This is a genomic window from Streptomyces sp. NPDC033229 (assembly GCF_055576875.1).
Window position 1 is genome coordinate 1 of sequence record NZ_JBVIQR010000036.1, and the last position, 57,671, is coordinate 57,671.

Annotated in this window: 59 protein-coding genes and 2 pseudogenes (1 of these 61 running past the window's edge); 49 read left to right on the forward strand and 12 right to left on the reverse strand. The window is 68.4% G+C overall.

Features of this window, described 5'->3' with window-relative positions; genetic code table 11:
• Positions 1–114: 114 nt before the first annotated feature.
• The 13 genes from ACZ53N_RS27130 (at position 115) to ACZ53N_RS27190 (ending at position 6,059) form a co-directional block, all read left to right on the forward strand.
• Entirely contained in the window at positions 115–300 is a 186-nt protein-coding gene (locus ACZ53N_RS27130) for a hypothetical protein (protein ID WP_469143420.1), read from the forward strand.
• Between the two features lie 12 nt (positions 301–312).
• Positions 313–1,074 (forward strand): hypothetical protein, encoded by a 762-nt coding sequence (locus ACZ53N_RS27135; protein ID WP_469143421.1) that lies wholly within the window; start codon positions 313–315, stop codon positions 1,072–1,074.
• Positions 1,075–1,353: 279 nt separating this feature from the next.
• A complete protein-coding gene (locus tag ACZ53N_RS27140; RefSeq protein ID WP_469143422.1) occupies positions 1,354–1,590 on the forward strand; it encodes a hypothetical protein in 237 nt (78 codons plus the stop codon).
• A gap of 21 nt (positions 1,591–1,611) precedes the next feature.
• Complete coding sequence (locus ACZ53N_RS27145) at positions 1,612–1,911, forward strand: hypothetical protein (protein WP_469143423.1); 300 nt, start codon at positions 1,612–1,614, stop codon at positions 1,909–1,911.
• Between the two features lie 51 nt (positions 1,912–1,962).
• Complete coding sequence (locus tag ACZ53N_RS27150; RefSeq protein ID WP_469143424.1) at positions 1,963–2,172, forward strand: hypothetical protein; 210 nt, start codon at positions 1,963–1,965, stop codon at positions 2,170–2,172.
• A 36-nt stretch (positions 2,173–2,208) separates the two neighbouring features.
• Positions 2,209–2,445 (forward strand): hypothetical protein, encoded by a 237-nt coding sequence (locus ACZ53N_RS27155; protein WP_469143425.1) that lies wholly within the window; start codon positions 2,209–2,211, stop codon positions 2,443–2,445.
• A gap of 28 nt (positions 2,446–2,473) precedes the next feature.
• A complete protein-coding gene (locus ACZ53N_RS27160) occupies positions 2,474–2,809 on the forward strand; it encodes a hypothetical protein (RefSeq protein WP_469143426.1) in 336 nt (111 codons plus the stop codon).
• Positions 2,810–3,024: 215 nt separating this feature from the next.
• On the forward strand, positions 3,025–3,279 hold the full coding sequence (locus ACZ53N_RS27165) for a hypothetical protein (RefSeq protein ID WP_469143427.1): 255 nt from the start codon (positions 3,025–3,027) through the stop codon (positions 3,277–3,279).
• Positions 3,276–3,614 (forward strand): VRR-NUC domain-containing protein, encoded by a 339-nt coding sequence (locus ACZ53N_RS27170; RefSeq protein WP_469143428.1) that lies wholly within the window; start codon positions 3,276–3,278, stop codon positions 3,612–3,614. The genes ACZ53N_RS27165 and ACZ53N_RS27170 overlap by 4 nt, the downstream gene beginning before the upstream one ends.
• Positions 3,615–3,764: 150 nt before the next feature.
• A complete protein-coding gene (locus ACZ53N_RS27175; RefSeq protein WP_469143429.1) occupies positions 3,765–4,004 on the forward strand; it encodes a hypothetical protein in 240 nt (79 codons plus the stop codon).
• Between the two features lie 6 nt (positions 4,005–4,010).
• Positions 4,011–4,298 (forward strand): ubiquitin family protein, encoded by a 288-nt coding sequence (locus tag ACZ53N_RS27180; RefSeq protein WP_469143430.1) that lies wholly within the window; start codon positions 4,011–4,013, stop codon positions 4,296–4,298.
• A 106-nt stretch (positions 4,299–4,404) separates the two neighbouring features.
• Positions 4,405–5,472, forward strand: a complete 1,068-nt coding sequence (locus ACZ53N_RS27185) for a hypothetical protein (protein ID WP_469143431.1) — start codon at positions 4,405–4,407, stop codon at positions 5,470–5,472.
• A gap of 119 nt (positions 5,473–5,591) precedes the next feature.
• Positions 5,592–6,059: a hypothetical protein gene (locus ACZ53N_RS27190; RefSeq protein ID WP_469143432.1), complete on the forward strand. Its 468-nt coding sequence runs from the start codon at positions 5,592–5,594 to the stop codon at positions 6,057–6,059.
• A gap of 174 nt (positions 6,060–6,233) precedes the next feature.
• On the opposite strand, the gene ACZ53N_RS27195 is transcribed toward ACZ53N_RS27190, so the two are convergent.
• Entirely contained in the window at positions 6,234–6,428 is a 195-nt protein-coding gene (locus tag ACZ53N_RS27195) for a hypothetical protein (protein WP_469143433.1), read from the reverse strand.
• A gap of 50 nt (positions 6,429–6,478) precedes the next feature.
• Positions 6,479–7,099 (reverse strand): hypothetical protein, encoded by a 621-nt coding sequence (locus ACZ53N_RS27200; RefSeq protein WP_469143434.1) that lies wholly within the window; start codon positions 7,097–7,099, stop codon positions 6,479–6,481.
• Positions 7,100–7,468: 369 nt separating this feature from the next.
• Between ACZ53N_RS27200 and ACZ53N_RS27205 the strand changes: the two genes are divergently transcribed.
• From ACZ53N_RS27205 to ACZ53N_RS27225, 5 genes are all read left to right on the forward strand, one after another.
• Positions 7,469–8,149, forward strand: a complete 681-nt coding sequence (locus tag ACZ53N_RS27205) for a ParB N-terminal domain-containing protein (RefSeq protein ID WP_469143435.1) — start codon at positions 7,469–7,471, stop codon at positions 8,147–8,149.
• Positions 8,146–9,582 (forward strand): methyltransferase domain-containing protein, encoded by a 1,437-nt coding sequence (locus ACZ53N_RS27210; protein ID WP_469143436.1) that lies wholly within the window; start codon positions 8,146–8,148, stop codon positions 9,580–9,582. The genes ACZ53N_RS27205 and ACZ53N_RS27210 overlap by 4 nt, the downstream gene beginning before the upstream one ends.
• Before the next feature lie 5 nt (positions 9,583–9,587).
• Complete coding sequence (locus ACZ53N_RS27215) at positions 9,588–10,115, forward strand: hypothetical protein (RefSeq protein WP_469143437.1); 528 nt, start codon at positions 9,588–9,590, stop codon at positions 10,113–10,115.
• A 388-nt stretch (positions 10,116–10,503) separates the two neighbouring features.
• A complete protein-coding gene (locus ACZ53N_RS27220) occupies positions 10,504–11,055 on the forward strand; it encodes a hypothetical protein (RefSeq protein WP_469143438.1) in 552 nt (183 codons plus the stop codon).
• Positions 11,045–12,580, forward strand: coding sequence for a terminase large subunit domain-containing protein (locus ACZ53N_RS27225; RefSeq protein WP_469143439.1), 1,536 nt, complete (start codon positions 11,045–11,047; stop codon positions 12,578–12,580). The genes ACZ53N_RS27220 and ACZ53N_RS27225 overlap by 11 nt, the downstream gene beginning before the upstream one ends.
• Before the next feature lie 193 nt (positions 12,581–12,773).
• Here ACZ53N_RS27225 and ACZ53N_RS27230 read toward each other — a convergent pair whose 3' ends face one another.
• On the reverse strand, positions 12,774–13,607 hold the full coding sequence (locus tag ACZ53N_RS27230; protein WP_469143440.1) for a hypothetical protein: 834 nt from the start codon (positions 13,605–13,607) through the stop codon (positions 12,774–12,776).
• 752 nt (positions 13,608–14,359) lie between these two features.
• Between ACZ53N_RS27230 and ACZ53N_RS27235 the strand changes: the two genes are divergently transcribed.
• Positions 14,360–15,379 (forward strand): NucA/NucB deoxyribonuclease domain-containing protein, encoded by a 1,020-nt coding sequence (locus ACZ53N_RS27235; RefSeq protein WP_469143441.1) that lies wholly within the window; start codon positions 14,360–14,362, stop codon positions 15,377–15,379.
• A 79-nt stretch (positions 15,380–15,458) separates the two neighbouring features.
• Entirely contained in the window at positions 15,459–16,328 is an 870-nt protein-coding gene (locus tag ACZ53N_RS27240; RefSeq protein ID WP_469143442.1) for a DUF6924 domain-containing protein, read from the forward strand.
• Positions 16,329–16,341: 13 nt separating this feature from the next.
• On the opposite strand, the gene ACZ53N_RS27245 is transcribed toward ACZ53N_RS27240, so the two are convergent.
• Positions 16,342–17,244, reverse strand: coding sequence for an XRE family transcriptional regulator (locus ACZ53N_RS27245; protein ID WP_469143443.1), 903 nt, complete (start codon positions 17,242–17,244; stop codon positions 16,342–16,344).
• 702 nt (positions 17,245–17,946) lie between these two features.
• Between ACZ53N_RS27245 and ACZ53N_RS27250 the strand changes: the two genes are divergently transcribed.
• Positions 17,947–18,846, forward strand: coding sequence for a TauD/TfdA family dioxygenase (locus tag ACZ53N_RS27250; protein WP_469143444.1), 900 nt, complete (start codon positions 17,947–17,949; stop codon positions 18,844–18,846).
• Between the two features lie 138 nt (positions 18,847–18,984).
• Here ACZ53N_RS27250 and ACZ53N_RS27255 read toward each other — a convergent pair whose 3' ends face one another.
• Positions 18,985–19,758, reverse strand: a complete 774-nt coding sequence (locus ACZ53N_RS27255) for a glycosyltransferase family 2 protein (RefSeq protein WP_469143445.1) — start codon at positions 19,756–19,758, stop codon at positions 18,985–18,987.
• Positions 19,759–19,824: 66 nt separating this feature from the next.
• Between ACZ53N_RS27255 and ACZ53N_RS27260 the strand changes: the two genes are divergently transcribed.
• The 5 genes from ACZ53N_RS27260 to ACZ53N_RS27280 all read left to right on the forward strand — a co-directional run bounded on the left by ACZ53N_RS27260 (position 19,825) and on the right by ACZ53N_RS27280 (position 26,010).
• Positions 19,825–21,081: a nucleotide sugar dehydrogenase gene (locus tag ACZ53N_RS27260; RefSeq protein WP_469143446.1), complete on the forward strand. Its 1,257-nt coding sequence runs from the start codon at positions 19,825–19,827 to the stop codon at positions 21,079–21,081.
• Between the two features lie 54 nt (positions 21,082–21,135).
• Positions 21,136–22,683 carry a hypothetical protein gene (locus ACZ53N_RS27265; RefSeq protein WP_469143447.1) on the forward strand — a complete coding sequence of 516 codons (1,548 nt, stop codon included), beginning with the start codon at positions 21,136–21,138 and terminating at the stop codon, positions 22,681–22,683.
• Positions 22,586–23,629: a glycosyltransferase family 4 protein gene (locus tag ACZ53N_RS27270; protein ID WP_469143448.1), complete on the forward strand. Its 1,044-nt coding sequence runs from the start codon at positions 22,586–22,588 to the stop codon at positions 23,627–23,629. Before ACZ53N_RS27265 ends, ACZ53N_RS27270 begins: the two co-directional genes overlap by 98 nt.
• 253 nt (positions 23,630–23,882) lie before the next feature.
• Positions 23,883–24,761, forward strand: coding sequence for a glycosyltransferase family 2 protein (locus ACZ53N_RS27275; protein ID WP_469143449.1), 879 nt, complete (start codon positions 23,883–23,885; stop codon positions 24,759–24,761).
• 466 nt (positions 24,762–25,227) lie between these two features.
• Complete coding sequence (locus tag ACZ53N_RS27280) at positions 25,228–26,010, forward strand: methyltransferase (protein ID WP_469143450.1); 783 nt, start codon at positions 25,228–25,230, stop codon at positions 26,008–26,010.
• 307 nt (positions 26,011–26,317) lie between these two features.
• Here the strand turns inward: ACZ53N_RS27280 and hemC are convergent, their stop codons facing one another.
• Both hemC and ACZ53N_RS27290 read right to left on the reverse strand, forming a co-directional pair.
• The gene (hemC, locus tag ACZ53N_RS27285; protein ID WP_469143451.1) at positions 26,318–27,298 is read right to left on the reverse strand and encodes a hydroxymethylbilane synthase; all 981 of its coding nucleotides are present in this window, start codon (positions 27,296–27,298) and stop codon (positions 26,318–26,320) included.
• Positions 27,299–27,459: 161 nt separating this feature from the next.
• Positions 27,460–28,503: a DUF6624 domain-containing protein gene (locus ACZ53N_RS27290; protein WP_469143452.1), complete on the reverse strand. Its 1,044-nt coding sequence runs from the start codon at positions 28,501–28,503 to the stop codon at positions 27,460–27,462.
• A 91-nt stretch (positions 28,504–28,594) separates the two neighbouring features.
• On the opposite strand from ACZ53N_RS27290, the gene ACZ53N_RS27295 reads away from it, so the two are divergent.
• A complete protein-coding gene (locus tag ACZ53N_RS27295) occupies positions 28,595–30,427 on the forward strand; it encodes a hypothetical protein (protein WP_469143453.1) in 1,833 nt (610 codons plus the stop codon).
• 294 nt (positions 30,428–30,721) lie between these two features.
• Here the strand turns inward: ACZ53N_RS27295 and ACZ53N_RS27300 are convergent, their stop codons facing one another.
• On the reverse strand, positions 30,722–31,282 hold the full coding sequence (locus tag ACZ53N_RS27300; RefSeq protein WP_469143454.1) for a hypothetical protein: 561 nt from the start codon (positions 31,280–31,282) through the stop codon (positions 30,722–30,724).
• A gap of 198 nt (positions 31,283–31,480) precedes the next feature.
• On the opposite strand from ACZ53N_RS27300, the gene ACZ53N_RS27305 reads away from it, so the two are divergent.
• From ACZ53N_RS27305 to ACZ53N_RS27410, 22 genes and pseudogenes are all read left to right on the forward strand, one after another.
• Positions 31,481–32,551, forward strand: a complete 1,071-nt coding sequence (locus ACZ53N_RS27305; protein ID WP_469143455.1) for a hypothetical protein — start codon at positions 31,481–31,483, stop codon at positions 32,549–32,551.
• 54 nt (positions 32,552–32,605) lie between these two features.
• The gene (locus ACZ53N_RS27310) at positions 32,606–33,097 is read left to right on the forward strand and encodes a head decoration protein (protein WP_469143456.1); all 492 of its coding nucleotides are present in this window, start codon (positions 32,606–32,608) and stop codon (positions 33,095–33,097) included.
• Positions 33,094–34,143 (forward strand): major capsid protein, encoded by a 1,050-nt coding sequence (locus tag ACZ53N_RS27315; RefSeq protein ID WP_469143457.1) that lies wholly within the window; start codon positions 33,094–33,096, stop codon positions 34,141–34,143. Before ACZ53N_RS27310 ends, ACZ53N_RS27315 begins: the two co-directional genes overlap by 4 nt.
• Entirely contained in the window at positions 34,140–34,367 is a 228-nt protein-coding gene (locus tag ACZ53N_RS27320; RefSeq protein WP_469143458.1) for a hypothetical protein, read from the forward strand. Before ACZ53N_RS27315 ends, ACZ53N_RS27320 begins: the two co-directional genes overlap by 4 nt.
• Positions 34,368–34,441: 74 nt before the next feature.
• Positions 34,442–34,762 (forward strand): hypothetical protein, encoded by a 321-nt coding sequence (locus ACZ53N_RS27325; RefSeq protein ID WP_469143459.1) that lies wholly within the window; start codon positions 34,442–34,444, stop codon positions 34,760–34,762.
• A gap of 94 nt (positions 34,763–34,856) precedes the next feature.
• Complete coding sequence (locus ACZ53N_RS27330; RefSeq protein ID WP_469143460.1) at positions 34,857–35,363, forward strand: XF1762 family protein; 507 nt, start codon at positions 34,857–34,859, stop codon at positions 35,361–35,363.
• A 148-nt stretch (positions 35,364–35,511) separates the two neighbouring features.
• Positions 35,512–35,859 (forward strand): histone-like nucleoid-structuring protein Lsr2, encoded by a 348-nt coding sequence (locus ACZ53N_RS27335; protein WP_469143461.1) that lies wholly within the window; start codon positions 35,512–35,514, stop codon positions 35,857–35,859.
• A 126-nt stretch (positions 35,860–35,985) separates the two neighbouring features.
• Positions 35,986–36,351: a hypothetical protein gene (locus ACZ53N_RS27340; protein ID WP_469143462.1), complete on the forward strand. Its 366-nt coding sequence runs from the start codon at positions 35,986–35,988 to the stop codon at positions 36,349–36,351.
• A complete protein-coding gene (locus tag ACZ53N_RS27345; RefSeq protein ID WP_469143463.1) occupies positions 36,344–36,760 on the forward strand; it encodes a DUF6093 family protein in 417 nt (138 codons plus the stop codon). Before ACZ53N_RS27340 ends, ACZ53N_RS27345 begins: the two co-directional genes overlap by 8 nt.
• Complete coding sequence (locus tag ACZ53N_RS27350) at positions 36,757–37,158, forward strand: HK97 gp10 family phage protein (protein WP_469143464.1); 402 nt, start codon at positions 36,757–36,759, stop codon at positions 37,156–37,158. Before ACZ53N_RS27345 ends, ACZ53N_RS27350 begins: the two co-directional genes overlap by 4 nt.
• Positions 37,155–37,397, forward strand: a complete 243-nt coding sequence (locus ACZ53N_RS27355) for a hypothetical protein (RefSeq protein WP_469143465.1) — start codon at positions 37,155–37,157, stop codon at positions 37,395–37,397. Before ACZ53N_RS27350 ends, ACZ53N_RS27355 begins: the two co-directional genes overlap by 4 nt.
• Entirely contained in the window at positions 37,394–37,822 is a 429-nt protein-coding gene (locus tag ACZ53N_RS27360; RefSeq protein ID WP_469143466.1) for a hypothetical protein, read from the forward strand. The genes ACZ53N_RS27355 and ACZ53N_RS27360 overlap by 4 nt, the downstream gene beginning before the upstream one ends.
• Positions 37,823–37,882: 60 nt before the next feature.
• The gene (locus ACZ53N_RS27365; RefSeq protein WP_469143467.1) at positions 37,883–38,209 is read left to right on the forward strand and encodes a hypothetical protein; all 327 of its coding nucleotides are present in this window, start codon (positions 37,883–37,885) and stop codon (positions 38,207–38,209) included.
• 772 nt (positions 38,210–38,981) lie between these two features.
• Complete coding sequence (locus ACZ53N_RS27370) at positions 38,982–39,119, forward strand: hypothetical protein (protein WP_469143468.1); 138 nt, start codon at positions 38,982–38,984, stop codon at positions 39,117–39,119.
• A 1,534-nt stretch (positions 39,120–40,653) separates the two neighbouring features.
• The gene (locus tag ACZ53N_RS27375; protein WP_469143469.1) at positions 40,654–41,199 is read left to right on the forward strand and encodes a phage tail tube protein; all 546 of its coding nucleotides are present in this window, start codon (positions 40,654–40,656) and stop codon (positions 41,197–41,199) included.
• Between the two features lie 198 nt (positions 41,200–41,397).
• Positions 41,398–41,910, forward strand: a complete 513-nt coding sequence (locus ACZ53N_RS27380; RefSeq protein WP_469143470.1) for a hypothetical protein — start codon at positions 41,398–41,400, stop codon at positions 41,908–41,910.
• A gap of 408 nt (positions 41,911–42,318) precedes the next feature.
• Entirely contained in the window at positions 42,319–47,274 is a 4,956-nt protein-coding gene (locus ACZ53N_RS27385; protein WP_469143502.1) for a phage tail tape measure protein, read from the forward strand.
• Positions 47,271–48,167 carry a phage distal tail protein gene (locus ACZ53N_RS27390; RefSeq protein WP_469143471.1) on the forward strand — a complete coding sequence of 299 codons (897 nt, stop codon included), beginning with the start codon at positions 47,271–47,273 and terminating at the stop codon, positions 48,165–48,167. Before ACZ53N_RS27385 ends, ACZ53N_RS27390 begins: the two co-directional genes overlap by 4 nt.
• A gap of 53 nt (positions 48,168–48,220) precedes the next feature.
• A complete protein-coding gene (locus ACZ53N_RS27395; RefSeq protein WP_469143472.1) occupies positions 48,221–49,150 on the forward strand; it encodes a hypothetical protein in 930 nt (309 codons plus the stop codon).
• 1 nt (position 49,151) lies between these two features.
• Positions 49,152–50,243 (forward strand): hypothetical protein, encoded by a 1,092-nt coding sequence (locus ACZ53N_RS27400; RefSeq protein WP_469143473.1) that lies wholly within the window; start codon positions 49,152–49,154, stop codon positions 50,241–50,243.
• A 29-nt stretch (positions 50,244–50,272) separates the two neighbouring features.
• Complete coding sequence (locus ACZ53N_RS27405; protein ID WP_469143474.1) at positions 50,273–52,507, forward strand: hypothetical protein; 2,235 nt, start codon at positions 50,273–50,275, stop codon at positions 52,505–52,507.
• 382 nt (positions 52,508–52,889) lie between these two features.
• A pseudogene (locus tag ACZ53N_RS27410) lies at positions 52,890–53,771 on the forward strand (IS5 family transposase).
• A gap of 85 nt (positions 53,772–53,856) precedes the next feature.
• On the opposite strand, the pseudogene ACZ53N_RS27415 reads toward ACZ53N_RS27410, so the two are convergent.
• The 4 genes and pseudogenes from ACZ53N_RS27415 to ACZ53N_RS27430 form a co-directional block, all read right to left on the reverse strand.
• A pseudogene (locus ACZ53N_RS27415) lies at positions 53,857–54,055 on the reverse strand (YihY/virulence factor BrkB family protein); the annotation flags it as partial.
• 100 nt (positions 54,056–54,155) lie between these two features.
• Positions 54,156–55,091: a right-handed parallel beta-helix repeat-containing protein gene (locus ACZ53N_RS27420; protein WP_469143475.1), complete on the reverse strand. Its 936-nt coding sequence runs from the start codon at positions 55,089–55,091 to the stop codon at positions 54,156–54,158.
• A gap of 348 nt (positions 55,092–55,439) precedes the next feature.
• Positions 55,440–55,652, reverse strand: a complete 213-nt coding sequence (locus ACZ53N_RS27425; protein WP_469143476.1) for a hypothetical protein — start codon at positions 55,650–55,652, stop codon at positions 55,440–55,442.
• 1,366 nt (positions 55,653–57,018) lie between these two features.
• Positions 57,019–57,671: the 3' portion of a hypothetical protein gene (locus ACZ53N_RS27430; RefSeq protein ID WP_469143477.1), read on the reverse strand. 79 nt of this gene lie beyond the right edge of the window; only the last 653 of its 732 coding nucleotides appear in the window; its start codon lies beyond the right edge, outside the window; the stop codon is at positions 57,019–57,021.

A 57,671-nucleotide genomic window follows, 5' to 3' on the forward strand; every position in this document is an offset into this window, starting at 1 on the left:
GATCCCACTCTGCATTCGTTAAATCCCCACGGCCCATACCACCAGCCTGACGCCAACACCCCACCTACGTCAGGAGATCCGAGAAACAGTGCCTATGACCTGGAAGGGCATTGGATGCCATGGCGGGACATGCTCCACGACTGGCTCTACGAAGACGCAGAGGCCGCCGAATTCGGAGCGGAACCGCCCGGCGCCCGCTCCCGATGGCAGGCCCACCTCGCCCAAGCAGCCGGCAGCGCCGAGCCCCCACCCAACACCGGCGTCGAATCGCAGACCCACCAGACCCCCGCCCTCTCCTGAAGGTCTTCACCCATGACGATCCCTGCATCCGTCACCGGCAACTGTGCCCACGAGGTGTTCACCGATCTGCACCGCCTGCTGCTCGAGGAACGGATCAGCGCCCGTGCGCAGCGCCGCATCGGCCGCGCCCTCCTTCATGCAAGGCGGCTCGACCAGGGCTTGCGGTGCGCCGTTCGCATCGACGACGAGCCGACCTGCGCATGGCTCACGCTCGTGGGTCGGGCGACCGCCGACAGCGGCCCGGTCATATCCGAGATCATCAACCGTGCACCCTCTTCCAGCGTCGGCCAGGGATTCCGGGCCCGCGACGTCATGGTGGCGATGCGGATGCGGGCGGACCGCTGGCCGGAGCCGGACCGGCATGACGTGATCACCGTGAAAGCGCCGGGCGTCGAGGTGGAGCTTCACGGTCATCGCATGGTCGTCTACAGCGAGGCCAGCCCTCCTGAGCCGAGCGGCGCGCTGGTGGTGACGTTCGACAGAAGCTGGCTGGCTGAGGATGTCGCAGCCGTCGCGGACACCGCGATGCGGACCTTCGGCCGCCCAGAGGCACTGCACCGCACGTGGACCACGCTGCCACGGGGTTGGGTTCACCCCAGCGACGGCCGATGCCAGCAGCTTCAGAGCTCGGCTGGGCTGAACCGACCGGGCCGGCGAGCCGGATTGGTGGGCGACCATGGGTCGTGGGCCTTCTGCTCGTGCGGCTGGACGCGTGTCTGCGACGGGAGGGACGGGGCCAGGTGGGCGGCGAAGCGGCATCGCGAAGCGCCGTGAGTGGCACGCCCGCCCCGCGCGGATGCCGACGCGAGCGGGAGCCCGCATGAGGTGGCGCCGACCGCAGGCTGGCACACCTGGGCGCCCCGGCCCCTGGAGAAGACCAAGGCGCGAGATGGCCCCGCAGGGAGCTGCGACAGGAAGACGGCGCAGGGAACCCACCCACAACCCCCGCGTGACGGACGCCACTTCACCCCAGTGGACACCCCCACGAAAGATAGTAGAATATACCTAATGGGGGAGGGCGAGGGCCCGACCTGAAGACGCGAAGGAAACGCAATGCCCGCGATTGCCGGTTGGTCCATCCAGGAAGCCCGCAGCATCCTCGGCTTCGACGCCCCGGATTGCGAGGAGTGCTCCGGCGAGGGGCGCGTCTCCTACTGCGACGGCCCCTACCTGCGCGAGCGCGATTGCGATGAATGCCTCGGCCGCGGGACCGTTACGCCCTGCCCTCCCTGCCAGACCTTCCCGAACGAAGACTGCGAGACGTGCGATGGGCACGGGATTCTCGCCTGACCTCGAATAGGTGATGACCTGATGACACACGCAGACCGCCTGTCGGCTGGTGACAGCCTGACCCGCGCAGCACTCGACACCGGCATCGGCTCCTCCTTCACCCTGACCAGCGACCGCAAGGTCCGCCTGATCATCCGCGTGGCAGACGACACTTTCCAGTCCTTCGAGCGCCCCGTCGGCGGCGCGCAGGACCAGTGGCGCGCGACAGACCTCACCGGCGGCGGTAGCAGCTACCTCTTCGACGAGGCGGTCTCCGCCGAATGGGGCCGGGGCCTGGACTACCTGCTGCGCCTCAGCCCCAGGAACACGACCGCCCACTGACCCCCCATGCGGCGGGGCCCGAGCCCCGCCGCACTCACCGAAAGAGCACAGATGCACTCCCCCTCCCGGCTCCGCCGCCCTCTGGTCCTCACGATGCTCGCCGTCGTCCTGCTCGCGGCACTCACCCCGCTTGTCCACATCTACCGGGGTGAGAACGCCGGGGTCGTCGTCGGTACGGCCGGCTACGACCTCGGCTTGGAGTGGCGCGGCAGCCCCGGCGTGTTCGCCCACCTCGACGGCGCCGACCCCGACCACCCCTGACCCGCCCCACCAGGGCACCCAAAGAAAGGCTTTCTCGTGTTCATCCGACTGACCGCCGCCTCCCTTCCCGAACTCCTGAAGGCCGTCGGCGCCCCCGGCGAATACGCCTACGACCCCTCCCTTGGGGGTCGGATGGTCTTCAAGACCCACGACGGCGAGGTCATGACGCCAGGCGAGGCAGCCAGCCGCTACCTGCCGCCGTGCAGCGGATGCGACAAGGCGCCCTGGCCGTCCTGCGCCTGCCCGCCCGCCCCCAAGCCCCCCACGCTCTGACACTGCTGACAGCCGAGAAAGGCATCCCATGCGCACCATTGCCCGCAACGCCACACGCCAGATCGCCGCGATCAAGGCCGAGTACACCGACTGCTTCAAGCGCAGCCTCGACAGCAACTTCGCCAGCACCCGCGCCGACGCCTCCCACGCTTGGGCAGCCCTGGCCACTCACCCCAGCGCCCGACTCCTCGAATGGCGCGACCACTACCGCATCAGCGTGCACTCCAACCTCTGGTACGAGCTGCACCGTCCCGCCCCCAAGCCGGAGCAGGCCGCCAAGCCGGAACAGGCCGCTAAGCCGGAACAGGCCGCTACCAGCAGCGGGCACCCCGCGCTCCGCTCGCGCCTGAAGCTGTCGATGTGATCGCACCAGGACCCTAAATAGGTGTTCATCTAACGCCGTGCTAGTTTCTTCTTCGTCACCGGCTACGGCACGGCCCTGACAACCAACCGACCTCCGGACGGGCAGCGAGACCCCCGCGCCCAGCCCGCCCGGACCGGCCCGTCCGATACGGGCCACCCCTCCGGCCGGAACCCCGCACCCCCACGCGGGGTTCCGGCCCTCCCATGGAGAGACAGATGCCAAGCACCACCGACACCCGCGTCCGGCTCCACGAGGCACTGATCCAGGAGCAGTACGGGCGCCCCCTGCAGGACCTCCTGGCGGAACTCGCACCCAGACCGCTGGCCGAACTCCTCCAGGAACAGCGGCACCGACCGCTGCCCCCGGTACGCAAGCTCCCCACCCCGTCCGTCCCGGACCCGCGCGCGGCCGAACACCGCGCCGCCTTGGCCGAGGCCATCGCACCGCGCCGCAAGGACCGGCCGTCATGACCGCGAACAAGGACGTGAGCGAAGAGCAGTTCCGCCGCCATGTGCGCCAGCTCGCCGCCATGCGCGGGTGGACGCTCGCCTACCACACGCACAACTCCCGGCGCAGCGACGCCGGGTGGCCCGACGAGGTCTACGGCCACCCCAAAGCGCAGCGCATCTTGTTCGTGGAACTCAAGAGCGACGTCGGGCGCATACGCCCAGCCCAAGCCGAATGGCTGCGCCACCTGGCCGCCTGCGGACTGGAAGCGGCCCTATGGCGGCCGCGCGACCTCGCACTGATCATCGCGACGCTCGCACCCAACGGCCCCAGGGCCCAACTACCCGACACACTCTGAACGAAAGGCCCCCGATGACTGACACCCGGCCGCCCACCAGCACCGAACGCCCCAGTCCACCACCTGACTGGTGCCACAGCTGCGACTCGCGGTTCAACACCCTCACCAACACCTGCCGCTGCAACCACCGCTAGCCCCGGAGAAGGACTCGTGACCCCCCTCGCCCGGCACACCGCCTACCGACTGCCCTGCCGACGCACCACCACCGCGGCAACCATGCCGGACGGCATCGCGGAGCCGGGCAGCACACTCCTCGCCTTCTCCGCCATCGCCCACCTGGCGAACCTCCTATGCGAAGACCTCGCCGACGGCCCCTGGCACACCGCCGCCGAGATCCGGGACATCGCCGAGGTGATGCAGGGCGCCATCACCCCTGACACGAAAGCCTGAGCACTGATGCAACCCGTCTTCGGCCCCCTGCCTGACGACCTCCGCCTCGCAATGGCGCTCTTCGACACCGCACAGACACTCCGTGACAGGCGCGGCGAATGGGCCCTCGTCCAGCAGCACGCGAAGCTCTCCCTGGCCAGCAACCAAGCCCACCGCATCCGCACCGGCAAGCTCGTCGCCTTCCGGCCAGCCGGCGCCTTCGAGGCCAAGGCCCGCAAGAACAGGGCCAAGACCAACGGCGAATCCGAGGTGTGGGCCCGCTTCGTCGGCCTGCCGACGGCAGAAGCCGCCTAGCAACACCCGCCTCTCCCCCACTCCCGCAGCCCGCGCACACCGCCGCCGTGGCCACGGGAGCCCTAGGCACGCCCCGGCTCACCAAGCACCCACCCAAGGACACGCCATGAACAGCAACCGCAACACCCTGGCCGCCCTCGCCTGCATCGCCACTATCGCCTCCTCCACCGCCTGCCTGCCCTTCACGAACGACAGCGCCAGCCCGTCCGCCACGGTCAAGAAGGCGTTCGCCAAGCTCGGCCAGCAGCACGCCATGTCGGCGGAGCTGCACTTCGACGGCAACGCCGAACAGATCTACTCCGCCATGCGCGCCCAGGAGGACTTCGAGCGCGCCGACGCCGACACGCTCGCAGACCTTCGCCTGTCCTACGCCCTGAGCTACGACAAGCCGCTCAAGGACATCAGCAAGGACGACGACTCCGGCAGCGCCTCGTTCGCCCTGTCCCGCACCGGACAGAAGCCGATGCTCGAGATGCGGTCCGTCGGCAAGAACTTCTACGCCCGCGGCGACGTGAAGGACCTGTCCCACCTCACCCGCCGAGACGCCAAGCAGACGGGTGATTCCGGCATGGCGGGCCTCGAACAGATGGCGCGCAAGGCCGACAACCTGCCCTCTTCCCTGGACAGCGTCAAGGGCGCTCTCAAGGGCGGATGGTTCTCCCTCGACCCGAAGGCGTACGAGGAGAGCCCGGGCGACGGGGGCGAGCTGGACGCGAAGACGCAGAAGCAGGTCCTCGGCGCCCTGGAGAAGGCCCTCGGCAGCAACGCCTCCTTCAAGAACGCGGGCAAGGCGAACGGGGCCGACCACGTGAAGGTGACCCTGCCCGCGAAGAAGACCGCCCAGGACATCACCAAGGGGCTGAAGCCGCTGGCAGACAAGCTCGGTGGGCGCGTGGACCGCATGTCCAACGACGTAGACGACGTGCCCGACAAGGACATCACTGTTGACGTCGCGATACGCGACGGCATGGTCTCCGCTCTCACCCTCGACCTCGCGCAGCTCGACGACAAGATGAAGGACACCCTTCCGCTGACCGTCGACATCAAGGGCGGCGCTACCAAGATCGACGTCCCCGCCGACGCCAAGCCGCTCAAGCCCGAAGACGTCATGGCCGCCGCCATGCTCACCTTTCGCGGAGACGAGACAGCCGCTCTCAACAGCATGCAGGCCTGACCGGGCCGCACCGCGCCCCCGCAGCGAGCCCGCACAGAACACGAGGCCAGGAGCCGCGCCGACAGGCGCCGCCCCTGGCCTCACCCACACCCACGCCCACACCGAGCGAGGAGCAGCACGTGATCGTCCGCATCGACACCCGATGGGAAGTGGACCCCCATACCTGGGCAGAAGCAGCCGGCATGGCCCCCTCCAGGTGCGTCCCAGAATTCCCCTGGTACCTCTCGGACGCCGTCGCCTACATGCCGATGCTCGACGCCACCGACGCCCGCCTGCGCTACCCCGGCGGGGACGAATACCTCCCTGACGAACTCGACGGGCAGGTCCGCTTCACCATGAGCTGGACGATCCAGGTCGACGCCGACACCTGGGTCCGCACGCGGGCCGAAGGATCCGGGCACCGGCCCAACGCCGAGGACTGCGGGTACACCCCGCCCGTCCCCACCCCTCACGGCCGCGCGCACGACGACTGCGCCAGGCACTTCACCGAACAGCTGTACAACCAGCCGATGGCCATCGAGTCCCAGGCCACCATGACCGTCCTAGCCCCCTTTTCGCACACCTACCGACCCGCCGACCGCCGGTGATCACCGAGCCCTCCCGTGTGATGATCACCGCCAAGCCATTGCCCGACTTCCTCCCAGGGCGCGGGGAATGGCGTCACCCACTACGATTCCTAAAGACCAGGCCGGACATGCTGGCTGAGGACACACCGGGCTTCGGGGCAGGCGTCGAAGCTGGCTCCGGGGTAGTGACCACGCTCAGCGGCTGCGGCGCCCCTGGCGAGCTCCACCTCCCCAGGGAAACCACGCAGCGAAGGCACGGATCACAGCGGGGATGTCGGGCCGATCCGCCCGGATCACCGCCATAATGCCGATGACCAATACAGGTAAGCCGAAGGCGCAGCACAGGCCCAGAGCAGCCAACTTGATGGTGTGCGGCAGGTACTCAAGCATGATGTGACTCCTGTTCGCCGGCCGGGCGCGAACGAGAGGACTGATCTGCCTCACACAGTGATACCCGTTGACGGCGCTATCGGGCCTCCGGCCACGGCCTGAAGCAACCGCACTTGCGGCTGCCGGGGCGGGGCATTTCGAGTTGGCGCTCCTCGCAGGGCGGTCCGCAGGTGAACGCGAGCTCGGCATTCCTGAGCGTTCAGCCGATCGCGATGCTGACGCATAGCTCGGTCGACTTGCTCAACGAGGCCAAGCAAGATTGCGCGCAGATGGCGTCGCTCGTGACGGGAGAGACCCAGTGCGGCACCGACGAACCGGTCCTTCCAGTCCCGTCGCCGCCGATGCACGTTGAACGACTCCAACAGCAACGCAATGGCGCCGTGGGACTTTCCGCTGCCCAGCGCATTCAGGTGCATGGTCAGCTGATGGAGCGGGTCTATTAGCTCGGTCAGCCGGTGAGCACCGTCTTCTACGGTCAGCCCATGGACACGGGATACAACTGCCCGTTCCACGATGGGCTGCTGCAACTGCTCGGGAAGCTGCGGCTTGTAGTACTGACGAACCACCACGCGGCGCGGCTCGAAGTCAGCGGAGTTCTCGACCAGTTCAGCCAGCGCGTCGAGGCGACTGATGTCAACCCCGTGGACCATCGGGGGGGATACCACGAGCACGTCGAGCCGTGCACTCCTGGTGATCTCGGGAAGGCGTCGCAGGCGAAGGCTTACGCGACGGGGCTCCATCTCCCCGGGGGCGGCCCTGGAGGCTGCCTGTGGGACCCGGAAGGTGCACCGCGCGCCGGGATCGTCAACGTGGCCCGAGTAGGGGCCCAGTGGCATCCCAAAGCATGTGCGCAGCTCCGCCAGGGGAGGCAGCAAGAGGCACGGACCGGCGTCAGGCGCCGCCGCTTCCCCCCTCACTCTCATGCTGGGGCAGCGTAGCCGAGACGGTACGGACGACGAGCAACCTTCTCGGAAGTCGCGGAGAGCCCGGCCCGACGCTCGTGGGCTTACGCTCGTGATGGGCGTGGGGCTGGAGTGCACATGTCGTCGCCGACCCCTCGTATCCCGGAGTCCCTGGCGGGTTTCGCCGTCCCCCTCGCGGACCTGGCCTCGTATCACCGCAACCCGCGCACCGGCGACCTGGCCTCAATCACCGAGTCGCTGGCCACCCACGGCCAGTACAAGCCGATCGTCGTCAACCGGGGAACGCTGACGGGCCGCCCGAACGAAATCCTGGCCGGCAACCACACGGCGAAGGCGGCCCGCGCTCTGGGCTGGGACGAGATCGCGGTGACGTGGCTGGACGTGGACGAGGACACGGCCGCGAAGATTGTCATCGTCGACAACCGCACCAGCGACCTGGCCGGGTATGACACCGAGCTCCTGGCGGACATCCTCAGCGACCTGCCCGACCTGAAGGGCACGGGCTACGACCAGGAACAGCTGGATGCCCTGCTGGACGACACGTCGCTTCCCTCCCCGATCGAGCTGCCCACCGATGGTGCCGGTACGGGCGCGGCCGCCACGGTGGACTACCTCCAGTGGGGCTACCTCCAGTGGTCGTCCACGCGGGTGCGTATCACGCAGGGTGAGGTGGAACTCCTCGACGCGCTGTACAAGAAGTTCGTCGCCGATCACGACTCGGACATGGGCTTCGGTTGGCACGTGCTGAACGACGAGCACCAGGCCGAGGCCGGCGCGGGCGCGGCGGTCGAGGCGTGAGCCTTGGTGTATGGTTCGAGCCGGACTATCCCCTCGACGATCTGCGCCCGGCGGACTACAACCCGCGGCGTCTGTCGGAAGAGGCGTTCGTGCGCCTGAAGGCGTCCCTGCGCCGTCATGGCGTGGTGAAGCCGGTCATCTTGAACCAGGACGGGACGCTGGTCGCCGGTCACCAGAGGACGAAGGGGCTGCGGGCGATCGGGCAGACGACGACGCCCGCGGTGATCTTGCCGAAGAAGGTGCGGCTTCAGGACGAGATCCAGTTCAACCTCCTGCACAACAAGGTTGAGACGGAGTCGTCGGTGGTCTACGCCGAGCCGGGCCCGATCGGCGAGTGGTGCTGGATCCCGTGGCAGACCATCGAGGTGGCGGATTCGCGCAACATCCCCTTCCAGCAGGCCATCTCTTTCATGACCGCCGGGCACGGGGCGTGGGGCAGCGTCGTCATCGATGACCAGGGCCGGATCGTGCTGAACGCCGAGTACGCGGTCGTCGCGAAGACCCAGCGGTTCGATGTGCTCGCTTGGACGGTGGCGAGCTTCGACGCGGGACAGCTGGTGCAGGACCTGACGGGCGAGTACGGCGTCTACGACTGGTCGGGCCTGGAGGAGAAGGCCCCGGTCTGGAATCAGCACATCGTGCAGCCCAACCGGCTCAGGAAGCACACGTCGAAGGCCCGGGAGGGTCAGGTCCGCTACCGGTCGGAGACGTGGGACGGGCTGGTGCTGCCGTGGCTGACGACCTCGCACCGGGTGGTGGACTTCGGGGCCGGCTACGGCGACTACGCCACGCATCTGCGGGAGAAGGGCTACCGGATCCACGATTACGAGCCGTACCGGACTCTCAAGGGGAAGTACAGCCTGGACATTCGCACGATCGTCGGGCAGATCCGGGCACTGGAGAAGGACCTGCGCAGCAATGGCCTGTACGACGTCGTGGTGCTGGACTCGGTCATCAATGCCACGACATCGCTGGATTATCAGCGTTGGGTGCTGCTGACCGTGAACGCCCTGTGTGCTGCCGATGGGCAGGTCTGTATCGGTACGCGCAATCTGAATGTGGAAATGAAGTACGAGAACTCGGAGCACTCCACGACGAAGAGTGCCACGCGTCTGCACTTCCTGGATGAGCACTCTGTGGACATGCGGTTCATCAAGGGAAAGTGGCAGCGGATCCGGTTCCATACGCCTGAGACGCTGCGGGAGCTGCTGCTTCAGTACTTCGAGGAGGTGGAGCTGAGCGAGACCCACCGGGCCAACATCAAGGCCAGGTGCCGGGGCCCGCGAGTGTTCCCGATCGATGATTACCGGGAGGCTTTCGATCACGAATTCAATATGCCTTACCCCGACGGCTACAGACACAACAAACATAAGGGAATAGTGGAAATTCTGATAGAATTGATCAAGGAAAGGAATGCACTCAAGGAGGGGTAAGGAGAATGCAATCTGAAGCGGACCCGAACAGGGTCCGCGTGGAAATTGAATCGCGTGATGAGTACCGCATCATGTGGCTGGCCGGGGTGCGCCAGGTGGACCTGACGCAGCACTGCCTGAAGGCGTTCGGGTTCTGCGACCGGCCGCGCGTGAACCATGCGGCCAGGCGCCAGACGGTGCTCCTGAACGCGATGCGGCCACCCTTGGCCTGGTATCTGTGCGCTCTGCCGATCCCCTGGGATTGGCACCGCAACGCACACTTGGCGTTCGAGCACACGCCCGGCCAGACCTGGGAGGGCGACGCCCTGGTGCGCGGGCTCGGCGTCCGCCTGACGAATGCTCACCCCATCCTCGGGTGGGGCGAGCACTCCATCCCGCCGGACGCTCCACTGCGGGGCTCGACGCGCTACCGGACGTGCCGCAACTGGCAGTTCGCTCACTGGCTACGCGCGAACCGCGGCGCTCCTCTCGCGCCACCTCCGCCGACCAGGCCCACCGCCCAGGGGGGTGACGAGCAGCTAGCCATCATGTAGCAAGCGCGCCTGAACAGCATTGAGGGGGCTGCTCCCGCCCACTGGGTGCAGCCCCCTCAAACGCTCCGCCTCACGTCAAACCGACGATCTCCCAGGGTGGGCACGGAGCACGGAAGCACGGGCAGAGCGGGACACGGCGCGGCCGGGCCGGTGGTGTCCTCGCAGCTCACGCTACGGCAGCGAACGTCGCGGCCCTGGTGAAGCGGCTCCCCCGGGCCCGACGGGCCGAGAGCGGTGCTCCGTGACGGTTGCGTCGTGTTCCACAGGGTGTGGACGGCACCGCCGAGATCGGTTGCCAGGCCATTGGGTGAAGGGGGAAGGTCCCTTCGGCGCTTGAATCTTGGCTGCGGGATCATGGTGAGGGGCGCGGGGTCCGGGAGTCGTGTTCATGGGCCGCCCCAACCGCGCCAGTCGGGCCGCCATCACCCAGCGCCGGGCCGACGCGATCGACCTGCGTCTGGCCGGGGTCGACTGGCTGACCATCGGCCGGAAGCTCGCCGCTGACCCCTCGGTCAACAGTGACGGCATCGCCTACCCGCAGGGGTACGGGGTTGAGCTGTACAAGGCAGGGCAGGAACCGCCCGCCGACAAGCGCCTGATCGAGCTTGCGTGCAAGGACGTCACGAAGGCGTTGGCCGAGCGCGCCACCAAGCTCGAAGACAGCGTTGATGAGATGCGGCAGCTCATGGCCGAGCGGCTGGAGCGCCTGTTCTTCCCTATGTACCGGCAGGCGCTCCGCTCGGGCGACTACCAGGCCGTTGACCGGGCCGTGCGGATCATCGAGCGCAGCAGTCACCTCCTCGGCCTGAACCGCCCGGTGCGCACCGAGGTGTCCGGCCCGGACGGTGGCGCCGTTCAGGTCCAGTCGGCCACGGACCTGGATGAGCTGGAGCGGCTGATCAACCTGGCCGGCCGCGTGCCGGAGGCCGGTGAAGCCTGAGGAGGCGGCGGTCCTCCAGGTCTACCGGGCGCTTCCCGCACAGCGCCGACGTGAGATCGCCGCCGCCTCCAGCCCCAAGTTGCGTGACCGTCTCGCTGCCATCGAGCGCGAGATGGCGATGGATCGTTCCCCGGGGGCGATGGCGGCCGTCCTCACCGAGGGGCGGGAGATGCAGGCCGCTCACCTGGATCTGATCGACGCGGCGTTCGAGCGGGTGGCGGCCGGGCAGCCGACGCGGCTGATGCTGACCATGCCGCCCCGGCACGGCAAGAGCAGGCGTGCGGCCCGGTGGGCGCCTCTGTGGTACCTGCGGCGGCGTCCGGAGCACCGGGTGATGATCGCCTCGTACTCGTCGGACCTGGCCGACGACCACGGCCGGTGGATCCGGGACGCGATCATCACCTACGGCCCGCAGTTGGGCATTGGTCTGCGGCCGGGGTCGAGCGCGGCGAATCGTTTCGACCTGGTCGGCACCGAGGGTGGCGCGGTCATGGCCGGTGTCGGCGGCGGCCTGACTGGTAAGGGCGCGCACCTGGCCGTCGTTGATGACCCGATTAAGGACGCCGCCGAGGCGTCCTCGCCCACGATGCGCAAACGGTTGTGGGAGTGGTGGCAGGCGGTTCTGCTTACCCGCATCGAGCCGGGTGGGTCGGTGATCCTCATCCAGACCCGGTGGGACGAGGACGACCTGGCCGGGCGCATCCTCGCCGACGAGGGCGAGCGGTGGACGCACATCGACCTTCCCGCGCTCGCCCTGTCCGAGGCCGACGCCCTGGGCAGGCCGGTCGGTGGTGCGCTGTGGCCGGAGCGGTACGGCGCGGCGGACCTGGAGGAGATCCGCCGCTCGGTAGGCGAGCGGGTGTGGTGGTCGCTGTACATGCAGCAGCCCCGCCCGATGGACGGTGGCGTGTGGCAGTGGCCGTGGATCACCGACCACCGTGTCAGCGCGGCCCAGCTGCGGGGCATCGACCTGGCCCGCATCGTGGTGGCGGTCGACCCGGCCGGCGGCGAGTCCGCGGTGGGCGACGAGACGGGCATCGTGGCCGCCGCGCGCGACCGCGACGGGCACCTGTACGTCCTGGACGACCGTAGCGGCAACCTCGGTGCCGACGCGTGGGGCAGAGAAACGTGCCTGCTGGCGATCGAGCTGCGCGCGGATGCCATCGTGATCGAGTCGAACTATGGCGGCGACATGACCCGGCAGGTCGTTCAGCAGGCGTGGCAGGAGCTTCAGCGCGAGCAGCGCACCGAGGGCGTGCTGATGCCCGCGGTGATCTCTGTGGTCGCGAAGCAGGGCAAGAGGTTGAGAGCCGAGCCGATCGCCCAGCTGTACGAGCAGGGCCGCGTCCACCACGTCGGCCAGTGGCCGACACTCGAGCAACAGATGGTGCGGTGGGTGGCGGGCATGGACTCCCCGGACCGCATGGACGCTGCCGTGCACGCGCTGACGCAGCTCGCCGACCCGGCGCACAGCGGCACGGGCCCTGCGCCCTACCGGGACGGGAGGCTGTCGGGCCGCCGGTGAGTCCGTTGGTCCGACGAGCCGGGACCGTGCCGACGCGTGTGGAGCAGCTCGGGTTCGCTGGGCTCATACCCCAGAGGTCTTCTCCAGCAAGGGCTTGGCTGTCTCGCGCTTGCGGCTGTACCGGCGGGCGTCCCGTCATGACCCAACCGGCCATGACCCCACGGCGAGGCAAGGCCCCCGACAGCGTCGGACACTAGGCTCCTGTCGTCGCCCCGCCGGTTTCGACCAGAAAGGCGTGGACCGAGCTGACGAACGCGCCGCGGCCCTCGTCGTAGCCGGTGCGCGGGCGGAACCAACGGTCCTCGGCGGACAGGAGCTTCCACGAGACGGGGTTGCTGGCGACGGCCAGGAGCTGGCGCAGGTCGTCTTCGGTCAGCACGCCGCTCTCCGCCGGGGCGCCGTCGCCCGCGAGGACGCCGCTCTCCCGGATCAGGCACTCCAGCTCGTCGAGGTCGTCGGGGCGGTCGTCCTCGTCCCGGTCACCCCAGCCTTCGAGCATCACGTGCGCCAGCCAGGCGCAACTGTGCGCTTCGCTGCCCTCGCACCGCTCCTCGCACCGCTCCGGGTTCCCTGGGCACCATCGTCGCTGCAGAGCATTCAGCGCAGACCTCACCACGGCTCGCCTGACCGCATACCGTTCCATGCGCGCGCACCGCTCCCCTACCGCCTCCGCGTGCAGGACGACGGCATCAGGCCCGAGGACCCGAAGCCCTGAGCAGGCTTCCGTCAGCGCCTGGCTCCTGGCGCGCAGTTCTTCCGCCCGGGACCGCGGGTCCATCGCCTCTAGCCTCCACACCGTGTCGGTGAACGCGTCCGAAGCGCGCAGGAACGCCGTCCACGCCTCGCACCGCTCCGCCTCCAGCCTCAGCCCCCGCTCCACAGCGGCCTGTGTACTCATCGACTCCAGGGCGAGGCGGCGCCCGAACGTGGTCTGCCAGCGCGCCACCATGACCGCCGCGAGAGCCGCCACTCCTGAGAAGACCGCCCCGAGCGCCGTGAAGGCGGTGTCCACATCCTGTACGCCCACCCGCCCACAGTGCCCTCCCACAGGCGCGCGAGCGCGGCCAAGACCGCAACGGCACACACCTTGTCGCGCGGCAGACAGGAGCATGTCGCTCCATGGTCAGAGCTGATCGCAATATGCACAGCTGAGCCATGACCGGCCGTAATGGCCTTGCAGCGTCCCCCTCCCCCTCCGGGCGTTGGTGGAGACCCGCGCCAGGTTCGGCTGCACCGCCCCGTGCGCGGGCCCCACCATCCTGCTCGTCAAGAGCGCCCTTCAGGCCGTTTCATTCGGATGATCCGATCGGAGTGGCAGGCGTGTCGGCTGGGGGCCGGCATTCACCGCAGTGGCCAGCTGGCGGAAACGCGCCGGAGCGGCTGGTGCGCCCTTGCGATCGCGATGGTGCTGCGGCGGCCCACCTTGTCCGGGGGCAAAGCAGGTCCATGTGGATGAACGCCTTGGTTCGCACGTGGGGCCTAGGTCTCCGCCGCGCGGCGTGGGCTGGCCGTACCCGATGGGACCACTCTGGTGAAGTCCGTGAAGGCGCGGGCTGGGGAGCTCCGGCAGGTGCGGCGCGCGTCTGACTCGCCGTGCTCCGGCCCAGGATCGCAAACGGGCACCCGCCGTTGCTGCTGACCGGAACTCGACCTTGTCCTGAAACAGGAGGGGCCCCAACAAACCTGAGCTGCCAACGAGTTGAGGCGTTTAACGTGTCGCTTCGCGGACGGCAGCCTCGATGCGGTGCCGTCCCTCCACCAACGAGGGGACAGATACATATGCGGGTCAGCACGCTCAGAAAAACCACCATCGGTGCCACTCTCGGCACGCTCCTCCTGGCCGGTACCAGCGCCGCGAGCGCGGAGGCCGCACCGGCGGAGTACAGCATCAGCGTCGCCCAGGATGCTGCTGTTAAGACCGTCTATGCCGGAACGGACGCCGCCGCGAGCTGCAAGATCAACACCATCGTCATCACCCGCACCAGCATGTGCATGGACGTCGGCGCCCGCGTCAACCTGCTCAAGAACGGCAAGCCCGTCGGCTCGGCCACCTTCGACGTCAAGCACTCCATGACGCTGAAGACCAACAAGCTGAAGTGGGCGGAAAACTTCACCGTCAGCAAGGCCAAGCTCGTCAACGCCGGCGGCGTCCGCATCAACGTGTCCGTCGGCGGCGGCAAGAACGTCAAGACCGCCGTCAAGTTCCCGCAAGGGTCCACCCTCGGCCCCGCCCGCAAGGGGACCGTCGGCTACGCCGCCAGCGTCGGGAAGAAGAAGCAGCTCGCCAGCCCGGCCTCCTACCGGTTCACCTTCACCAAGCCCGGCTACACGCCGGGAGGTTTCACTTACAAGTCCGCCAAGTACCGCTGTGACGACACGTTCTGGGGTCCGAAGCAGCGCACCAAGAACCCCGGTTGCGTCTTCCCGGGCGCTCCCCCTGTCTTCACCCTCTCCCGCAGCGACGCGAAGGTGAAGGAGTCCGCCAACCACATCCTCGATGCCCAGCGCAAGATCGCCGGGCACCCGGGCGCCTCCACCCCGCTGCACCGCATTACCGACGAGAAGGTCATCAACGGTCATCGCAAGGCCATGTGCGCGAAGGTGCACAACCCCGACCCCAAGAAGTACGACTGCGACGAGTACCCGTTCGCCGCCAGCAAGGAGGGCGGCAACCCCAGCCGCGGCAGCACCCGGATCATCTCCGCCGGTGACAACCGCAGCGCCGGCGCCCGCCTCGGCGGCTTCTACAAGACCGCGCGCGTCCTGGACGGCGACGGCTACTACGTCAGCATCAAGTAAGGCACGCAACGTGCCTGCCACACTGCCTTTCCGCAGGACGTAAACCGGCAGGCACCAGCAAACCCGATGGGGGTTCTCCATGCAGCGTTCCCACTGGCCACTCCTTCACGGCCGCACCCGGCCGCTCAAGATGAAGGAATGGGGCGACCTGGCCATCATGGACCCCGACGCCGGCAAGCCGCCGCGCGGCCGCGGGTTCCTGGCAGCCGAGAAAAACTGGCTGCACATCGACGCCGGCAACACCCTGGAGAACCCCATCGTCACCCTCTACGGCGGCGACGACCCGGGAGCGGAGAGCGGCTGGGACGAGGTCGAAGAGATCACCCTGATCTCCACCACTGGCTTCCTCGCCCTGTGCGACAGCGGACACGAGCCGGTACGCAAAGAGAATCTCGCCACCGCAGGAGCCGGCCCCTACCTGATCCGCGTCCATGCCAGTGACCGGTCGTCGGACGGCAAGAAGCCCCGCTTCCTCATCCAGGTCATCCCCGGCCAGCGGACAGGGGCCGAGCCCGAGCCGCCCTCCACCACGATCGAGGAGGAGGGCGGCCCGCTCCTGGTGCGGACCTCCTTCGAGCAGCCAGACGAGTGGGCCCGCCTGCTCCAGGCCCTCGATGGAGGCTCGGAGCACTACGGGTCGCTCACCGTCATCGACAACCGCGCCTACGCGGGATTCACGGCGGATCAGATCCAGGCACGGATCGGGCGCGATGACGAAGGCTGGCCTGACAGCACGCTCGTCCTCATCGCCGATGAGCGGGCCCTGGCCTCCGCAGAGTTCCCGTTGCTGGCCGTGAACAACCTGCCCGACGATGACGACGATCCGTTCAGGATCACCCTCGCAGCGGCTGGTTCCTTCGTCGCCAACTTGGAGCTGGGCAACACCAGCTTTGGCGATTGGGGCCATGGTGTCGACGCCGACGGCATCTACCGGGAAAAGCACTACTGACAGTGCTTGGCCCCTAGCTCGCCCGTACGAGTTCCAGCAGTTCCGGCACGCCCTCGACCGTCCGATGCGCGGTGAAGGAGGGCGTGAGGCCCTGGATCAGGCTGATGCAGCGCGGTGCACCGATACGGCGGGCCATGGTGAGCGCCTGGTGGGCGGTCGCCGCGGCCTGGTCGGTTGCGCCCGAGGCGATCAGGCTCTCGGCTTCGTAGGTGAGGAAGACGGCCCGCGTCTTGAGCCTGGCTTCGGGCAGCATGCTGGTGCCTTCGTCAATGAGCTGCCTGGCCCTGCGGTGGTGCCCGAGGTCGAGGAGGCATCGGCCCGTGTCGACCGCGATATCGGTCGCCGCGTGCCACGTGCACCACGGGGGCGCCGGGGTGCCTGTGGCGGAGTCGAAGAACTTTTCGGCCGCGCCGAGGGCGCGGGTGCAGGCGAGTTCTTCGCCCAGGGCGGCGTGGGCACGGGCCTTGCGGAGTTGAAGTAGCGACTGGGCGGTGGGGTGGTTTGCGCGGGCGATGGCGTGTTCAAGGATCTTCACGGCTGTGCGCGGGTCGTGGAGCCATGTCTGCTGGTAGGCGAGGTCGGAAAGGATTCCGGCACCAAGGTCGCGGTCTGCTGCGGCGTGCGCGCTGTGCAGGGAGCCGTGCCACAGACGGGAGGCGGCTGCATGCTGCCCGTGGTCGAAGCGGTGCCACGCAGCAGTCTGTGCCGTGGTCGCTGCCAGGGTGTGGAGGCGTTTGCCGACTGCGGCCGTGTATCGGCCGTGCTCGATCAGCCCCGTGATGGTGTCCAGGTGCCCGGTGAGGAGCGGCCCGAGGTGCTGCCGCTGCTCGGTCGGCAAGCCGTTCAGCCACGCTCCGTGCTGCTCCAGCCCCTCGACGATTCCAGTGTCGACGTGATCGCCTCGTAGGCGGGTCACTGCCGAGTGTGGGTCACGCTCGGCCCACTGGAGGGCGAGCCCGGTGAGGGCAGCTGGGGTGAAGGCAACGAAGGATCGACGGTCGATCAACTGACTCAAAGCCTCTCGCAGAGCAGGAACAGCGGTACCCGGGCCGAGTCCCAGCACGGCGTCCCCGCCGGGAAGCCAGTCCGGCCAGCCCACTGCACGGATGGCATCAGGCGACACGTCGAAGACGTCCGCCAAGAAGAGTTGGGACTCCTCATCCGGCACAGCTCGGCCGGTCTCCCACTTCCACACCCGTTGGCGATCCACGCCCGACCGCAACCCCCGTCGGGCAGCGACCTGGCGGATCTTCCGGGCGAGGTCGGGCTGTGTCCAGCCGCGCAGGAGCCGGGCGTATGCCAGCGGGTGTCGGATTTGATCGTCCACGCTTGCCATGCTTGCCATCCCAGCAGCCGGCCGGATCGGAAGCCAGTGCCGAACCGGCCGGGACTACACGAGGACTACAGGCAACTGGTGGTCTGACGCCGATAGTTGAGCTGTACTCGCAAATGTGCCCGAGCGGTCGATGAGGTGCCGAGCCGAGCTCGGGGCGGCCGAATCAACGAAGTTGCGAGTTCGTTGTGGCTTCTTATGCGGCATGGCCCGGTACCGGGATTCTGGCGTGCCAGGCAGCAGTACCCGAAGGACACCCCGAACACTCCAAGGCAGGAGCTCCCCGTGTTCATCGACATCCCAAGCGAGCTTGAAGCTGCTCTGATCGACCTTCCTCTGCCGGCGTGGAAGCTGGACGGTTCGTTCCTGGCGAAGTCCACCATGGAGCGGTACCGGACCGAGCTGACGGCCGCGCCGCGGTTTGCGGAGATGGCAGCGACGCTGCGCCGCGCGCTTACCGGGGCGGGCGGCGGGTACGCCGTGCTGCGCCTGGGGAACCTCGCCAAGGTCCTGGGGACCGACGACCGGGTCCTGCGGCTGGCGACGGCCTTCGCGGCTGAGGTGGCGGTCCCCTTCTCGCCCTTCCCGCGGTGGCCGCTGTGGAAGGACATCGGGGTCAAGGTCGACAAGGATCCCGGCAAGTCCAGCGGCATCGGGTACAACGCGTTCCACATGGACCTGGTGAACGCGACCCGGCCCCCGGAGTACACCTCGCTTCTGTGCGTTCGCCCCGACCCGCTCGGCGGCGGCCCCAGCATCCTCTCCGACGCCCACGCGGCGGTGGCGCGGCTGTCGAAGAACAGCCGCGCCCTCCTGGCCGAGCCGGCCTATCACTACGGGACCTTTTTCGACCTGCACGGCGTCGGCGAGGAGTACAAGCCCTTCCCGGTCCTGGACGGCTCAGACCTGGGCGAGGGGTTCGTCCGGTTCACCGCCAAGATGCTGGAGCGGTCCGAGCTTGGCCAGGCGCATGCCGACGCCGCCGGGGAGCTCGTCGAGGAGCTCGTCCGGGGGCAGGTGTCCTTCATGCTCCAGCCCGGGGACTACCTCATCGTGAACCAGCGCCGCTTTCTGCACGGCCGGGAGGCGCTTCACAGCGGTCAGGAGACCGTCGCGGTCGCCGACCGTCGGCTGCTCCTTCAGTTGTTCCTGCGCGCGCCGGCCGACGCCGGCTCGGCCGCGTAGCGGCCGAGGGCACCGGTGACCCACCGAGTCCCGCCCCCAGGGCCCGCCCCCGAGCACGCGTCACGGCCGCGAGGCGGGGCCCGGTCGGGCGCCCCCGGAAACAGTCGTGTACCGGGCTCCTCGGGCCCGTGTGCGGAGCTAGATGCGCGAGTTGCGCAGCGACTGCCACACCGCGCCGGCCAGTGCCCGTGTCGCCCGCGGGACCGACAGATGTTCGTGCTCGCGGTACAGGGCCCAGTTGTATTGCACGAGCGACAGCTTGTTGGAGGACAGCGATCCCGCCTGGTGGGCCCTGTACACCGCCAGCGGCTCAGCCAGGCCCCGGGCGTCAGCGCCGTCCCGCATGATCGACAGCCAGAGGGCGTAGTCCTGGCGCTTGCGCATCTCCGGCATCAGCCTGGTGCCCAGGGCATTGCGGTCGTACATGGCGGTGAGAGCACCGATGTGGTCTCGGACCAGCATCGCGCGGTAGTCCACGTGCTCCCGCGCACGCACCACCCGCCCGTTCGGGACCCAGTCGGTGCTCTCGCCGTCGTAGTCGGCGTCCATTTTGAAGTATGAGGTGAACGTCAAAGGCGCAGTGCCCTGGGCAGCGAAGGCGAGCTGCTTCTCAGTCTTCTCCGGGAGCCACATGTCGTCGCTGTCGAGAAAGGCGATGTAGTCGCCGCGGGCCCGCTCGATCGCGAGGTTGCGGGCCCGGCCCGCGCCGCCCCGTTCGGGTGCCGCCTCTGGCAGGACGCGCTCGTCCTGTTCGGCGAACTCGCGGAGCAGGTCCATGGAGCCATCGGAGGACTGGTCGTCGGTGACCAGCAGCTCCAGGTCGCTGTGGGTCTGCGTGAGCACCGATCGGACGGCTGCGCCGAGGGTGGCTGCCGAGTTGTACACGGGCATCACGACAGACACCAGGGGCACAGCACTTCTCCTTGCCAGACACGGAACGACGGTCCATTCAAGCACCGCAACCGAGTAGGAGCTGCCATGCAGATCGTTGTCGCTGGCCAGGGCTACGTAGGGCTTCCGCTGGCCGTACGCGCCGCAGAGGTGGGTCACCGTGTCGTCGGCTATGACGTGGACCCGGACCGCGTCCAGCGGCTCGCCGCCGGCGATTCGTACGTGGAGGACGTGGCCTCGTCCCGGCTCCGCGCGGTGCTGGACACCGGGGCCTACTCCGCGACCGCCGACGCTGCCATGCTGGCCGGCTTCGATATCGCGGTGATCACCGTGCCGACCCCGTTGCGGGACGGTGTGCCCGACTTGACCTACATCGAGTCCTGCGCCCGGACGCTGGGCGAGCATCTTCGCCCCGGTGCGACGGTCGTCCTGGAGTCCACTACCTACCCGGGCACCACGGAGGAGGTGCTGTTGCCGATCCTGGAGAAGACCTCGGGCCTCAAGGGCGGGGTGGACTTCCTGGCCGGGTTCAGTCCCGAACGCATCGCCCCGGGGAACAAGCGGTGGTCGTTCGACGGGACGCCGAAACTGGTGTCCGGGATCGACGCCAAATCACTCGATGTGATCAAGGGCTTCTACGACGACATCTTCCAGACCACGGTTCCGGTATCCGGGCCCAAGGTCGCCGAGCTGGCCAAGCTGATCGAGAACACCTTCCGGCTCGTCAACATCTCCATGATCAACGAGCTGGCGACACTGACCGACCGCCTCGGCGTGAACATCTGGGAGGCGATCGACGCCGCCGCGACCAAGCCCTTCGGCTTCACCCGGTTCACCCCGGGGCCGGGAGTCGGCGGGCACTGCCTGCCCGTCGACCCGTTGTTCCTCTCCTGGAAGATCCGGGAAGACCTCGGCGTCCCCTTCCGGTTTGTGGAACTCGCCGACGAGGTGAACCGCCACATGCCCGACTACGTCGTCCAGCGCCTGGTGGAAGCACTCGACAAGCGCGGCCTGGCCATCACCGGATCCCGGATCCTGCTGCTCGGCCTGACGTACAAGTACAACGCCACCGACCTCCGCAACTCGCCTTCGTCACGTGTCGCCGAACTTCTGATCGCCCTCGGCGCCGAGGTCCGCGGCGCCGACCCCAACATCCCGGACGGCGACGAAACCAAGCTGAACGTGCCCCGGGTGGACGCAACCCCGGAGGAGGTCGCGGCCGCTGACGCCGTGGTGCTCCTCATGGACCACACCCGATTCGACCTCCCGATGATCGAGGAACACGCCCCCTATGTTCTCGACTGCCGAAACCGCCTCTCCGGACCGAACATCGAGACCCTTTAGCCTCTCGCAATTTCTCCATGACCAGCTGCTGATCCTCCATCCCCAGGAGTTCCCTTGCACGACGAATGGGAGCACGCCCACACGGACTACACCACGCCCGCGCGGCGCCGCATTCCTGCCTCGCTGACCGAAAGCGAAAGCGACTGGCGTCGGCACCTGGAATTCTCCACCCCCAACGGCTGGCTGATACGACACAACGCCATGACAGAGGCACTCGTCAGCGGAAGGCCGATGTACCTGCTGCACACCACCAAGGACATCAACGCCATCCGCACCAGCCGGCAGGTGCACGTCTCCACCGGATGCCTGGTCGGAGCCCTGTACTGCTCGCCTCTCGCCAGTCAGCGCGAGGGACTGCGCCCCCACAACCTCGGCACCTACCTGATGCGGACGAAACCCTCCACCACGCCCATAATCTTCGAGGTCACCCCGGATGCACCGATCCGGCCCAAAGGCATCGACTACCTGCACCTCGGCGCCATCCACCTGCGCACCTACCTGCGCTACCAGAGCTTCCTCACCCCCGCCGAGAACGACCAGCTCAACGATGCCCTGCTGGCCGGACTGCGCGCCGCAGCCGCGTTCCTCGACGTCGCCCTGCACAACGCCGTCGGCCATGCCACTCCGGCCCCTAAGTTCATCGACCAGTTGTCCGACGCCGTGGCCCACGTGCCGTTCCTCGGCTACCTGTACTTCGAGGTCCTGTCCGAATACCTGATGCTCCACTCCGCCACTCCGGAGACCAAGACCTATGCCCAGGCAGGAGAGCTGAACAACTGGCTCTACAAGCGACTCGCCTTCGCCGCCGTGGACGGCATGGACCAGCTGTTCGACCTGGCCCGTTTCAACCCGCGCCATCACCGGCTCGTCCAGCTCATCGAAGGCATAGAACCGGCTCTCGGCCCAGGAGTCGCCGAGTACGTCCGGCGACGACTGTCCCACCTGTTCGCCCGAACTGCGCTGCACCCGTTCGAGGATGCGGCATCGGTCACCTTCCAGGGCGCCGACCTCAGCACAATCCAGAAAGCCGCACCTGGACTGGTCGGCCAGATAATCTTCCGCGAGATCCGGTGCATGCCTCGCTATCGGCAGTTGTACCACTGCTTCGAGAAATCCAAGGCCCTTGAAGCGTGGGACTACTGGAACAGCGAGGGAATACCCACCCCCTTCAACGGAGTCCTACCCAAGGGGGAAATTGGAATAAATCCCGCCTACCCCCGGTCGCCAGTCAGGGCTTGGACGGCAGAACAGGACAGTAAGGGCTATTTACATCCAGCTGAGGAGGTCATGGCCGTCGTCACACCCCACCTGGCGTCGTGGTGGGCACCTCCCCGTCAGCGCGAGATGCAGAACGTCACCGATGGCTCACGAGTCGAGTTGGCTACGGGATGCGATCTCCAACTCCCGCCCAATGGCTGTCGACGAATGGAGTTTCCGCATGGCCATCAAGGTCCTGAACCTCTTGACCGGCATCAACCGCACCTCCGTGCCTTCATCCGGGAGCATGATCCTCGTCAACGATCTCTACGGCGCGATGCCTCAAACCAAGACGACCTTCCTGGGCAGGGCGCCGGTCGATCAGGCGTGGAAGGCTGCGTTTGATCAACTGATCACCCTTTCCACGACGAAGCGCCCTCACGGCCCGGACTTCGACCCTTACATTGACGAGCTGACGTGTGAGGTTGGTGCGCTCATCGAGAAGATCCAGCCGAATGCCATTCACGCCCAGTACCTCGGGTTTGCTCTCAGCCTGGCCTTCGCTCGGACTGCCGACAGCATCCCGATCATCGCCATCGCCCATGGCCCCGACGTGATGGTGGCCGAGCGCATCGAGTGGGAGCGCGAGGGCCTGAATGAAGTTGCTGCCGCAAGCGCCGCGATCGTCGCCCCGACCTCCGTCCTCGCCGACCGCATCGACGGTCTCACCGGAGGCCGTTTCACCGATCGACTCAGCGTCATCCCGTGGGGTATCCGTTTGAGCGATGCCCGGCTACGCGATCAACCGCCTACTGAATCCGGACCGCTGTCTCTGGTGCACGCCGGTCGTCTGGATGACAACAAATCCACGATCACCGCAGTCGAAGCCCTCGCTTTAACCGATCAGCCGCACCACTTGACCGTGATCGGTAAAGGGCCCCTACGGGAGCATCTGGAACAGCGGGCTATCGAACTCGGGCTGCGGGGCCGGGTTCATTTTGATCCGTTCCTGCCTCGGGCCGAACTATGGCGCCGCCTGCGGAACTTCGACGCCTTCGTCTTCACGACCAGGGGCCTGGAGGCTTTCGGACTCGCCCTCATCGAGGCCCAAGCCCACGGACTTCCGGTTGCCTACTCCGATCTCCCCGGTGTGAGGGAGATCCTCGGGGGTGCTGGAGTTCCCTATGCTCCTGGCGACCCGCGCTCGCTGGCCGTGGCCCTAGACGAGATGGGCCGGGACTTCCACCGGCGCAAGGCCCTGACCAAGGCGGCTCTCAATAACGCGCGCCGATACGACATCACTACCACCGGCCGCCAGCTTCGCGAACTGACGCTCCGCGTCACCTCCTGACCCCGATGTCTCGAGACCGGCCTCATACATGCCCGAAGAGCTTCGCCTCGGCCGCCCGGCCCGTCAGGAGTCGCCGGACACCCGTACCAGCCTGATCACCGCCGTCCAGGCCAGCCTCACCGCCCTCGCCACCAATCCAAGATCACCCCGAGAGGTGAACTCAGCGCATTACGGTAAGGCATCCACCGAATGACGCAACGATGGCGTGCCCGCACCTGGCGACCATGATCCACACCAGCAGAAGGCCCATCCCGTGAGCACTGAAGCACCGCGCCCCGCGATCGGCGCCGTCGTCCTGACGATGAACAACCGCCCCGAGGAGTTCCCCCGGGCCATGGCCTCGCTCCTCGCCCAGGAAGGTGTGGACCTCGACGTCGTCGTGGTCGGCAACGGATGCGAGCCCGCTCAGGTGCCGGACGGTGTGCGGACCGTCGCGCTGCCCGAGAACGTGGGCATCCCTGAAGGCCGGAACATTGGCGCCGAGAACGTGAAGGGCGACCTGCTGTTCTTCTTCGACAACGACGCCGTCATCCCCACCACCGACGCCCTGGCCCGCCTAGCCGCCGAGCTGGAGCGCGATGCGCACCTGGCGTACGTACAGCCCCGCATCGCCGACCCCGACACGGGCGTCACCCTGCGCCGCTGGGTTCCCCGGTTGCGCGCTGGCGACGCCACCCGGCAGGGCACCGTGACTGTCATGGCCGAAGGAGTCGTGATGGTCCGTCGCAGCATGTACGAGCTGGCCGGCGGCTGGCCTGGGCACTTCTTCCTCTTCCATGAGGGCATCGACCTTGCCTGGCGCCTGTGGAATCACGGCCACAACGGCCTCTACATGCCCGACGTCCTCGTCCACCACCCTGCGACCAACCCGGCACGCCATGAGCGGTTCTACCGGCTCAACGCCCGCAACCGTGTCTGGCTCGCCCGCCGCAACCTCCCCGCGCCCTTGATCCCCTTCAACCTCGCCACGTGGGCCTTGATCACCCTGTGGCGCTTCCGAGAGCACAGCGCACTGCGAGCCTCGCTCGCCGGCTTCCGCGAGGGACTTCGCGAGGCCCCTGGCACTCGGTCGCCGATGAGCTGGCGAACGGTCGCCCGACTCACCGCAGCGGGCAGGCCGCCGATTTTCTGATCTTCCATCTCCAGCGGGTCCACCCCTAGCGAGGCCCGATCGCCGCTCAACACCGGCTGCTGGGCCTGGTCCCGACCGGAACGTACTGCACTGAGCGGGCTTGGGACGTCAGTGGTGGGCTCGCAGTGCTGGACGTCGACGAGCAGACCGATGGTTTCGGCGGCCCCGCAGTTAGGGAGACCAAGGCTGGTGCCAGCATCAGTCCGTGACCTTCCGCCCGAGGCGCTCGTTCAGCAGTAAGGGCTTCCCATCGGGCATCAATCAGACGCGCACCAGGGGGACAAGCATCAGCCCGCCCTTGCCGGCTCCGCTGCGGCAGATCTTGGCGCTGAGCGTCCCAACCCGGCCGGGTCCATGGGGCTTCGGCCCCCACTTGCCCCACGTTCCTCTGGACCTGCGGCCGGCCGCTCGCCGTCTCTGAGTTTGCGGCCGCAGCATCTCGCATCGACACCTCAAGGAGCGCATCGTGGGCCACTTCGACGGCACCGCCCGCTACTACCGCACCTTCCGACCCGGCATCCCTGCCGAAGCCGCGATCCTGCTCACCGAGACGGTCAGCGGCGTCGCCTCGCCGGTGTTGCTGGACCTCGGCTCCGGCACTGGCCAGGTGCCTCTCGCGCTCGGGGAGGCGTTTGCCGAGTTCGACATTGCCGAGGCCGACGGCGACATGATCGCCGAGGCCGAAGCTGCCATGACCGCCGCCGTGCCCGGCAAGGCTGTGCGCCTGCACCATGTCCGGGCTGAGGACTTCACCCCGCCCAGCAGCCGGTGGAAGGCGGACCTGGTGACGATCTGCCGCGCCTTCCACTGGATGGACCAAGGCAAGATCTTGGCCATGCTCGACGGCTGTACCGCTCCAACCGGCGCAGTGGCGGTGATGGGCGACGGGAGCCTGTGGACTGCCCGCACCGCATGGACCGACGCTCTGCGCGCCCTGATCCAGCAGTACTTGGGCAGCGAGCGGCGCGCCGGGCACAGTACCTTCAGCGTCCACGACCGGCCCTACGCCGAGGTCCTGCACGAATCGGCCTTCCGCCGTGTCGAGGAACACCGCTTCGAGGTGCGCAGGCAATGGAGCCCGGAGAGCGTGCTGGGCTATCTCGGCTCCACCTCGTTCGCCTCCCGCCCCTTGTTCGGGGACCGCTGGAAGGAGTTCGAGGGCCAGGCACTCGCCCTTCTTTGCAACCACGCCGACGACGGGGGCCTCATCGAGGACGCGATCTTCACCGTATTGCTTGGCCGCCGCTGACCACTCTCGCCAATGCCGGGCTGCCCACGCCAGCGCGGGCAGCCTGTCCCTGTGCCTGAGAGAAATGGGGCTATCCAGCCAGCCGCCGTCCAACAGCGGACCAGAGGGCATCCGCCTGTCACCGAAGACGGGTTATCAGGCGTAGGTCAGCCAGTCGTAGGAGCACTAGGGATTCTTGTTAGTAACCAGAACAAGTACTCACAGAGAAGATCCCCCTACCCCCGTAGGTGTCGCTGTGCCAGGCGGCTCCCGCTCGCGGCGGGAGGGGCGTCAGGCGTCCTCTCGTGGGCTTGTGCACGCTCGCTGATCACCTGGGGGTCACTGGGCTGCGGTCGGCCTCTCCAGGCCCTGCCGGGGGCCTTTGCCGGATGGCAGAGAGGATCGCTTCGGCGCCCTGGGCAAGGAGGTCGTCGGCGACTCGGCGGCCGAGCGTCTCGGGATCGTGCAACGATCCGGTGCCCTGAGCGGTGACGTGCTTGCTGCCGTCCACGGCTGAGACCTGAGCCGAGAGGGTCAGGGTGCCGTCGCGGCGGGCTTTGCTGTACGCCCCGATGGGGACGGAGCAGCCGCCATGAAGCTCGGCGAGCAGCGCGCGCTCGGCTCTGACCTCCGCGTCCAGGACGTGATCACCGGTGCCCGCGAGGAGACGGGCGACGTCGCTGCCTTCACGGACCTGGATGCCCAGGGCACCCTGTCCGGGAGAAGGGGGGAAGGTGTCGACGGGCAGGTGCTCGCTTATGGCGTGCCCGAGACCGAGACGGTTCAGGCCGGCGGCGGCGAGGACCACGGCGTCGAGAGCGTCCGCGCCTCGTAGCTTCCCGAGCCGCGGTGGGACGTTGCCCCGGATCGGCACCATCTCTAGGTCTGGCCGGAGGGCGAGGAGCTGGCCGATTCGGCGTGGCGCTCCGGTGCCCACTCGTGCGCCTTTGGGAAGCTCCGCGAGGGTGTTGCCGCACAGGGCGTCGCGCACGTCCTGCCGACGGGCCGGGGTGGGCAGGAGCACCAGGCCCTCGGGCATGGAGGTCGGCAGGTCCTTGAGGGAGTGGACGATGACGTCGACCGCGCCGTTCAGGAGGGCGGCTTCCTGGTTGGTCGAGAAGGCGCTGCCGCCGCTGGACTTGGCGACGGCGGCGAGGGTAGCGGTCTGACGGTCCTCGTCGCCACCTTCGAGGATGACGCGCTGCGTGAACTTCACGTGAGGGAATCGCTCACGCATGGGGGCGAGCCACTCCCGTACCTGGGTCCTGGCCAGACGGCTGGCCCGCGATCCAACGATCACAGCGGTCACGGCAACCTCCCTTTCACGAGGGGTCGTTGCCGGGATGCTACTGCCGTTGAACAGCGCCAGATTCCGACTGTTTGTCGGGCAGATTCCGACTACTTGTCGGCATTTGACACGGCGCGGTTGAGGCAACGCCGGATGGCCACCTCCATTCCTGCGGGCACGCGCTAACTGCACTCCTTCGCGATCTCCTTGGCGCGCTCGGCGAGAGTGTCCAGGCCGAGCTCTGCCCTCCGCTGGTCGACGCCTTCGGGGTCGCGGATCGGGAAGGACTGCCACTGGCCGCCGGGCGCCTTACGGAACTGGGTGCCGAACCACTGGAGGCGGCGTTCGCTGCCGCCGTGGATGGCGATGCGGTCCTCCAGGTAGGCGAGATGCCACGGTTCGGCGTCCCCGGCCGTGACCGCCTCGGCGAGCAGGTCGGCCCAGGCGGCTTGGAGGTGTGGCTGCCGGTCGGCGTGCTGCGTGAGGAGCCAGGCCGCCTCGGCGCCGTCGTCGCCGCACAGTGCCCGCCCTGGCCAGCCCACACGGTCGATGACCTGCCGCAGCCACTCCGTGTTGTCCTCATCCAGCTCCGCCCAGCGGGCGGACACCTCCTCCGTCAGCTGCGCCGGGAGGTTTTCGCGGAACTGCTGGTCGACGTCGCGGCGGCGCAGCAGTTCGCGGTGCAGTTCCTTGTCGCGCTGCGGGTGGGGCCGCTGGGCGGCGGCCGTGGCCGGCACGATGTCGAACAGGGCGCGGCCGAGGATGCGGGTGTCTGCGGGCGTGTCGAGCGCGGCCAGGTCGTCCGTGGTGATCCACCGGAACGGGTGGTCGCCGGGAGCCCGGGGGCCGTAGGGCCGGTCGACTATCGCAACGTGGATGTGGTCGGCGTGCAGGTGCCGGGGGTCGGCATGCGGGCTGCATGCGGTAGCTGGCATGTTCACCACCCACCACGGCGCGGCACCCTCGTCACTCTCGGCAGCCTGGCCGTCATCCGCGTGCGGGTAGTCCACAGGCAGGGGAAGCCCGGCCGACGGCAGTAGGCGCACGCGGCCGGTCTTCTCGGCGCATTCACGCACGGCGACCTGGGCCGGGTTTTCTCCAGGCGCCACAGGCCCACCTGGCGACATCACCCCTCCGACCTCGGGGCGGGCGATCACGCCCATGCGCCATGCGGCGCCGAAGCGGGCGAAGAGGTACACACTGACGGTCCGGTGCCGAGTGTCCATCGTGGCAGCGTCCCACGCACTGTCCCGGGAAGTACACGGTGCCCGTTCCCCTACGCTGAAAGACGGCGCGGGGCCGACGAGGGACTACTGCGTGGGCCTGCCCCGTTTCTTGATCGACGCCTGGTCGTGGCTGAACTACAAGCCCGTCATGGCCTCCACCTTCGACGGCCGCCCGCACCGGGCCCTGGCCCCGGAGATCCAGGCCACCTGGCTGCCGGACGAGGCCGTACGCCGCCTGGCCGCCTACAAGCTGCTGGCCGCCTACGACTCCAACCAGGCCGGCGAGCTGGCGAGCTACGCGGGCAACGAGGACGCTGCGGAGCGGCGCGAGTTCGGCGACCCGTCCGCGTTCGTGGACACCACCCTCGCGCACGTGATCGGCAAGTCCCAGCAGATCGTGGTCCCGGGCGCCGAGCACGCCAAGGACCCGAAAGCCACCCCCGACGCGGTAGCCGCAGCCCACCTGCAGCAGCAGCTGCGCGACTGGGCGGAGGCCGAGCTGCTGCCCCTGCGCATGCAGGCGTGCGAGCGGAAGGCGGTGCTGCTGGGTGACGGGGTGTACCTGCTGGCGTGGGACCCGGAGAAGGGTCGGGTGCGGCTGCGCACCTGCGACCCGGGCATGTACTTCCCCGTGCTCGAGGACGACGCGGACCCGGGCGACTACCCCCGGCGCGTCCACTTGGCCTGGGAGCTGCCCGAAGACCCCAAGCGCGGCATCAAGGCGCGGCTACGGCGTGTCACCTACGAGCTGGGGCCCATCGAGGCCGCGAAGGATCCGGCCGCGCCCGGCCGGTCTACCCCCGATGCCGTCCGGGATCCTGCTGACGTCGTCCCGCAGCCGGCGGCGGGAGGCGACCGCTACGACGCCGCGACCGGCACCGTTCACCGCATCTACCCGTGGTCCCCGGGGCGGCCGGCCGCACAGACCTGCTACCTCACCGACGCGGAGTGGCTGCTGGAAGACCTGCGGCACGGGCACACACTCGACGACCTCCCCCTCGACAAGGCCCATTTCCGCACCCGCAGCGACGGCGTCCTCCTGCGGCGCCTGGACCTGCGGATCGACTTCCTCCCCGTGGTCCACATCAGCAACTCCGTCCAGGATAGAGAGCACTTCGGGCAGTCCACACTCGCCAAGGTCATGCAGACCCTTGACGAGCTGGCGGAGACCGACACCGACAGTGCCCGCGCCAGCGCCACCACCGGCGCGCCGATCATTGGCCTCGCGGGCGCCCACGGCGAGGTCGACCGGGTCACCGGCCGGCCGAAGCCCCTGGCCATCCAGCCCGGCACCGTCTTCCAACTCGCGGACGGCGGGCGCATGGACGTACTGAACACCGCCAGCCAGCTCGCCGAACTCCGCGCCCGGGTGGAGGAGATCCGCGACCGCGCCGCCGTCAACGCCAGGCTGCCCGCGGTGAGCCTCGGCACGGTCGACCCCTCCGACGTGCCCAGCGGCTACGCCCTTCAGCTCAGCCTCGGACCGCTGGACTCCCTCGTCGACTCGATGCGCCTCGCGCGGGCCCACAAGTACAGCCTGCTGCTGAAGATGGTCCAGCGCCTTCACCAGGCCGGGCAGGCAGAGGGATGGCCGGCAGGCGACCAGCCCCCGGCCCGCCTCGTCTTCGGCCCCCACACCCCCACCGACCGGGCCGCCGTCCTGGACGAGGTCGTCAAGGGCGTCAGCGCCGGGGTGTTCTCCCTGGAGACCGGCATCCGCATGCTCCAGGACGCGGGCTACCCCATTGAGGACATCCGCGAGGAAGTCGCTCGCCTCGATGCCCGGCGAGAGCCGAAGGCGCCAGAGTCCGATCCGGCAGCCAAGCCGGAGGAGGCAACGCCGGACGAGGAAGCGGAAGAAGGCGAGGGGCAGGCCGACCCACCGTCCCGTGAGGGGCCGCCCCGCCGAAGCAAGGCGGCCTAGGGCCCGGCGGATCATGTGCGCAAGGGTGCGCACAGCGGAACATACTAAGGTGGGAGCCCTCTCACGAAGGGCTCCCACCATCTCCCCGTGTGTCCACTGAACGGAGAACCACGGGCATAAGTCATTCTTCCAGATCCGGAGCCACCGGCCCCGGACGTGCCCGGCGTGTTACGGACGAAGCCAGAGCCGAATCGACGCGACGGTGGCGGTGCCGTGGAAGGCATAGGCGCAGACCCGTCAGACAGGCTCTGGTTCGAGAGCGCGCCGTCAGCGGCGCGGGCCTGCCGGGTGGCCCTACTCCACGTCCTCGATGGGGGCGTCGTCGTCGGGCAGGCGCATGTTCTTGAACGCCTCGCGGTGCTCCTGGACCGTCCGGCGCAGTTCCTTCTCCTCGGACTTGGTCTTGTTGCCGCCGCCGACCTGGGTGACGTACGTGCCCTCTCCGCCGGGGACGCCCTCTATTCGGGTCACGGAGAAGCAGTACCCGGCGACCTCGCCGTAGGAGTCGGGTAGCCGCTCGCCGGTCCGCTCGGTGACCCCTTCGGCGAGCTTGCGCTTACCGGACTTGTCGAAGACGATCATTCGCTCGCCTGCGGCGTTGGGGGTGCACTGGTCGCCTCCGTGCCCCTTGCCGCCGTTGCGCAGGTACTCGTCCTCCGAGATGGAGCCGATCAGGGCGGTGAACGGAGAGCGGTCCACCCAGGGCTCCCAGATCAGCAGCCCCGCGGTTGCGGCGGCGGCGCAGACAGCGCCGACGGCCCCCCACAGGATCATCTTCCGTCTCTTGGGCGTCTTCGCGCCTTCCGGATGCTGGGGGGCCGCAGCCGTTGCGGCAGGTTTGGTGAGGTCAGGCATGTTATGGATCATGCCAGCCTGCCCTGATGGCGCAGATATGAGGGCATAGGCCCACCCCGGGTCAGAGGCACGCCGCCTCGACGGCACCCACCCAACCCGCTGACCTGCGGAAACTCTTTGACACCCCCCATGGGGGTAGTAGAATATAACCAACAGAAGGGGGTTGGAACCCCCTCGCCCAGACAAGGAGGCCCCGAAATGAGCCACCACCGCGAAAACGTCACCTGGCAGTCCGAGACCGGCACCTGGAACATCGGCTTCTTCGACTACGTGCTCACCACCGAGCCCGACGACGAAGACCACGACCCCGAATGGGACGTCGAATACGTCGACGCCTTCAACTGGACGTCCAGCGGCCACCTCACCGCCGACGCTGCCCTTGACGCCTACACGAAGAGGCACGCCAATCCCGGCGGCACGACCCTGGTGCGCTGGTCCGCCGAGAACGCCGACGAGATCACCCGCTACGAGAAGCTGGCCGCCGACTACGCAGCCAGCCCCCGCAGCGCCTTCAACTGGCTGTATCAGCCGCCCCGGATCCGGGGCACTGAACCTGCCGAACGCGCACCACCACAACGGGGGGCGCGTTCTTGGCATCCGTACACTCAGCAGTGGCGCGGGGCCGTGTGGGAGCAGCACTCTATGACCACTGGCACCCAGGCCGACCCGCAGTCCGGGCACGGCGACGCGTCGAAGGGCGCTGGCGTCGAACTCACGATGTCCCAGGAGCGCCTGGCCACACTGCTGGCCCGCGAGAAGGACCAAGGCGCCCGAACGGCCATGCGGTCGCTGGCCGACCGGCTCGGGTTCGCCGACACCGCTGCCCTGGAGCAGTACGTGCAGGCCACCCGCAAGGCTCAGGCGGAAGACCTGTCTGAGGCCCAGCACCGCGAGGTGCAGCTGGCCGAGCGGGAGAAGGCGATCCACGCACGCGAGGCGGCCGCGATCGCCCGCGAGCGCAGCGCCATCCGCCGCGCTCACCTGGCCCAGGCCGGCGCGACCGGCCCCGACCTCGAGGACGCCATGGCGCTCCTGCGCGCTGACGACGAGGCCGACGACGACCAGCTCGCCGAAGCCGTCCAGCAGCTCGCCGGCCGACGACCCGAGCTGTTCACAGCCCCCGGTGCCAGTGCGCACCGGATGCCGCCAGCCCCAGGCGGTGCACCCGCCTCCGTGCCCCCGCCGCACGCACCCTCCCCCACCTCCACGCCAGGCGCGGCCGGGCTTGAGATGGCCCGCCGACGCGGCCTGCTGCCGCCGACCAACTGACCCGCGGGCCCGACCCGGGCCCGCACCGACGGGGACCACGCCCCGCTCCCTTCCGTGGACCGTTCCACCGCCCTGGTGAGTGCGCGCAACCTCTCGATCGCCAGGAGAGACGGCTTGACCATCCAGCCGTACACCACCACCGTGCAGGTGACCGCCGACCGCGACTGGCTCGCATCCCGGCACGGCACCGACAGCACCGAAACCATCACCCTCGACCGGGGCGCCTTCACCAAGGGCGTCCACTACGCGGAGCCGGAGCCCGGCCAGCCGCACGGCTTCGTGCGCTCCGGCGTCCCGGTCGGCCGCATCACCGCCTCCGGTCTCTACGGCCCCTACGATCCTGCCGCCACCGACGGCCGTCAGGTCCTGGCCGGCCTCGTGTACGCCGAGGCCCCGTACACGCCCGGAGCCAAGAACGTGCCCGCGGCCCTGTTCTGGCACGGCTCGGTGAAGACCGACCGCATCCCCGGCGGCATCGACCCGGCCAAGGTCGCCCCTGCCCCCGGCAGCGCGCAGATCCGCTTCCTCGGTGAGGTGGCCGCGTGAGCGTCGCCGACCTGATCAAGGGCGTCAGCGTCACCGACCTGACCGTCTACGCCCGCACCATCCCCACCCCCCAGGATTTCCTCCTGACCAGCACCGTCTTCGGCGAGGTCCAGGTCAAGGACGTCAAATGGCGCATCCGCCAGAACAAGCGCCGCGTCAACGCCGCCTCCTACCGCGCCTACGACGCGAGCGTCCCGTTCGCGAAGCGGCAGGCAGAGAGCAAGCTCACCGAGGGACTGCTCCCCGCACTCGGCCAGAAGCTCCTCGTAGGCGAAATGGAGCAACTGCTCCTGGACGCCCAGCGCGGCGCCGACGACGACCGCCTCGTGGAACTCCTCTACGACGACGTCGAACGGCACGTCGAAGCCATCCGCTCCCGCCTCGAACTCGCCGCCGGTGACGTACTCCTCGACGGCAAGTTCTCCCTCGTCGCCGAGAACGGCCTGACCGTCGAAGCGGACTACGGAGTGCCGCAGGCCAATATGCCGACCGCACCCAAGCCGTGGTCCGACCCGACGGCGGATCCGATCGCGGACGAGCTGCGGTGGATCGACTACCTCGACTCCATCGGCGCCCCCGCCCCGGAGATGGTGCTGACCTCCCGCAAGGCGTGGTCGCATCTCGCCTCCAACGGCGCCTACCGGGCGGCGTACTACGGCACCCCAGCCGGCGGCCAGACCCCCACGGCCACCCTCAACCCCGAGCAGGTCAACTCCGTCCGAGGCACCTACGGCCTGCCGCCCGTGACGTTCTACAAGGCGCAGGTGTGGCAGAACGATGTCTCCAAGCGCGTGCTGCCGGAGGACCGGTGGATCATGCTGCCGCCGGACCGCGCGAAGTGGGGACAGACCCAGTACGGCGTCACGGCCGAGGCCCTGGCTCTGTCGCGCGGCACCAACCCTGCGATCGAGCGCGAGGACGCACCCGGCATCGTCATCACCCGCGACGTCGAGGACGACCCGGTGCAGATCTGGACCAAGGGTTCGGCGGCGGCGATGCCGGTCCTATACTCGCCGGACTGTCACATCACCGCGAAGGTGCTGTGAGCACCGACCAGGGCAAGGTCCTCGGCACCCTGGCCGCGACCGTCCACGCCCTCGACCCCGTCGACCGGATTCCGCTGATCCTCACGGCCGGCGCCGAGATCACTGACCCGGCCATCGCCGAGCAGATCAGCAACCCGGACTGCTGGGAGGGCGGCAAGCCGCCGACCGCCCCCAGCCCTGACAAGCCCTCCCGGAAGGCCGCCAAGGCGGCCGAGGACAACTAAGTCACCTCCACCGCGCGGCCGGGAGAAGCTACGCGCTTCTCCCGGCCGCCCCCTTTTCCCCACCGGAGTTCCTTGTGCACAGCGACGTCATGAGCTGGATGCTCGCCCAGCTCGGCCCCGACACCGATCCCGCAGACCTGCACGCCCGGTACGCCCGGCTGCGCTCGGCACGCGCCGTCGCCCTCGAAGTCCTCAACGAGAGGCTGTCAAAGCTGCTGGCCGAACCACTGAAGGTCAGCGTCAACGGCGTCGTCACAGTGGACCAGTCGGCCAACGTCGCCGCCCTTGAGCGGCGCATCACCACCGTGGCCGCCGAGACCGCGCCCGACGATGCCCCGGCCACCGGCCGCGATCTGCTCACCACGGTGACCCTCTGCCCGCGGCGCCGCCGGTGAACACGCCCACGTGCCCCGTCCACAACCGCCGTCACCAGCCCCTCCGGTGGCCCGCTCCCGTCCGGGGGAGGGTGATCACAGCCGGGGCCCGCCGATGCCTCCTGCGACTGGTGGCCAGCTGGTGAGTGATCGAGCGGGCGAGCGCCTGCACCTTGTACCGGTGCGGTTCCGGCAAGCAGCGGCGTTCGTCCAGCAGTGGCACCGGCACCACAAGCCTCCACCCGGGCAGGTCTTCGCCGTGGGAGCGGCCGACGAGCAGGGGACGCTGAGGGCTGTAGCGATAGTCGGCCGCCCGGTGGCCCGGCACCTGGACGACGGGGTCACCCTGGAAGTAACACGTACGGCCACCGACGGCGCCCGCAACGCGAACTCTCTGTTGTACGGCGCAGCTTGGCGGGTAGCGCGTTCCCTCGGCTATACGCGACTGATCACATATACGCAGAAGGGCGAAACCGGCGCTAGCCTCCGAGGCGCCGGGTGGCGGGTACTGGCCCAGCGGCCAGCCCGCCCAGGCTGGAACTGCCCTTCCAGGCCCCGCACTATCGCAGGTACTGACTACGTAGAGCGCACACTTTGGCAGGCTCCTGGCCGGGTGGATTAGCGAGCTCGTCAACGAGCATGGACCAGTGCACCATCCTCCACCGCGCGCAGAGATTTACCAATCTTTACAGGTGTTCCCATAAAGCCACAGAGCAGCAAATCGGCGGCAAATATCGGGGTACTGTCTCAGCCGAACGGAAGGAAACCCCATGGCTAAGCGTGTTGAGACATACCTCATTGATGACGTCACAGAAATGCGTGGAGACAGTGTTCGGACGCGCACGCTCGTAATTGATGGCGAGCGGTACGAGGTAGATCTGGGCGACGATACCTACGAAGTGCTGCGCAATGCTATCGCCCCGTACCTGGAGGCTGGCCGCAAGACCAAGTCCACCAAGAAGGACAGCCCCCGCCCCCTCACCTCCGTAACCCCGGAGGTGAGCGCCGCTGACATTCGGACCTGGGCCAAGCGCCGCAGGATCAAGGTCCCGGCACGAGGCCGCATCCCTTCACCTATCCGCCAGCAGTACGAGGCCGCCCACGGCGCTGCCGCCTAGCCGTTCAAGGCTGCATTCAACGGGCAGAGGCCTTCGAACTCCCCCTGGCATCCCCTTTCTGCCCATCATTCGCCAGGGCCTTCACACCCCGCAGGGCGTGATCTCCACACACCTAGGCTCGGATCCATGAAAAGCACTGACCATCACCACGTTCGTGTCGCCGCCCGCCCGGACGAACCCGTCGTCATTGAGATCGACGGCCATGACGTGGCCTCCGGTGTAGAGGCATACCGCATCGCCCAGACGGTAGAAGGCGATCCCGAGGTAACTCTCTACGTCCAGCCGGGCTGGAAGGGTGTGGAATTCGAGGGAATAGCCGAAGTGATGGCAGAGCCCTCCGACCTTCGTCATGTTGTCGTCGACTTCATCCGCACCATCGACTGGCGGGAACTCGACGACGCGATCCTTGCCCGTGACGACCTCGACGGGAAGCCGGGCGAACTGACGCGCGCCACCCTGGCCCAGCTTCGCGAATGGGCGATCAGTGCTTGATCCCCAAGCGATAGCCGCGTTCGCCGAGCGGCACCTCATGCCAGACACCGTGCTGATCACCCGCAGCACTGGCGAAGACGCTCTCGACGCGACCACCGGCGACCTCGTCCCTTCTTCCCCGCAGGTGATCCACTCAGGCCAGGCCGGCCTGTACCGGGGGCAAGAGCGCATTCGAAGCCGCGGCGGGCACGAAGGGGCCTGGGTGGAAGAGGTGCGCGCCGGGTACCGGATGATGCTGCCCCTGGCCGCGGCGGAGCTCCAGGAGGGCGACACAGCCCACGTGGTGAAGGCCCGAGACGCGCAGGCCGTGGGCCGTTCCTACGAGGTGGCCGCCATGGGAGAGGTCTCCTCGTTCCCGGTGGTGCGCACCGTGTGGCTGGAAGAGCACAACCGGAAGGCGGCACGGTGAGCGGCGGCACCTTCACGGACGCCGGGGCACTCGCTGCGGCGCTGGAACGAGCTGGTGTGGCCGCGACCGCCGCCGTCCGCACAGCCATGCACCACAGCGCACAGAGTCTGCGGCAGCGCGTGCAACAGAATGCCTCCGGTTGGCCGGGGCCGAATGTGATCACCGGCCGGTACAGGGCATCGTGGCAGGCGGAAGTAACCGGCGCAGGCCCACTGGTCATCGCCGAGGTCGGCAGCAGCGCGCCGCAGGCGAGGCGGTTGGAGTTCGGCTTCTCCGGAGCAGACAGCCTGGGCCGCGTTTTCCATCAGCCGCCATTTCCCCATCTGGGTCCTGCCGTCCAGCAGGCCGGGCCGGAACTGACCCGGGACCTTGGATCGGCTCTAAGGAGCACCCTGTGAACGAACTGGCCTATGACGTCGAAGGAGCCTTGGCCGAGATCTTGGGCGAGGCCGAGCTGGGCACGCTCTCCCGCGCCGTGGTAATCGCCGAGATCCTTGACGACGACGGCGCACGGACCCTGACGATCATTACGACCCCGGGCCTGACCGAGTGGGACGCCCTGGGCCTGTGCCGGTACGGCGCCGCCAGCATCGAGGGGTTCGCGGGTACCGACTTCACCAACGGACGCAACGAGTGATCGCCCACGCAGCCGTCACCGAAGCGGTGAGGACCATGCTGGAGGAGGCCGTCGGAAAGCCGTGCGGCCGTGGGGCACTCCCCACGTCGGGTGGGCAGCCGACACCGCTCCCCTACCTCGTGCTCTACCCGCTCGGCGGCCGGATAGGCGGCGCTCCCCTGGCGGACCAGGCCGAGGATGCCCACTTGGTCTTTCAGGTGACGGTGGTGGCTGCCCGTACTGACCAGGCGGAGTGGCTCGCCGACCGCGTACGCGGCGCCGTCCTCGGCCGTACGGACAGCGGCCAGTGGACCAATCCCATCCCACTCCCATCGGGCGAGGTGTGGGCGCGCACGCTTCTGGCCGATGAAGGCACCGACCTGTCATCAGCCAACGACGGCGTGGTGACCTGCATCCAACAGTACGAGCTGAGTGCCAGCGCCTGACCTGCACCCTCATCTCCTACGGGCAAAGGCACGCTCGTCGCGGGAACCTTGCCTTGGCGAATGACCATGCACAGCAGGCTTAAAATCGCCTATGTGCCTGACGAGAAAAACACCCCTGATGCCCTGGATGAGCTGATTGCTCTACAGCGGGCTGCTAACGCGGAATTTGAAAAGCTCAGGGCTCTTCAGGACGAGTACGGCCGCCCCACCCTGTCCTGGACGGAAGAGCAGCACGCCGCCTACCAGGCACAATGGAAGGCGTGGGCTGCGGCCGCCGAAGAGGTCCGCAGGACACGGGAGCAGCACCCCGCCGCCGCCACAATGGGACGGTACGAGCTGGAGATGGCCGTGAAAAAGGCCGCCAGAGAACAGGGGCCCACGGGCTAAAGCTTCCCGCCGACCGCCCGCCCCGTGACCGCGAGGCGGGCGTCTCGCTGCCGGACCGTGGCCGCATTCCTAGCTGAAGCCGTCCGGCGCGACGCCTCCAACCTGCTGACAGACCTCCGCCAGGGCGCATGGCAGCCCAGTGCGGCCGAGCAACACCTGGCTGACGGCCTGGCCCGAGGACAGTGGGATTCGCACTGGCTCCGGTCCGCCCTCCGCGAGCAGCCGCCTGCCGTCATGGCCGGGCGGCTGGTCGCTGTCCTTCTCCCCGCCGCGACCGTGGCCGAGACCACAGGTGCCGACACGGACGCAGCCCTGAGGATGCTTCGGGTACTGGTGGACACCGTGGCCCCGTCACCTTGATCACCCGGCGACGAATTCGAGGCAGGTGAGCCGACCAGCGATATCGAACTAGAATTCGACACATGGATGGCGAACAGGTACCCGTGTGACAGTGGCCGTGCCGCGGGCAGGCCAGCACAGTTTGCGGATGGGCGCCGTTCTTTGTGAGCGAGCCGCCATGCAGCCGCACTGCTACGGAGAGTGATGATCGACTAGGTACCTGCTTCTGAGCTTGGGTGCCAAGCTCAGAAGCGGACTGCAGTAGCAGGCCAGCGGCCTACCGTGGGCCGTAACCACTCGGCGAAGTGGGCGTTAGACCGGTATGAAGATCATTGCGCGGCGCATCGTCGTATCCGCTGTCCTTGCCGGTGCCGTACTCGGGACGCTGGCGGTGCCTGCTCAGGCCGCCGAAGAATCCGATACCAAAATCTCCGTGTCAGCGGACCCTGCCGACATCTTCGGCCACGAAGCCCCTGAGGAGTTCATCCAGGCCTACTACGAGTACAAGAAGGGCTGCACCAATGACTGCGAGGCCGGCTTCGTCCGGCAGCTCGTCCACAACTTGGTCTAGCACGAGCCTCGGGCTCGCCGGGCTGGCTGCTGGCACTCGGCACTGGCAAGGCTGGGCTTCCGGGCTGTTTTGACGGTGGTCAAGCAGACTCGCATCTGAGGCGGACCGAGCCCCCGGTACTTCCCTTCGCCGAACGGGAGCGGTTCGCCAGCCCCCCGGCCCATCCCCGCTGACCCCGCAGCCTGGTCCCGCTCCCCGACGAGAGCCTGTTCGGCTTCCTTCTCCGCCTCGGTCACCGGCTCGACGACAGCCCCCTCCAACTGGCCAGACGCGCAGGAGTCGGCCGCCGGTGGGGCGGGCCAGGCGCCCAGGCGACAGGGCCGACCTGAGCCTCCTGGCCACAGTCGTCTCGGCTGCGTGGCCGCATCACCCCGGGATCACGGCGCCGACCGGACTGCTCGATGCCTTCGGCGATCACCACGACGCGCAGAACACCGTGATCAGGCGCCGTGAGCCCCAGGTCAAGGGACCACCCCGGCTCGACACGTCCTGGCGGCTCATTCCGCAGTCCGCGCCGGCAACAGCAGCCCTGCCAACCGTGGCCCGCCAGTGTCTACGCCCGCCCGCCCCCGCCCTCAGAACACAACTCACTGAGCTGCTGGCCCACGCGCCAAGCCGGCACCACCCTCGCTGGGGCGGCGCCAGGGCAATGACCATGGTCGAGAGCTACTCAGCGCCAGTGCGTCTGCAGCTTCAGAACGCCTTGGCCACGCGGGGCACCCAGCGATAGAACCACCGGAAATCCGGACGTCACGGCTGGTGACCTATTCACCCCACCCGCTCGCAAGCTCTTGTGACCCACGCTCGCAAACAAGTACGACCCGCCTGACGCCGGACTTGATAGGCCGTAAAAATCATTCGCAACCTACGGTGGCCGGTCACAACCCGTGGCGGGTTTGCCGTACGCCACGGCGAGCCTGCCGGACGGACAGATCATCGACGTGCGGGTGTCCCGGCGACGGCGAGACCGGCACGGCATCTGGTGGTACGCCTCCTCCTCGAGGTCCCCGACCGCGTCGACATCCCGCACGGGCCCGTACAACAGGTCCGGCAGGTCCGCTTCTGCGCCCCGCACCCCTTGGTGCAGCCCTTGCCCGGTCAGGACTACGGCGCACTCGACCCGCCAGCGTCCGATGCACGCAAACGGTGGCGGGTGTCGGAGGCGCCGTTCTCTAACGGGCCCGACCTGGTCGTACACCGGCTGGACTGCGCCCAGGGTGCGCACTCCCAACAGGTGATCACCGACCATGAGGCTCTGCGGCTCCTGTCTGATCCAGACGAAGCCCGTGACTCGCTCGGTCTGTCGGCCAGAGACTGTCCTCGGCAGGCTCTGGTCGTAGGTGCCCCCAGTGCCCAGCACGCGGGTAGCAGTATGGTGATCAGCATGCGGTGGACGAGGTCACTGTTGCCCTGGCTGACCTCGGCCCGCATCCTCACCGCGGAGGCCCCGCGCGGACTCCCGGCCACCTAGTGGCACGGGCTGGTTCCCCGACGCATCGTCGAGGGACGGGGCCACCCGCTTCATTCCCCGCGCATGGCTGCCGTCCCTGGAATCGGACAGCAAGCCTTGCAGGTAAAGAAGTACTCGCGCCGTGGCGTGACCCGGGTCCTGTGGCTGACCCAGGTCGCCAACCCCGGCCACATCCCCACCCGGCCTGAGCTGACGGCCGGCATTGACCTCACCAACGCCATCGCCGCGATCGACGGCTGGAGCCTGTCGAACAAGGCCATCGAGACCCCAGACCTCGGGTCGACGTTCGAGACGAAGATCCCCGGCGTGGACGAGGCGGACGACAGCAGCCTCGGCTTCTACGAGGACAAGATCAGCGACGAGATCGAGCAGCTGCTGACCAAGGACGCCACCGGCTGGGTCGTGTTTTTGCGCAAGGGAGACGTGCCCCTCAACAGGAGCATGGACGTCTTCCCGGTGCGCATCGGCAGCCGCTCGCCGAACTACAGCACCGATAACGAGGCCGCCAAATTCACGGTCAGCTTCTCCATCACGGAGAAGCCGGTGCAGGACGCGCCCGTGCCGGCCGCTGACCCGGTGGTCCCGCCGAAGACCACCGACAAGCAGTAGCCCCGGCAGGCCAGCCCCCACAGCTGCCCGGCCGGGCGTCCCGCATGGCGCGCTCACCTTCCCTTCCGTCAGACGCGTTGTTGCTCGCTCCGGCCGGGCCCTCTTCTCTTCCGTATTTCTGGAGCCCGAGTGTCCCGCCCTTCCCCCACCGATTCCCCCGTTAAGGCTGTCGGCCGCGATGCCCACTGGGCCGCGAAGATGGCTCGCCTTCGCGCCCGCGCCCTCCCCGAGCGGGTGCTGACCATCTGCGACGACCAGAGCGCGCGCCGCTGCCTGGACGACGCCAAGGCGCACCTCGCCGCGTGCCGCCATGCCGACGCCGCTTCCGGCCGGTCCACCAGCGACGAGACCCGCAGCGCCGAGGACGACCTCGCTGCTGCCCAGGCCCTCTACGACGAGGCGGCCATCACCCTGCGCTTCCGGGCCCTGCCCCGACCGGCCATCGACGCTCTCATCAGGCGCTTCCCGCCCACCGAGGCACAGGCCGAAGAGGGCGACGCCTGGAACCCGGAGCTCTTCCCGGCCGCGCTGATCGCCGCTGCCCACATCGAGCGGGACGAGCAGGGCCAGGAGGTCGACGGCATGAGTGAGCAGGACGCGCAGGACCTCCTCGATGCCTGGCCGATCGCTGACGCCAACAGCCTCTTCCAGGCGGCGTGGCAGGTGCAGCAGGTGGCCCACGCCAGCGTGGAGGAGGTGGGAAAAGACTGATCGCTGATCTTCGACTCCGGGAGGAGCTGGAGCTGTGCGACCGATATCGCATCCCGCACTCCTTCTTCCTCGGCGCTGGTGACGGCCGCTGGACAGAAGCAGACCGCGCCAAAGCCCTGGCGTACGGCGCGTACCGACGGCAAACGTGCGGGCAGTGCGGGACGCGGGCGGCGGAGTGGGACGAGTCCGCGGGCGGTGACCGGTACGCGTACGTCACGACGACGGTCCGGTGTGTGGGCTGTGAGCTGATCGCCTGGGAGCAGGACCAGGTGCCGGACGGCCCGGACGGCTACGGCGTGCGGATCGGCTTGGTGCCGAGGGAGGTGTGGGAGAAGGGGCGCTAGCTAGGCCGGGCGCGGGGGAGAACGGGCGCCGGCTCCGGTGTCGAATTACACGCTCAGCGTGCAGATGCGTGCTGACGCGGCACAACTGCTTTCCTCCGTCCGGCAGGCCGCGCAGGCGATGCGGTCGCTCGACCGCGCCGTCCAGAGCACCACTCAGCGGCTGACGCGGGTCGGTGCGGGCGCCCGGACGGCATCCAACGGTCTGCGGGACCTCGGCCGCCAGTCGGCCAGCGCGGGCGCAGGTCTGCGCCGGGCGGGCGCGGACGGGTACACGTCCATGTCTCGGCTGCGGCACGGCGTGCTGTCTGCCCGGCAGGAGATGCACCACCTGCGCAACCTCGTCGTCGGCGGCGGCATCGTCGCCGGCCTCGCGGAGATCGCCAAGGAAGGCAACGAGTACCAGAGGTCGATCAACAAATGGGGGGCGGTCACCGGGGCTTCCGGCTCCGAGATGATCCAGGCCGCTGGCAAAGCACGGCAGCTCGGTGCGGACCTGAAGATCCCTGGCACGTCTGCCGCGAAAGCGGCGGAAGCGATGCTGGAGTTGGCGAAGGCTGGCCAGACCAGTACCTCGTCGATCGCCAACGCCCGGGCCGCGATGCAGCTCGCAGCGGCAGACAACCTCTCCGCCGCCGACGCCGCCCGGTATTTGGGTGACGTCATGGACCAGTTCGGGCTCAGCTCGAACCATGCTGGGCGCGCCGCTGACATCCTCGCCGCCGGAGCGAATGCGGCATCCGGTGGTCTTCAGGACATCTACACGGCGATGTCCTACACGGGCCCCGTCGCCAACTCTCTCGGGGTCTCCCTGGAGGACACGGCGGCGGCCGTGGCGATGCTCGCCCGCTCGGGAATCCTGGGCTCCAAGGCGGGCACGTCGCTGCGGGGGATGCTCACCAACCTCGCGAAGCCCACCTCGCAAATGCGGGACGGCCTGCGTGAGATGGGCATCGAGGCATGGGACGCCCAGGGAAATTTCAAGGGCCTCCGCACGGTCATCGAAGGCTTCGAGCAGGCCGAGCACAAGATGTCCCAGAAGGACTTTCTGGGATCGCTGGCCAAGGTCGTCGGAAAGCCTGCCCTGGCGGGCGCCGCTGCCCTGGCTCACCAGGGCGCCTCCGCGTTCGACACGATGAGGTCCGCCGTGGCGCGGACCGGCGCAGCGGGCGAGATCGCCGCGTCGCAGACCAAGGGCCTGGCTGGCGCGGTCACCCAGCTCAAAACGCAGGCGAAGAACACCGGTCAAACGCTCTACACCGCGGCCGCGCCCGGCCTGGAGAAAATCACCAGGTTAGCAACTTCGGGCCTGGCGAAGGCCACGCCCCATCTGGCCAACGCCCTCACCTACGGCCAGAACCTGGTCAGGCTCCTGGGGCCACGCACCTCCTCCGCCATTTCACGGGGGTGGGCGCAGGTCAAAAGCTCCTTCAGCGGGCTCGGCCAGCCCGCCAAGGAGACCGCCTTCAATGCCGCCGCCTCCGGCGTCAGCGTCCTCGTCAATGCGGGCCGCGCTGCCATGGAGGTTCTGCGGAGCCTCGGCGCCGCCCTGTCCCCGATCGGTCGCGCGCTCTCCGAACTCAGCAGCGGCGGAGGAGGGGCATCCAGCGCGCTGGGCGGCCTGACACTCGCCGCGAACCTGGCGCTGTCGGCCCTGGGGGCGATGTCCGCAGTGCTGCGCCCGATCGGGCAAGTCGTCGCCGGGCTCGTGAACGCCTTCGCGGCCCTGCCGGGGCCAGTGCAGACGGCGGTCACCTCGCTGATGCTGATGTCCCGCCTCAACCCCATGCTTCTTGGCCTTGGCAGAAACGTTTCCGGGCCTGTCACCGGGGCGTTTCGTTCCTTCGGCGATCAGATGCGGGTACAGGCGTCACTGGCTGCCGCATCGGGCCAGTCCATCGGCCGGGTCGGACAGGCCCTCGCGGTCCTCCAGACCCGCATACCGATGGTCGGGCAGATGGCGGCGGCATTCCGCTCTGCCTCCACTCCGGCCACCGGCTTCGCACGCGCCGTGGGAGCAGGCGTCGGCGGCGCCGCCCGCGGGCTTATTGGTGTACTCGGCGGGCCCTGGGGCGCAGCCTTGGCAGCGGCCGGCGTGGGTTTGTCCCTGTTCGCCAGCCACCAGCAGAAGGCGGCCCAGGCTGCCGCCGAGCACCAGTCACGCATCAGCAGCCTCACCCAGGCCCTCCGTGAGTCTAACGGGGCAGTGACCGACGGCGTCCGCGCCGCCGCCGTGCAGAACCTCATGGAGACCAAGGTCTTCGACGGCAAGAAGAGGCTCGTCGACGTCATGGGCAAGGCCGGCGTGAGCGTCAGGGAACTGACCGACGCCTACCTCTCCGAGGGTGACGGCCTGGGCAACCTCCAAGGTCGCCTCAAGGCCACTGCCAAAGAGCACGAATTCATGCAGGTCAACGCGGCTGGCGCCTCCAAAGTTCTCACCAACCAAGGCGTCGCGGCGGCGAGAGCCGCCACGGCGCTGGGGTCGGTCAAGGGCGAGATGTCGCAGGCCGTGAAGGATGCCAAGAACGTCTCGGACGCCCTCGGCTCCAGCGGAAAAGGCGCGGCCAACGCCGTTGGCCCCTTTGGGCAGTTCAGTGACGCGATGCGGCGTCTGTCGGACACCACTGCCGACGCCGACTCCCGTGCCCGCGCGCTCCATGACGCACTCAACGTCCTGGCGGGCGGCAGCGTGAACCTGTCCGCAGCCGAGGCGCGCATGAACAAGTCGATCAGCGACGCGCGGGAGTCGTTCAAGGGCGGCTTGGACCAGGCAGAGGGGTACGGCAAGACCCTCCTGAACGTCGACGGCTCGCTGTCCACGGTCACGCGCAACGGCCAGCGCCTCTACGACATGCTCCAGGGGCTGTCCACAACCTCGGCGGAAGCGTCGCTGGCCGCGTACCAGTACGCGCAGACGCAGGGCAAAACAGTCCCCGAGTCGCTGCAAGCTGCCCAGGCTCAGATGGCGAAGGCCCGTGAGGCGGCCATCGCCACCGCCCAGGGCTACGGGCTTCAGGCTGATGAGGCCACGAAGCTCGCGGACGCAGCGGGTCTCGTGCCGAGCCAGGTGTCCATCCTGCTCCAGACGGCCGGCATGGAGCCGGTCATGGCCCAGCTCATGGCGGTCCAGCAGCAGCTGAAGGCGTACCCGGACCAGAAGACGATCACGCTCTCGGCGCTCGATAACGATGCGAGGGCCAAACTCGAATCCCTCGGCTTCAAGATCAAGGACCTCAAGGACCGCCAGGTTCAGGTCACTGTTCCGACCGACGCGGCCCGGTCGAACCTGGACGCCCTGATCTCCAAGATCTCGGCCACCCCCGGCTCCAAGCACGTCGCAGTATCCACCAACGCGGCAAGCGCCATCGCCAGCCTGGAAGAGCTGCGGGGGAAGATCTCGGCCACTCACGGCAAGACGGTGACGATCTCCGCTCCGACCCAAGAGGCCCGCGACCAAGTCGAGGCCCTCGGGTTCAAGATCACCGAGATTCATGGCAAGGAAGTCACTGTCTCCGTACCGACTGGGACGCCGACCAGTCAGGCCGGTGCAATTCAGAGCGCCATCGCCGGGATTCAGGACAAGACTGTCACGATCTCGATCTTCAAGACCGAATACCTGAACTCCGTCCGGGAGAACACCTACGGCCCCTACGCGGACGGTTACCGATTCGGTAAGGCTGAAGCTGACGGTGGAGTCCTGGAGTTCTATGCCGACGGCGGCGTCCGTGAGAATCACGTCGCGCAGATCGCCAAAGCCGGAACGTGGCGTGTGTGGGCGGAGGACGAGACCGGCGGGGAGGCTTATCTCCCTTTGTCCCCTAGTAAGCGGACACGGTCGAAAGCCATCCTGGGCGAGGTCGCCCGACGCTTCGGTGGTGAAGTCGTCTACCACGCGAACGGAGGTCTGTCCGACTGGAGTTACAACCCCACCTCCGGTGCTCAACTGTTCACGGTCTCCGACATCGCGTCGAAATCGACGAAGAAGGACGGCGACAACGAAAAGTTCGACCTCGGCCTCTTCGAGAAGAACCTCAACAAGTCCGCACGGACAGCCGAGCAATGGCGCAAGAACCTGGCGACGATCTCCCGACGGGCCGGCGGCGACGTGTCGGGCGCGCTGGAGCAGATGGGTGCGGACTCCGTCGGCTTCGTAAAGAAGATGGCGTCCGGCAGCGGCAAGTACGTCGATGAGATGGCCGAGAGCCTGCGGCGCCTCGCCGGTACGGCGAAGAGCGCCCTGGTCGACTACGGCGACAAGCTGGCAGGCGCGGCCAAGAGCAGCGAGGAGTTCCAGCGCAACCTGGCCCAGCTCGCCAACAGCGGCTTCGGTGAACTCGCCTCGCGCCTCGCCGCGCAGGGCGACGACAACGCCAAGGCCATCGCCTCTCAGGCAGCCCGGGACCGTGGCCAGGCCCAGCGTGCGAACGACTCGGCGAAGGCCGCGGGCCGCGTTCTCGACAGCGAGCAGCTGACGGACCTACTCAAGGTCCTCGGCGCGCTGAAACCGGGCCTCGGGATCCACGCGGTCGCCGATGCGACGGGCTTGGAGGAGGACCGGCTCATCGAGGTGGCAAACGCGGGCAAGGAGTACCTCAAGGGCTCCGGGACCAAGGCGGACCGGTTCATCAACGACCTGATCAAGGCCAACGCCGGAAAGGCCTACGCGGACGGTGGCCTGTGGGAACCCGGCATCTACAGCAGTCCCCCGGGCCGGGACGGGCTGATCAAGTTCGCCGAGCGGTCCACGGGCGGCGAGGCGTACCTGCCCCTCGGCCCGGCGAAGCGGGCGCGGTCCACTGCCGTGCTCGGTTCGGTAGCTGATCGCTTCGGTCTGGCCGTCGCGCCGAAGCGCCTGGTGGACGCGGCTGGCGGGCGTACGCAGGTCGTGGTGGTGCATCAGGCCCCCGCGATCGGCACGCAGACGATCAACGTCAGCCGGTCCTCGGCGACACCGGAGGGGATCGCTTCGGCGGTCGCCTACCAGGTGCGGCGGGCGAAGCGGGGCGGGGTGCTCCGATGACCGGAATCGACCTCAAGGACTGGCAGCTCGACCTCGGCGGCGTCCTCCTCGGCCACGGCACGTCGATCCCGATCGCCGAGATCGAAGGACTCGGGCGCCCCGACGGGCGCGGAGAGCTGACCGACCAGCCCGGCGCCGATGGCGTGTGGGCAGCCCCGGACTGGTACGGCGAGCGGAAGATCCGGATCGACTGCGGCATCAAGACGCCAGGCGACCCGGCGGCGGCCCGCGCCGTGCTGGCCAGACTCCAGGCTGTGGCCGACGACCCGGCGGTACGCACCGTCGGCGGCGCGGTCGCCCCGCTGCACATCAAGTGGCCCGGCTCTCCTGTGAAGGTGCTGTTCGGGCGGCTGCGGAAGGTCGATCCGGAGTGGTCGAAGGCGCCCTTCGGCTGGGTGCCGCTCGACATCGAGTTCGTGGCCACCGACCCCCGGTTCTACGCGGACAACGAGCAGCAGGTGCAGCTCCGGCTGGGCTGGCTCTCCTCCGGTGGCTTCACTGCCCCCGTGCAGGCACCGATCCGGGTCTCCAGCGGGGAGACCGGCGGACAGCGGCGGCCCGGCTGGGTCACCAACGGCGGCGACGTGCCTGCCTGGCCAGTGATCACCGTCCACGGGCCCTGCGCGAACCCCCGAATCACTCAGGTGACCACCGGGCGGCCCCTCCAGCTCAACGTGGCGCTCGAGGAAGGCCAGTGGGCCCGCATCGACACCCGCCCCGGACAGCGGCACGTCGAGCGCGAGAACGGAGGCGCCGTGCTCCTCACCGCGGACTCCGACCTCGGAGCCTTCGACCTTCCGCCAGGGCGCAGCGAGATCCGGTGGTCGGCCACCGATCCGACAGGGTCGAGCCGGCTGGCCGTGACATGGCGCGACGCCTACCGGGCCCTGTAACCCGCCCCGATTCCCCTTCTTCCCACCCTTTCATTTTCGCTTGGAGATTGCTCGTGACGTTGGCCCAGGCGCCGCTGCTCACCACCGGCGCGTCCCATTCCGCCCAGACTTTCCGCATGATGCTGCGTTCCCTCGCGCAGGGAGGTGAGGGCATCAGCGAGGGCCCTGACCTGAAGGTGGCCCCGCTTCCCACACCGGGCGCTGGGGTCGTAGTCGGCGAAGGCGCGGCCATCATCCGGGGCCGCGCGGCCCTGTGGCAGGGCTCCTACAGTGCCTACAACATTGGCCAGGAGATCGTGGCCATCTCACCGGCCGGGGCGACTCCGCGTTCCGACCTGGTCGTGCTCCGCGTCATCGATCCCGAGTACGAGGGCGGCCTGGACCCGGCGAAGGACAAGATCAACGTTTTCGAGGTCATCCCGAACGTGGGCTCCACGGCCACGGCCCCGCCGGCGGGCATCACCGGCATCGCCATCGCCCGCATCGACATCCCCGCGCGTACCGGGGCGATCACCGCCGGGATGATCACCGACGTTCGGACGGTCGCGAACCCCCGGCGGGTGCGCACCCTGAACACCGTCTACCCCGGGCCCCCGAACCAGCTCAAGCAGACCAACGACAAGTACGCGGACTGGCCGTCTGCCGCCCGGTGGATGGTGCCCGTGCCGGGATGGGCCACGAAGGCGATCGTCCTGGTGACCCTCGCCGGCCTGCGCATCGAAGGTGACCCCGCCTACGGGGCGTTCCAGACCGTGCTGGGCTCGCACGAGGGCCAGGACACCACCATCGATGACGACCAGAGCGATGTCCGCCGCACCACCACGGTCATCGCCGACACCATCACCATCCCGGCCGAGTACCGGGGCACCACGCAGCCCCTGTTCGTCCAGACGCAGCTCACCCCGAAGTTCAAGGGCCACCTCCAGGTCGACGAGGGGACCAGCATCGTGCTGGACCTGGAGTTCACCGAGGGCCCGGTGTGAGGTGACCTACCGGTACCTCACCCAGAACGCCCTGACCGGCCAGTGGCGCACACTCAGCCTGCCCCTGACCGGTGTGGAGTTCGGGCCGCAGCTCAGCGGCCCCGGGCACCTGCGCGGCGAGCTGTCCCCCCGGCTCGCCCACACCGCCATCGACCTCGTCGACCCGGGCACGACCTTGATCTACGTGGAGCGGGACGGGCTGCTGCGCTGGGGAGGGATCATCTGGCAGGCCGAGCCCGACGGCGACACCCTCAAGGTCGAAGCAGCCAGCTGGACTTCCTACTTGCACCGCCGGTACGACCTCGACGGGGAACTCGGCGGGCGCGGCCCGTACGTGCGGGCCGACCCCTGCCAGATCGCACGGGACATCGTGTCCTACGCCCAGTCCATCCCCGACGGTGACCTCGGCATCACGGTCGACGCCACCACGTCGAAGGCCCAGACCGGCACTCCTGCGGAGCCCTGGCACTCCCGCTGGTGGGAGACCCCGAACCTCGGCGACGCCTTCGACAACCTCTTCAAGGCCGCGGACTCGCCCGACTACACGTGCACCGTCCAGTGGGACGACCAGCACCGGCCCGTGCGCCGCATCGAACTCGGCTACCCCCGCCTCGGCGCCCGGCGCACCGACATCCACTTCTCCACCGGCATCAACATCACCCACAGCGTGCCGGTGACCTACGACGCGGATGAGTACGCGCAGGTCGTCATCGCCACCGGCATCGGCGAAGGCCGCGCCAAGCAGCGATCGACGGACGCGGTCCGCAACGGCCGGCTGCGCCAGGAGAAGGTCCTGGACCTGCCCCAGGTGCGCGGCACCGATGTGCTCGCCGAGCGGGCCCGTGCCGAGCGGGCCTGGCGGCAGGTCATGGGGACCGTCGACCAGATCACCGTCCGCGACCACCCGGCAGCCCCGATCGGCTCCTGGCAAATCGGCGACGACGTGCGGGTCACCGTCCGCGACCAGTGGACCGACTTCTCCGGCTGGTGCCGCATCACCGGCTGGACCGTCCACCCCGATACCCCGGGCGGGGAGAGCGCCACGCTCACCCTCACCCCGGCCGAGTCCTACCACTACGGGCTCACCGCATAACCCTCCCCCACCGAAAGAAGAACCACCCCGTGCCTGAAGACATAGGCAGCCGGATCGCCCGCCTGGAGAAGCAGGTCGACTCCGCCCTCCGCGCCCCCAAGCTCGCCAGCGCCTCCCTCGAAGACGCCACCCTCCAGGTCTACGACGACCAGGGCTCCCTGCGCGCCCTCGTCGGCCAGCAGCCGGACGGCACCAGCGGCGTCACCGTCGTCAACGGCCCCACCCCGCCCACCCCCGCCCAGCCGACCGTGGCCCCGGCCATGGGCTCCCTCGTCGTCACCTGGGACGGCAAGTTCGCGGGCGGCGCAGTCTCCCCCCTGGACTTCGCCCGCGTCGAGGTCCACGTCGGCCCCGACGAGGGGTTCGAGCCCGACGCGTCGACGCTGCGCGGGACCATCGAGACGGCGCAGGGCGGCCACGTCACCGTGCCGCTCGGCTACCAGCAGTGGTGGGTGCGGCTGCGTACCCGCTCCCTGTCCGGCGCCACCAGCCCCGCCACCGCCGCCGTCGCGGGCGAGCCCCGTCAGACCGGCACCGCCGACATCGCCGCCGGGGCCATCACCGCCGACAAGCTCAGCATCGGCAGCACCGGCAACCTGCTCATAGACCCTGGCTTCGAGACCGGGGGCATCGAATCCCGCATCACCGAGCTCGGCCTGCCGTGGGCGCACATCGAGGCGGGCGGCCACGACTCGCCGTGCTGCCTGACCATCGACACCCGCGCGGGCGAACCGCGATGGCTGCCCTACGACCCGTTCCCCGTAAACCCGGGCGATCTGTACTGGCTCGGTGTCCACTACCGCTGCTCGAAGACCTGGACCGGCGACAGCGTGGCCATGTCCCTGGTGTGGAAGGACGCGACGGGCAAGATCGTCGGCACCGGCTCCGTCGAGGCGCCCCAGCCGAAGGGCGATGGCGGCTGGCGGCGGATCACGGGCAAGGTACGCGCCCCCGAGGGCGCCGTTCGCGCCGAGGCCCGTCTGGGAGGCACAGGAACGGCCGGGCAGGTGTCATTCGACAACGCCGAGTGCCGGTCGGTCATGACCAGCGCCGTCACCGGCGAGCGGGCCGAGATCGCCCCGGACGGCGTGCGGCTGTACGACGGCCAGGGCGAGCAGGTCATCTCCCTCGTCACCGGCGCACCGAACTACCTCTCCCTCACCAGCCACGACGGCACGTCCGTGGCCTCCATCAGCGAGAACGGGGCGGCCGGCTTCCAGTCCCTCGCGGTCGCCGAAAAGCTCACCTGGCGGGGCGACGACCTCCAGACCATCCTCGACCGCCTTCCACGGGGCATTGTGGCCATCAACCGGCAGACGAGCACCCTCAGCACGGCCAGCAACGAGATCGGCTGGGTAGAGCTTGCTTTCGACGCCGACCCCGACCGCGAGTACCGCATCATCTTCGACGCGCACACCATGCCGTCCGTAACCGGCGGCGAACTGCGCCTTCGCCTGCGCGACGGCGGCCCCGGGGCCCCGGATCTGCGCTCCCCGCAGATCCAAAGCGCCATGCACCAGCTCGTGCGCACCGGGGCATGGCAGCGGGTCCGCCTGGAACTGACCACCTCCGGCGAGACTCTCGGGGCAGGCAAGCACCGGCTGCTAATCACCTTCGACAACAGGGAGGGACCGAGCGGCCAGTCCGTGAAGATGATCGGCGGAGAATCCTTCCCCGGGGTCCTGTACGTCGAGGACGTGGGCCCGAAGCTGCCCGAGACCGGCGGATACAACACCGGCGGCGCCTCTGGCGGCGGCTCCAAGCCGGACCCGAAGCCGGTCCCGCAGCAGTACACCAAGACGTACGCGGCCACGTGGTCCGGCTCGTACGACCGGCGCTCCGGCTACTCCGACTTCTACGGCGAGAAGCTTATGCAGGGCTACTACTCCGAGAACCACGGAACCCTGGCTGCCCTGGCCGGCTTCCCTACTGACGTGGCCAAGGACCTGTCCTGCGCGACCATCCAGAAGGTCGAGCTCTACCTGTACTTCGATCACTGGTACAGCTCCAGCGGCGGCACGGCCGTGATCAAGACTCACGGGCACGGATCGCGGCCATCGTCGTTCTCCAGCAACAGCGCCTCGAAGTCCATGAGCTGGGGCCGCAACGAAGGCAAGTGGGTCGACATCACCGGCCTCTTCGACCCGGCCAAGACACGGGGCATCGCTCTGGATCCGAACTCCACCTCTGACACTTACTACGGGCGCGCGCACGGTGTGGGGCAGGCCAACCCGCCTCAGTTGAAGATCACCTACACCCGGTAAAACCTGGTCCATCTGTCACCAATGACTGCGGCCCCGCCCATTGAACGTGCGGGGCCGCCCTTCGCCCATGGCAGCGGCTACTGACTGCCGTGAGGAGTCAAGCCGAGACCGACGAAGTGCGCTGACGACACCAGTAATGGAGGCCGCCCTACGGCACTTGTTGCGCCAGCGGTGGTCCCGGCCTGGCGACACGGGACGCACGGGAGCGGCCAATATCACGAGCAGCAGCAGGCAGGAGCACCCTGTGACGCACCGTCGAAGCCGACGGCAGCATGCTCGCCACCCTCTGAACTGCTCGGACAAGGTCGCAGTTAGGAACTGCCTCCTAGGGACTGTCCGGCGGGTCGCATGACCATCACGCCGGCGTCTCGTTCCGCTCGGTGTGGGACGGGGTGATCTTTCAGACGGCGAGTGGGGGCGGCTGGAGCCGTACCTTCCGAAGAACGTGGGACGGGGCGGGCGCTGGAAGGACCACCGCATGGTCATCAACGGGATCCTCTTCCGGCAGCGGACCAGGATCCCATAGCGTGACCTTCCCTCACGGTGCGGGAAGTGGAAGACCTGCCACGACAGACATCGCAGGTGGTCAGCGAACGGTACGTGGGCGAAGGTGCTGAGGGCCGTCCAGGCCGACGCTGACGCGGAGGGCCGGATCGACTGGAGCGTGGTGAGCGTGGACTCCACAGTCTGCCGTGTCCACCAGCAGGCCGCTGGGGCCCGGCACCGGCCAGCACGGATACCAGGACGGCGCCGTTCTCCTGCCTGGCATCGAGACGATGAGGCAATCGGCCGTTCACACGGCGGGCTCACAACGAAGATCCACCTGGCGAGCGACGGAGGCTGCCGACCGCTGGCTGTCCTGATCACACCGGGGCAGTGGGGCGATGCTCCTCAGCTGATCCCGGTCCTGGACCGCAACCGCGTTCCGCGACCGGCCGGTGGACACCCCCGGACGCGCCCGGACCACCTCTGCGGGGATAAGGCGTACAGCTCCCGCCGGAACCAGCGTTACCTGCGGCGGCGGCAGATCCGGCACACCATCCCCGAGCGCAGAGACCAGCAGGCCCACCGCCGACGCCGTGGCAGTGCGGGCGGCAGACCCACCAGCTTCAACCGGGACCGGTACGCACGCAGGAACGAAGTCGAACGCACCGTGAACGCCCTCAAGGGTTTCCGCGCCGTAGCGACGCGATTCGACAAGCGCGCCTACGTCTTCCAGGGAACGGTCACAGCCGCAGCGATCCGGCTCTGGCTCCGCTCATGAGTCGCCGGACATCCCGTAGTAACAGCGCAGCTGCGCGGTCCCGTCCCCTGATCGACGGGATCACGCAGCTGGCCGGTGTGGTCAGGGAAAGGCCCGGCGCCTGGCTGGCAATCTCGTCCTGGAGTTTCCCAAGCTGCTCCTCGCTCAGCGAGCTTGGCGCCGATTGCCGCACCCACCGTGATCAGCGGGAAGAGGGCGACGAAACTCGTGAAGGTGATGGCGGCGGCGAGCCGGGCCCAGTGGACCGTGGCCAGCCACACGTGCGTACGCCTTAGCCGCGCGATGTCAGGTCATGTCGGACACAAGGGAGCCGGCCGCCCGCAGGGGGTCGCGGGCGGCCCGGCCGGTTCCCTTACCCGTTGGTGAGGGCTGGTGGTTGTGTGGTCAGCCGGTGCAGCTGGGGACTGCGGGGGAGCTGCCGGTGCAGTTGTTGGGGGTGTTTCCGGAGATCGGGGAGCTGGTGACCGTCATCGTGCCGCCCACGCGGTAGACGCCGCCAGCATTGAGGGTGGCGTGGTTGGTGCTGACCGGGGTGCTGGTCAGTGTGGTCGCGGTGGATTCGATGGCGGCGATGCCGCCGCCCTGCGACCCGGTGTTCGTCCCGTTGACGAAGCTGCTGGTGGTCGTCAGCGTGCTTCGGAGGCCGTTGTAGATGCCGCCGCCCCTGCCAGTGGCGGTGTTGTCGGACACGATGCTGCCGGTGAACGTCGCCGTTGCTCCGGTGGCGGGGGCGCTGATGTCGGTGTTGGACAGGCCGCCGCCTTTGCCCAGGGCGGTGTTGCCGGTGAGGGCGCTGTTGGTGAGGGTGACCGTGCCGTCGTTGAGGATGCCGCCGCCGTCAGTTCCGGCGAGGCCGTTGCTGAGGGTGATGTTCCCCTTGAGGGTGAAGTTGCCGGTGGAGGCGACCTTGGCGATGCGGAAGGGGAGGGTGCCCACGGCCGTGGAGCGGGTGATGATGTTGTTGTTGCCGGACAGGGTGATGGCGGTGGTGATGATCGGCAGTCCGTCCGGCCCGTCGGTGTCGCTGCCGTGGGACGTGGTGAGGGTGTACGTACAGTCCTTTGTCAGGACCACGGTGCCCCCACCGGCGGAGTTGGCGGTGCTGATGGCGTTGATCAGCGCCGTCTCGTTGCATGCCACGGCCGCCTGTGCGGTGGTGGGGGCGAAGACGGTCATCCCCGAGGCCAGAGCGAAGGCCCCGGCAAGGACCGGTATGGTGCGGATGCGCCGGATGACGCCATCGTTGGGGGTGCGGCGGGCTGTCCTGATCCCCAGCCTCGGTGTGATCCTGCCGTGCCGGATCGTGTGCAGAACTCTCATGCCGTATCTCCAGTCGCTGAGTGCCTATCAGTCCGAGCGGCATGAGTATGCGTCGGGAGGCATGTCAATTGCGCCCCTCGGGCAGGGGCGTACAGACGGAGCCCCGAGCGCGCTGACGCGAGCGACAGCGGTCTCTCCTCGGAATATGGGGCGGTGGAGCCCTGTGAGCCGTGACTTCCGAACCGTTGACCACCCTGCGATGACTCTTCCAACGCCCGCCTCGCCCCACGTTCTTCGGCAAGTGCCGCTCCAGCCGAGCCCACTCCTAATCCGACAGGTCGCCACGCCCCGCACCGACTGGAAAGATGCGAATGCTGGCCTGGTCACGTGCGACCCCCCGGACACGCCCTAGGGCAGTCGGGTTGCCCAGTGCGGCGGGTCGGGATGTAGCTGGCTGAGGGGGTCGGCGTCGCCCACCTCGTAGAGGCCGATCTTCCGAAGGTGGCCTACGGCCTTGAGATCGATGCCGGACGTGTCGGTGGCCCAGCCGTGCTGATGCAGGTCCTGACCACCGCGCAGGGCGGCTAGGACTTGGTGCTTCGAGTCCTTAAAGGCACCCACGCCTGCCCTCCAGTGCTGCCTGTGGCTCGTGGGCATCATGCCGTGCGGCTCGGCAACGGGGCGAGCAGTTGCGGGGGCCTGGCCTGAGGAGTCGATACGTCTGGTCTGTCAGCGAAAAGGTTTCGTGGAGCGATGACACCCCTTCGGGTGATAGGACCTCAAGCTTGGCTTTTCGTCACAGAGTCGGAGTAATCATGAGAACGCACGTGACACCCACGGATGGGGGCATCATTGTGAAGTCGCAGCGGCGGAGAGCCCTAGCGGCGATCGCGGCGGCCCTGCTGGCCAGCGGACTCAGCATCACGCCGGCGCAGGCCGCTTCTCAGATCTACGACAAACCGGGTTACTACGAGCTCAAGTTGCCCGCCGACGTGACCGGGTTCACCTTCTTCCTGGTCGGTGCCGGAGGCGGCGGGGGTGGCGGGGGCTGGTACTCCGCGCAGTACGCCACCGGTGGAGGCGGCGGCGGGGGCGGAGGAGGCGCCATCGTGAAGTGCACTGTCACGGGCATGCCGCCTGGGTCGACGATCGGTGTGCGGGTCGGAGGCGGTAGCGGAGGCGGCCCCAAGGGCGTCCAGGGCCGCCAAGAGCGGGGAACAGGCGGTTCGGCGGGCTATGGGGGGACCCAGGGCAGCCCGGGCAACCAGAATGACGGCGGAGGCGCTGGCGGCGGAGGCGGAGGTGGAGATTCGGCGGTCTTCACCTCGGACGCCAGCCTGCTCGGATTCGCGGGCGGCGGTGGAGGCGGCGGCGGGGGCGGCGGGTTTCAGAGCGGTGTCGGCGCACGGCCCGGTGGAAGCGGGGGCAAAGGCGCCAAATCCGCCTACGGTGGTAGCGGTGGCGCGGCAGGTCACGGCGACAGGTCCGGCACGATCGGCGGCCACGGTGGAGGGGGCGGCAAGCAGGGATGCGACGCTCCGAACCAAAAAGGGCTTCGCTCACAGGGGAGGGGCGCGGACGGCCGGAACGGCGGCGGCGCCCGCAACCATGCTGCTGGCGACGCCGGTGCGCGTGGCTACAGCTCCGGCCTGCCAGGGCCCGTGAGGAAGGACGCGGGCAACGGCGGCGCGGGCGGCCCCGGAGGCAACGAGCGGAACGACGGCAAGAGCGGCGCCGACGGATACGTGGTCGTGCAGTGGGGCGCTGACTAGGAGAGGGCATCCGTGTCACGCATCTCCCAACCGTCGTGACGCGCTACGTACTACCGGTCACGGAAAGGGAGCCGATCGTCAGGCAGGGTGCCTTGCTCTTGGGCTACGTGCAACCGGGGCACGTGTGCACCAGCGCCCCCCTTCCGTGATCCAGGTCAACGACCGTCGTGGGCTCCGGCAGCAGGGCGGCAAAGTCCAGATTCAAAAGCAAGTGACTAGACGGGCCCGTGTGCTGCGCCTTCCGTGCGAATCACATTCAGCAGGTCCTTCACGGCGCTCTGGAGCCGACGACCATCATTGCTGTCCCTCACCTGCGAGAAGGCCAGAGCGAGGGCGACGCTGACGAGGAGGAGGTCCAGCGGCCGGCCACCGTGCCGTTTGGGCAGCTTCGGCTGGAGGGCCTGTGTGAGGGAGGCGCCGAGGTCGGTTCCGTCCAGGTCGACGGCGGCGGCGATCACCACGTCTTCCTGGTAGGGCCCCTTGTACCAGGGCTGTGCCCGGTTCTTCCGTTCCTGGTCGTGGTGCTCGGTGACGCGGCGCAGGAGCCGACGAGCTTCATAGGAGGGGTCCGCGGTGGTGAGGATGAGGCGCTTGAGGAGGTTGCGCCCCCAGTCATTGCCAGGGAATTCGGTGCGCTCGAGGTGGGTAGTCATGGTGCCGCCACACGGGCAGTGGACGGTGATCGGGTCGTCCCAGGCTCCTCGGACGATCAGGCTCTCGGTGTTGCCGCACATCGGGCACGGCAGTAGCTCAAGGCCAGTCTCGTCGACGTAGGAGTCGACGTTGCCCCAGAGGTCGTCAGCAACCTCTTGGTTGCGGGCGGCAGCCTCGGCGTCCCAGCGTTCGATGACGATCCGATCAACAGCGA

Coding starts and splice junctions, on each gene's coding strand:
- ACZ53N_RS27130 (WP_469143420.1), top strand. CDS start 115: ATGCCATGGCGGGACATGCTCCACGACTGGCTCTACGAAGACGCAGAG.
- ACZ53N_RS27135 (WP_469143421.1), top strand. CDS start 313: ATGACGATCCCTGCATCCGTCACCGGCAACTGTGCCCACGAGGTGTTC.
- ACZ53N_RS27140 (WP_469143422.1), top strand. CDS start 1,354: ATGCCCGCGATTGCCGGTTGGTCCATCCAGGAAGCCCGCAGCATCCTC.
- ACZ53N_RS27145 (WP_469143423.1), top strand. CDS start 1,612: ATGACACACGCAGACCGCCTGTCGGCTGGTGACAGCCTGACCCGCGCA.
- ACZ53N_RS27150 (WP_469143424.1), top strand. CDS start 1,963: ATGCACTCCCCCTCCCGGCTCCGCCGCCCTCTGGTCCTCACGATGCTC.
- ACZ53N_RS27160 (WP_469143426.1), top strand. CDS start 2,474: ATGCGCACCATTGCCCGCAACGCCACACGCCAGATCGCCGCGATCAAG.
- ACZ53N_RS27165 (WP_469143427.1), top strand. CDS start 3,025: ATGCCAAGCACCACCGACACCCGCGTCCGGCTCCACGAGGCACTGATC.
- ACZ53N_RS27170 (WP_469143428.1), top strand. CDS start 3,276: ATGACCGCGAACAAGGACGTGAGCGAAGAGCAGTTCCGCCGCCATGTG.
- ACZ53N_RS27180 (WP_469143430.1), top strand. CDS start 4,011: ATGCAACCCGTCTTCGGCCCCCTGCCTGACGACCTCCGCCTCGCAATG.
- ACZ53N_RS27185 (WP_469143431.1), top strand. CDS start 4,405: ATGAACAGCAACCGCAACACCCTGGCCGCCCTCGCCTGCATCGCCACT.
- ACZ53N_RS27195 (WP_469143433.1), bottom strand. CDS start 6,428: ATGCTTGAGTACCTGCCGCACACCATCAAGTTGGCTGCTCTGGGCCTG.
- ACZ53N_RS27205 (WP_469143435.1), top strand. CDS start 7,469: ATGTCGTCGCCGACCCCTCGTATCCCGGAGTCCCTGGCGGGTTTCGCC.
- ACZ53N_RS27215 (WP_469143437.1), top strand. CDS start 9,588: ATGCAATCTGAAGCGGACCCGAACAGGGTCCGCGTGGAAATTGAATCG.
- ACZ53N_RS27220 (WP_469143438.1), top strand. CDS start 10,504: ATGGGCCGCCCCAACCGCGCCAGTCGGGCCGCCATCACCCAGCGCCGG.
- ACZ53N_RS27235 (WP_469143441.1), top strand. CDS start 14,360: ATGCGGGTCAGCACGCTCAGAAAAACCACCATCGGTGCCACTCTCGGC.
- ACZ53N_RS27240 (WP_469143442.1), top strand. CDS start 15,459: ATGCAGCGTTCCCACTGGCCACTCCTTCACGGCCGCACCCGGCCGCTC.
- ACZ53N_RS27260 (WP_469143446.1), top strand. CDS start 19,825: ATGCAGATCGTTGTCGCTGGCCAGGGCTACGTAGGGCTTCCGCTGGCC.
- ACZ53N_RS27270 (WP_469143448.1), top strand. CDS start 22,586: ATGATCCTCGTCAACGATCTCTACGGCGCGATGCCTCAAACCAAGACG.
- ACZ53N_RS27290 (WP_469143452.1), bottom strand. CDS start 28,503: ATGGACACTCGGCACCGGACCGTCAGTGTGTACCTCTTCGCCCGCTTC.
- ACZ53N_RS27300 (WP_469143454.1), bottom strand. CDS start 31,282: ATGCCTGACCTCACCAAACCTGCCGCAACGGCTGCGGCCCCCCAGCAT.
- ACZ53N_RS27305 (WP_469143455.1), top strand. CDS start 31,481: ATGAGCCACCACCGCGAAAACGTCACCTGGCAGTCCGAGACCGGCACC.
- ACZ53N_RS27330 (WP_469143460.1), top strand. CDS start 34,857: ATGCCTCCTGCGACTGGTGGCCAGCTGGTGAGTGATCGAGCGGGCGAG.
- ACZ53N_RS27335 (WP_469143461.1), top strand. CDS start 35,512: ATGGCTAAGCGTGTTGAGACATACCTCATTGATGACGTCACAGAAATG.
- ACZ53N_RS27340 (WP_469143462.1), top strand. CDS start 35,986: ATGAAAAGCACTGACCATCACCACGTTCGTGTCGCCGCCCGCCCGGAC.
- ACZ53N_RS27365 (WP_469143467.1), top strand. CDS start 37,883: ATGACCATGCACAGCAGGCTTAAAATCGCCTATGTGCCTGACGAGAAA.
- ACZ53N_RS27375 (WP_469143469.1), top strand. CDS start 40,654: ATGGCTGCCGTCCCTGGAATCGGACAGCAAGCCTTGCAGGTAAAGAAG.
- ACZ53N_RS27380 (WP_469143470.1), top strand. CDS start 41,398: ATGGCTCGCCTTCGCGCCCGCGCCCTCCCCGAGCGGGTGCTGACCATC.
- ACZ53N_RS27385 (WP_469143502.1), top strand. CDS start 42,319: ATGCGTGCTGACGCGGCACAACTGCTTTCCTCCGTCCGGCAGGCCGCG.
- ACZ53N_RS27390 (WP_469143471.1), top strand. CDS start 47,271: ATGACCGGAATCGACCTCAAGGACTGGCAGCTCGACCTCGGCGGCGTC.
- ACZ53N_RS27420 (WP_469143475.1), bottom strand. CDS start 55,091: ATGAGAGTTCTGCACACGATCCGGCACGGCAGGATCACACCGAGGCTG.